Consider the following 53,689-nt stretch of genomic DNA (forward strand, 5'->3'; position numbering starts at 1 on the left):
ACCACGGGGTGGTCATTCGTCGTTGAGTCTGCCGATCTGGCCGGTGGTGTGGTGGCCGGGTTGATCTTGTTGGTGTGCACCGTCAGTGTGGCGAGGAACTGATGGGTGCGCGGCACCTCGCTGAAGTCTTGGCGGGCTCGTGACCGGTCCCCGATATTGAGTCCACCTGGTTTTGGAGCCAGGTTGTTGTGATACCGGATTCAATTGATGTTGCAGGTCACGGGGTGGTGGGTGTGCCTGCACCGGGCAGCGTACTCGGCCGGGGTCAGGTAGCCCAGCGCCGAGTGACGGTGTCGATGATTATGTTCGCGCTTGAAGTCGCCGATCACGACGCGGGCTTCGCGCAGGGTGGTCCAGTGGTTGCGGTTGAGGCACTCCTTGCGTAGCCGGTTGTTAAACGATTCGACGTAGCCGTTATTCCACGGCGTACCCGGTGGGATGTACAGCAACCCCACCTTGCCATCGCAGAACCGTTGCAGTGCTTGAGAAATCATCTCCGGGCCGTTGTCCATACGCAGCACCATCGGCGGGCCGCCGGCTTTCTGGAACACCTCCTCGAGCGCGATGACCAGTCGATGGGCGGTGATCGAACGCTCGACCAGGTGCAGCAGTGATTCGCGGGTGTGTTCGTCGATCATCGAGGCGATCTTGACGGCCTTGCCGTCGATGGTGGAGTCGAACTGGAAGTCCAGCGCCCACACCACCTTGGGCGCGTCGGCGACCATCGGTGGGACCGACGGTATCCCAGCCCGCTTACGCGGCGAGGTCACCGGCACCTGCAGGCCTTCCTCCCGCCACAGCCGGTGGACCTTCTTCTTGTTGACCCCCTGGTGCTCGTCATAGCGCAGGGCGGCCCAGGCGCGGCGAAACCCATGGCAGGGATGCTTGAGGGCATACCGGCGCAGCCAGGACCGCAGATCGGCGTCCGGGTCGGCCGGGGTCTGCGCGATCGGCAGGCGCCGGTAGGTGGAGCGGGCAAGCCCAACCGCCTTGCACGCCAACCGTTCCGACATGCCCAAGGTGGTCTTGAGCATGTCCACGGCGCGGCGTTTGGCGGCTGGGCTCAGAATTTTCCAGTGGAGAATAGAACTAGCCCGCTGACGGAAACGGCCTGACCCAGAATTTTCCTGGCCGCCGAAGTGCCTTTCGAAGGACCCGTCGACCCGGACCGTCAGCGGGCCGCCACAACACCACAGTGGAGCACGCGATGTAGTGACCTAATAGGAGCCTGCCACCGCCCCCCAATCCGGCCCATCACTGGCCTGTCCGAACTTCGCGCCACTGCCCCCGAAAGAAAGGCCCGCCACGTGACACCCACCCCAACCAGGCAACGCATCTACTGCGGTATCGATACCCACGCCGACACCCATCACGCAGCAATCATCACCGACACCGGGATACTGCTTGGTCACCGCCAATTCTGCGCCACCGCAGACGGATACGACGAACTGACAGCGTGGATACACCAACACGGTGACCCGATATCGGTCGGCATCGAAGGGACCTCCTCCTACGGTGCCGGCATCAGCCGACACCTCCGCCGTCGCCACATCGCCGTGGTGGAGGTTCCGCGTCCGAACCGCAAGCTCCGCCGAAACAACGGTAAGAGCGACCCCATCGACGCTGAAGCCGCCGCACGCGCCGTCCTGGCCCGCCACCAACTCTGCGAGCCCAAGCACGGCGACGGCCCCATCGAAGCAATCCGAGCGGTCCGAGTCGCCCGATCCAGCGCCGTCAAAGCCGCAACAGCATCAATGAACACCATTCGCTCCATGCTCGTTACCGCCCCCGACGCACTGCGTGCACAGCTGCGCGGTAAGAGCACCGCTGCCCTGCTCGATGCTTGCATTGCGCTTGACGCCGACACCACAGCACTGGCCGACCCGACGAATGCAACAATCCTGGCGCTGCGATCACTGGCACGTCGCACACGCGAATTACGAAGGGAAGCAGACGAACTCAAACACTTCCTCGCGAAACTCATCGACGAAGTGGCTCCCAAAACCTCCGGGGTATTCGGGCTCGGCCCCGACACCGCGTCCGCACTCTTGATCACCGTCGGAGACAACCCAGACCGACTGCGAACAGAGTCGTCGTTCGCGCACCTCTGCGGAGTGGCGCCGATCCCAGCATCCTCAGGAAAGACCACCCGCCATCGCCTGCACCGCGGAGGTGACCGCCGCGCCAATCAAGCACTCCATACCGCGATCATCGTGCGATTGCGATACAGCGAAAAGGCCCGCACCTACGCCGATCGCCGCACCTCAGACGGCAAAACCATGCCCGAGATCATCCGCTGCCAAAAACGCTACCTCGCCCGCGAAGTGTTCACCGCGATCAAACAGGACTACCGAGCAATGACCACTTGACATCTATAGGAGAGTCCTTCGCGACCTCCCGCAGCGCGTCCTTCTCCAACTCGGCCTCGGCCAGCAACCGCTTGAGCCGGCTGTTCTGCTCGCGCAGCTCCTTGAGTTCCTTGGCGGCGGCGGTGTCCATCCCGCCGTAGGCTCGCCGCCAGTTGTACAGGGTGGCCGGCGAGACCCCCAGCTCGGCGGCGATCTGCTCGCCCGTCTTACCCTCGGCAGCCAGCTCATCGGCCCGGCGCAGTTTGCGCACGATGTCCTCAGCGGAATGCCGCTTGCGACCAGACATGTGTTTCATCGTCCCTTCCAGCCCTTGATCGGGCCACAGGACTCTAAAACCAGGCGGACTCATTCATCGGGGACACGCCACTGGCACCCAAGGTGTATGGCCATCTGCAAGCTGGATTTGCAGCCTTACGGTCTTGACCTTGAAGTGCGCCCTTTTGGTCAGAACTTCATGCAAGTTGTTGACCACCGAGCCGTTGAACCCCGGCGTGACCTCGCCGGGGACGATGGTGTCCATGCCGTAATGCGCGGCCTTTTTCAAAGCCGCCTTGGTGAATCCCTTCGACGAGACCAACACCGTCTTATTCACCGGTAAAGCAAGGTTTTTCGCGTGCATTTCCTCGACCCATTGCACGCTCTGGCGACGCTTTGAATCGCGGCACTCGATACCGAGAGACACTTTGCGCCCTACGGTGGCGGTCTCGACAAGGATGTCGACCTCGCGGAGTTCCCCCGTGATGATGTCTTTGAGCATTGCCGACGGAGTCACCTTTATCGACTCGTCTTCACGCATCACCCGCGTGATAAGTGCAACCATTTCTTGGAACTCATTAGTTCGGGCTGGCATCAGAGAGACGCTATCGCTTCGACTGGCCCTATAGGCACTGTGCCCGTCATTCCGAGGCCCGGCAGTCAGCCGACATAGGCGCTACTGAGAACTCGGCCGGTTGGACAGTTTCGAGTCGGCGTCATAGCCCTCGGCTACGGTCTTCAGCCCGACAAGGGTGTCGAGGGGACCATCTATACGCCCAACCACGTCGAAGCCGCCCTCGGGTGTCTCTGTGTAGACCAACTGCACCTTCGCGTCGCCAAGAGCGCCTGACCCCGTGGAGAAGTATGTGCCGTCGTACTCGCCGTGGCGAAGGCTCACATCAGCGACGATTCGTTTGGCCTCGAAGGTGACGATGACATTGACCAGCTCTAAAAGAATTTCGCGGCCCGCAGGGTCAAACCCTTTGGCATAGATCTTCTGGCCGTTGAATTTCGGGTTTGGGTAATCACCCGTGGCGAGGTATTGAAACTTGCCTGTGCCGTATCGCTGCTCACCCTCGCGGTCACCCTCATCCCAAAGTTCTTGGTGAGATTGTGTGTGGTGTTTCCTGACCTGCTCTACGAGACCGTGGAACATCCCCACTTGTACGCCGTCGCCGGTGAAGATCGGAAAAGTTCCGACCATTTCTCGTCGATCCATTTGGCCATCAAGAGAAACGACTATCTCCGTCTTCTTCACGAGAGTGACCCAATGGTGGTACTCCGCTTGCGTAGCGCTGTTGACGACTTGCCCGACGAACTCCTCGGTGACTTCACCGGGTGTGATCGTCTTGATGCCGAACTTGGTGGCGCTCTCTAACGCTTCGGCTGTGAACCCCGAAGACGACACAAGAATCTTGACGTTGGCGCCAAGGCGCTCGAACTTCGTCTTCGCCTGCTCGACCCACAGAACATCCTGCTTTCGCTTCGTATCCCGAGCTTCGATGGCCACGACTGTCCGGTGACCCGCCACCGCACCGACGGCGACGACGTCAATCTCGCGCTTCTTTCCCCCGTCGAGGGTCTCGATTTCGACAGATTCGTGGACGATCGCGCCATCGCTCTTCGCCATGGTCAACAGCGCGATGAGTCTCTGAAATTCGTTAGACCGCTTCGGCATCCTGGACCCCGATTCTTCGTCGACGTTGATGCCACGCTACGTCGATGGTCCGACATCGGCGTCGACGTGGCGGCGTTTATGGCGGCTTACCAGTAAACGTCGCCGTGTTTGAACCTGTCGGTTATCGGATTCCGGCCTCGTGTGTGCAGCATTGTTCGGCACCCACCCGCGGAAGGATCTGCCCGCCTGACCCCCACCCGCGTGTTCAGTACACCTAGCCCAGGGGTCGCCGTTCTCCAGGTGGGCTCCGGCCCTCGCCGACGTCCGCCGAGTTGTCGGAACCAACGCCCAGTGAGGCCAGCCTCGGACCGCCGAGGTGGGTGGCCGGGTTGGGTGGGATCGTTGCGGTTGGTTGCTGGTTGAGGAGCGGTCCGAGCCTGCCCTCCGATGGTCGCGGTGTCACTGTCGCACGGCTGGGCGCTGGTCAGGACGGGCGTGGCCGAGCAGGCTGGGGTGATGGCTGCGGTGGTGACGGTCAACGATGTGCTCGACGGGCATGTGGACCTGGATGTGGAGTGCCTGGACCGGATCTATCTGAACGGCTATGTGCCGAACCTGCAGGTGGGTGGGCAGGTGGTGTCGTTCATGACCGCGCACCTGGGCAATCCGATCCCGTCGCCGGCGATCATGGAGAAGATCGGTACCGCGTTCCGCGCGGCGGTGGACCGCTTCGCTATCGACAACCACATCCCGGTGGTGCGGTTTTCCAAGGACGACCGCAAGATCGATCGGATGCGGCCGTATCTGGCTCGCCAAGCGCGCACCGACCGCTGCGGGGTGGCCGCGATCGGGGTCGCTCAGGAGTTCCAGAATGTGTTCGCCGCGACGAAACGCATGGGCCACAACGGGATTCCGTGGTTTTCGTTCACCAAGGCCGACCGGCGGGTCACCTGCTATTACTTTTACATCTGGGACGCCGATTTCGGGCCGGCGTTCATCAAGATCTGCGCCTACTTCCCGTATCCGATCAAGGTGTGGCTCAACGGCCACGAGTGGGCCAAACGGCAGGCCACCGCCGCCGGGATCGGGTTCACCGAGCTGTCCAACGGGTTCGCCACCTGCGCGGATGATCCCGCCGCGCTGCAGACGATCTGTGACCGGCTGGGCCCGGGGGCGATCGGCGTGTTCTTCGAACGCTGGATGAGCCGGCTGCCGGTGCCACTGACCGAGCACGACCGCGCCGCGGGCTACTGGTGGGAGCTGTCGATGCGCCAGATCGAGGTGTCGCGTACCCTGATCTTCGACGCCCCGCGCCGAGCGCGGGCGTTCTTCGAAGCCCTCGTCGCCGACAATCTCGACATCGGCCGCCCGGACAGTGTGGAATTGATCTTCCACGGGCCCCGACACTTGGGCCGGCCCCCGAAGTTGGACTGCGTGCCGAAAACGAAGATCGTCACCCGTGGCACCGACGTCACCGTCAACGCCTTCTACAAGCATTCCCGCATCAAGCAGTATTTGAAGGACGGGCGCGCTGCGCATCGAGACCGTCATCAACTCACCCGACGACCTGCGCTGTCACCGCCGCCTGGCCCATCTCGACGAGCTGCAGGTCCGCGCCCGTGCGGTCAACCGCCGCCTACTCGATACTGAACGTGTCGGTCAGGGCTGCGTCCTGGCGAGTCCAGCCTTTGAGCGGATCGCCCGGCCCACCCTCACTGAGGATGGCCGCAGGGCCCCGGCCTTACGGTTCGGCGACCCTCGGGTCCAAGCCCTGGCCGGCGCCCTAGCCACCACCGTGCTCGCAGTCACCGGCATCACCAACAAGAGCCTGCGCGCCTTGATGACCGGACTGCTCGACGGCACCGACTACACCACCAACCAGGCCAGCTACGACCTCGCCCGGCTACGCCTCAACCGGCTCATCACCCGAGTCCCCGGCAAGAACCGCTACTGGCTCACCGGCGACGGGCTACGCTTCGCGATCTTCTACACCAAACTCCACGATCGGCTACTTCGCCCGCTGCTGGCCGCCGACCAGCCTCCCGCGCCACCACCAGTACGAAAGGCATTGCACACCATCGACATTCACATCAGCGAAACCATCGACCGGGCTCGGCTCCTGCCGAACGCAGCCTAGAAACTCAAGACAACTCTCAACGATCTAGCGACCAAGGATCGCTAGCTTCGCTTGGTGAGCTTCGCTTGGTGAGGGCGGTGTTCACAATCAGATCAAGTTGAGGTTCAGGCTGCGGTGAGCGCTGCGTTGGTGAATTGATTGAGGTGTTTCTCCAGTTGGCGCCAGGCGTGCGCGAGATCGCTGCGGTTGGCGAGATCTGTTGGGAGCCTTGGGTCTAACTCGGCCAGGCCGGGTGCCAGGACGCGTCCGTAGACCTTGGTGAACAGCACCGCGACGCGGCGGCCCAATGGGGTGAGTTGGTAGCGGTGATGGCCCGGCAGCCGGACGATGAGCCCCTTGCGTTTGAGCCGGCGCAGGTCGTAGGTGGCTTGGCGGCTGGTGTAGGGGCAGCCCAGCAGGGTGGTGACGGCTCGGACCAGGGTGGGATTGTCGAACCCGGCGAGCAGGTGGGTGAAGCCGACGACGGCGGCCAGCACCGCCATCACCCGCGGGTCCCCGAACGGTAGTCCAGGGGCGTGTTGACCGTCGATCTGCGATGGTCGGGTCACCTCGGTGAAGGTGGCCACATCCGGAGCGGGCCGGGCATCGGCTGCTTGCGCGTCGCACAGACGCTGGTTGGCGTGCTCGCCAACCGCCCGTAGGGCTTTCCAGTTCTCGGCGGTGACCCGCCGGCCGATGCCAAAGTCACGGGTGTCGCAGATGACCGTCTCGGTGCGCAACGCCCGGTGCTCCTTGAAATACTGTTTGATCCGACTCGACTTGTAGTAGCAGCTGATCTGCGGGTCGACGCCCTTGGTGATCACCCGGGTGCGCCAGGTACCCGGAGTGGTCCGGATGATCCGCCGGTCGAAGATGAGCGACACCGATTCGGGTCGGCCCACATCGAGGTGATCGCGGATGAGCCCTTCGAAAAACGATCGCCCGGCGCCCGGCCGGCCGAATACCCGGGTGTCGGAGACCTCGAACTGGCGAAACGCCAGCTCGTAGACATAGCCGGCGCGCGCATCGGCGCGGGTCAGCGGCGAGGGCAGCCGCCGCTGCCAGCGCCAAAAGAAGCTTTTCACCGCACCCGAGCCCAGCCGGTCGCAGATCTTCTGCAGCATCTTCGGGTCATCACAGTCGCGGAAGCCGTTGTCCAGGGCGGTGTATCCGATGCCGAGCCGCTCACATTGGCGCTGCGCCCAGGTGTGCCCGTTGAGCCAGATCCACACCGGCCACGGCGCGTAGGCGTTGGTCTTCCAAAACGCCCCACCCCAGTCGGGATCCCACAGGTAGAAATAGAAATGGTTGACGAACGCCATCTGCCGGCCCCACTCCATGTGCGGATGCGCCAGATGCTCTTGACCCTTGGCCTTCCAGGACCGCCACACCGGGGTCTTCTCCTGCGCAATCCCGATCAACACCACCCGCCCGTCGCCACCCTCGCGTTCGGCCGCCTCAATCAGCGGGCGGGCGATCTGCTCCTTGTTCTCACCCTTGGCGAACCGGCGCACCGGGACACCGTTGGCCTTGGCCCACCGGTGCACATCGGCGACATAGGCGTCGCCGATCTTGCCGAACGCCGCCGACGACGGAATCCTGAAACCCTTCTGCCAGTACAAGAACTGGCACACTCCGCCCACGCACTGCAGTTTCGGAATGTAGGCCTGCAAAAAGATCCGGTCTACCGAACGACAGGTCAAAGTGACGTGATCCCGCAGTAAGGTTGCATAGTCGGCCACGATCGTCTCCTTGGTATCAGCAACCTTGAGGCTACGACCGACGCGAGGGATCTCCCACAGCGGAGATCCCTCGCCCTATCAGCAACTCGACCTTTCGGCCGAGTTCCAACCGAGCCAGCTTCTCGATGAGGACGCTCGCTACATTTAGATGAGACCCCTCCCAGCCGTGGGGTCGGAGCTGGAGGTTGCAGATGGATCCCGTAACCCTAATCGTCGCTGCGCTCGCCCTTGGCGCGTCCGACGGCGTCCGCGGCACCGCGAAGCAGGCGATCGGTGACGCCTACTCCGCGATCAAAAGCTTGGTCATAAGTCGCTACGCCTCGGTCAGCGCAGACGTCGAGGGTCTGGAGCAGGAGCCGGAGGAAGAGCTTCGCCGCGCACTGGTTGAGAAGAAGCTCACCCAAGCCGGGGCCGGCGACGATGTGGAGCTGTACGGCCTCGCACAGGCTCTCCTGTCGGCCGTTGAGGACCGGGCCCCGGATCTACCAGCCACCATCGGCGTGGTGATCCGCCGCGCCGCGGTTGGAGGCAACATTGAGGTCGAAGACGTGGCTGTCGACGGCGGAACCGGTGTTGCAGCGGAGGACGTTGCAGCTGGCGGCGATCTTCGGATCAGTCGAGTCGCTGCGCGTGCCCCCCAGGCGCCGCCCCACCCTCCCCAGGCGCGGGAGCAGTAGAGGATTCGTCTGCTTCCGCGCCATCTCTCAGCACCACGCAGAAGAACGTGCTCGTAGGGCGCGACAACAACACCTATTTTTCTATCGGTGCCACGGAGACTGGGAACAGTGGTGGCCGCATCCGCGCGGTGACCGCCTCCGTCAAAGCCGTGCCCATCGGTCAGGGACTGTGGACCGTGACCGTCACCAACGCCAGTTCTGGTCCGATCACCGACCTCGAAGTCGACGTGTACGGCGTTGACGGAGAAGGTAATCGGCTAGAAGACGCATGTCACCCGGCGAAGGGGAAAATCTCGGTGCAGGAACTCTTCCGTGAGATTCTGTCGGGCGGGATGAGTGGAACTCTCGATGCAATCGGCTCCCGCGCTCAGTCGATGTATCCGCCCGGGATGGTGGCCGGGATGCCAGCGAATCTTGGTGCGTACGGCGGAATGTTCACCGACCACATCTTGACTGCCCCAGGTCTTTCCTCAATTCTTCGGAACGCGCAGCAGCAGATGGTCGATAAATACCCCCAGGTCATCCCGAGGGACCAGTCTTCCGAGGTGCTGTACAGCGCACCGAGGGTAGTTGAGGTGCGCGTTGATCTCCGGTTCGCCGACGACGTCGGCAACCTTTGGCGTCGACGGCACGGTCAGCAACCCGAGCCGGTAATGGAAGGCGAGGACAGCTAGTCCGTGGTCCGTTGGCGGACCGAGCCACCGGTCAAGCGTCTTCTCAATAGCGACGCCTCGCCGCCCTTTGGCACCGGCAGGCGGGCCCTAGGCCCGCTGCACGGGAGGAATATGCAGGGATCGAATATGCAGGGTTACCAGTAAACCACGCCGTATTGCCCTGCTGCCCAACGTGTCTCGCCTATCGGGCTAGCCCGAGGAATGCCATCATCGCGCGCTCCACCTCGACGACTTGCTCGGCTGTGAGCCGGCCGACTCGGGCGTCGACGTTCGACCTTCTGACGGTCGTGAGTTTGTCGATCATCACGTCACTATCGTGGTCGAGACCAGATAGTCGACCATCTCCACCGGCTATCCGAATGCGCATCAGCGGAGCGTCCACGAGTGTGCTCGTCATCGGCGCGACTGTCACCGAGTTGGTGGCGTCAAAAAGATCATCCTGAACGATCACGGCGGGACGCGGCTTTGTCGCGTAGACACCCCCCGCTACGGTCCAGATCTCCCCTCGGTTCACTCCTCGTCCCATGGCGCCGAGACAGCCTCAACGAAGTCCTGGTCATCGCTGTTTTCGTCCGCCCGTGCGATCAGTGAGGCCTGGCGATGCGCCTCAGCGGCAAAAGCCTCGGTGCGCACGTCGGGGACCCAGACCTGTAGCGGCCGCAGGCCCCGCTCCCGCATCCGTCGTCGGTACTCGCCGACTCTTTCCCTCACTGCCATGCCCCAATGTTACATGTAACATGCGACGTTGGCGCCGGACATTCAGAATCGGCCCGACCAGCAAACAAGCGGCCCGGCTCCTACTCGTGCTCGCCCCTTCGCGTGTGCCGCCTGAAGCTGGCAACAGCACGGGCATCGCATGGTTGATCCGATGTGTTGGTACACCGCGTGCACCCAGACGGGAATACGACGAGATCGAATATGGCGGGTTACCAGTAAACGTCGCCGTATTGCACTGCGTTCCAAGCAGTTTCAGACCTCTGTCAGCGAGTGACCTCGATGAGCTCACCCTTGATGGCCCAGCATGGACCGGCCGGATCAGCGGCCAGCAATTCGCCGGCGACGCACCAGTGGTCTGCGGGGTTCCACTGCACCCCCTGGCCGAAGGGCTTCACGAGTCGATGTACCACGCCGAGTGCGGCCCGGCGTTGGTCAAGCAGGTGCTTCTCGATTTCTACAGGCTCCGCCGGAAGGACGTTCGCGAGCTGTCCAACAACGTGAGGCAGGGCCGTCGTGTCGATGTGGGCGTGGAACGCGCTAATCACCCCGTCAAAGATGCCCTTGACCAGTCCGCCCCACACCGGTTGACGCCCGTGCGCGGGCCGGACCTGGACTCGGACCGCGAATGGCGTCTCAGCGGCGCTCGCCGGCGCGGCAACGTCGACCTTGTCGCGGTCGTACGCGCGGACCAGCGCCAGCCACACCTGTGACAGCTTTTTTTCGCCTACGAACTCACCCAGGTCGGTCCAATCGAACGACGCCAGGATCCGCCCCTGCTGCCAGTGGGTGAAGGTGTCCGACCGTGGCGCGAGTGCATACCGGTAGCCGAACCGATACTCGGCACCATCGGGAGCCGGCGGCACGGCGGCGCCGTTTTCGAAGCGGATCCCGTAGCGTCCGGCGATACTAAATGAGTCGATGTTGTAGAGCGCGAGGTTCTCGACGTCGGCGTTGGGATTCTTGCGGCCAAAGAACGTGGCGTGCAGTACCTGCCCAACCGACGGCACGAGCTGGCCGCAGCGAGTCCGAATCTCCTTCCGTAGACACTCTTGCCAGGCAGGGCGGTTCTCGAAGCGGATATAGTCATCGGCCCAGACCTCGACCCCAAAACTGTCGGCCACCGGTCCATGGATCTTCGCGCGGCCCTCGAGCATCGGGGCCGCCATCACTTGCTCAGTCGGCTTCGGTGAAGGATGAAGCAACTCATGGCGCACCATTTTGCCCTCAACGACCGACAACCGACTTGTCACCGGAGAGGCACGCAACGGTCCCCTGCTGCGGAGGCCTACTACCTCGCGCCGCGCGTCGACAATCGAGTCCCAGACGCTCACCTGTCGCGGCGGCTAAGGTCCACACCATAATGGCGTCCCCAGAACCACGCTAGCAAACAAACGGCACAGCTACGCCCTTCGCTCTACGAGCGCGCCCGCCCACGGATAGACCGCTTGGCGATCCGACTTCTTCGATTATTGCCCGCCGTCGATGCACGTGTTCGGCCTCCGAGGAATACGACGGAAACGAATATGGCGGGTTACCAGTAGGTCACTCCGTACCACGGCACATCCGATGTTCGGCCCCCGCGGCGGCCAAGTTTCGCCGCATCGCTGCCCGCGCTCACTGCGGGCCAACGTCGCCGTGCAACGCGCCCTACTGGTCGCGATCTGGAACATCGACACCACGGGCTACCACGTCACCCCCGAGGAGGCGTCCTGACCACTCACCTCCGAAGGCACCTCACGTCAATCTTCTCGTCAGGCCAGATCGGCGAACACGTCCCCGGGGTGCGTACACCCACGGGCCGCGGTAGGTATCAGCCAACGCGGCGGTGACCTGCGTCGATAACCCGGTCCGATCGGCGAGTTCACGAAGCAGGCCCATCCCGGCATGCGACACGACACCATGGCCGTCCGCGGAGACTTTCACCCGTGGTGCGGTCGCGATATTCTTCACCTGCCAGGTGCCTTCCAGCTGGAACGATCTGAACCTTAGACAAGTCCGATTATTCCCTGCAGGACAGGCACTTTCGCTTATCTACACACCGCCCCAAGCGACAAACCACGAAAGATCTGGGCCAGCACGCGGCGGACCCGATGAGAAGCAGCCGGCCGACGTCGCACAATTCCACAGCCGAGATTGACACCTGGGCATCAGATGACCCGTCCGGCTCCTCCCATGGCTCGCGCTGCGCACCGCAGCGGCGCAGGGGTGCACGCCGCGAGCAATCAGAACGAGCGGACAGGCATCGTGCTCTGCGCGGTAACCCACTGCGTTTCCGTGAAGGCATCCAGGTTCGCGCCGATGCCGCCGACCCGCCCGCCGTTGCCGGAGGACCCTACACCTCCGAACGGGGCCACCGCCTCATCTCCGACGGTCTGATCGTTGACGTGCACCAGGCCGGCGGGAATGCGCTGCGCGAGTTCGAAGCCTTTCATGGCGTCGGCTGTCAGGATGCTCAAGGACAGGCCGTAATCGCAGCTGTTCGCAATCGCGATGGCTTCCTCGATCGAGCCGAATGTTGCCACCGGCGCCACAGGGCCGAAGACCTCGTCCTGAAACGCCGGGGCGGACAACGGTGTATGCGCCAAGACAGTAGGCCGGTAGAACAACCCGTCGTAGCATCCGCCGGCCGCGAGGGTGGCGCCCGCATCCACGCTCTTGGTCACCGTGGCGTGGATGTGGTCGCGCTGTCTGTCATCGATGATCGGGCCGAGCGCGACGTCACTTGTGAAGGGGTCACCGACGGTCAACCGGTCGGCATGCTCGGCTAGCAGTGCCGTGTAACTGGCGGCGACGTTCTCGTGCACGAGGTGACGGCCTGCCGCCATGCAGATCTGGCCCTGGTGCATGAACGATCCGAAAGCCCCTGCCGAAACCGCCTTTTCGAGGTCGGCGTCGTCGAGCACGATCAGCGCGTTGTTGCCACCGAGCTCGAGGTGGGCGCGTTTGAGGTGGCGTCCGGCCAGTTCACCGACAGCGCGCCCCGCGCGAGTCGATCCGGTGAACGCGATGACGCGCACTGAGGGGTGGACCACAACAGCTTCGCCCGCCTCGGCGCCACCTGGTAGCACGCTCAGCAGTCCGGCGGGCAGGCCCGCTTCTTCGAAGATGCGGGCGAGAACCACTCCCCCGCAGATGGCGGTGCGCGGATCCGGCTTGAGGAGCACGGCGTTACCGAGCGCCAACGCAGGCGCGACAGCGCGGATCGACAGGACGATCGGGAAATTGAAGGGCGCGATGACCCCGACCGTGCCCACCGGGATTCGGCGCGAGAAGCTGAGCCTGGGCTGTTCCGAGCGCAGCACCTCACCGTATGGGTGTGCGGCGAGCGCCGCGGCGTTGTGACATTCCTCTGCGGCGGTGTGTGTTTCGATGGCGGCCTTGGCGGGGACACTGCCTGCCTCCCGCACGACCCACTCGGCGATCTCGTCGGCATGCTCCTCGAACAAGATGCCGGCACGGCGGAGAACCGCAGCCCGTTCGGTGAAAGGTCGAGCGGCCCAGTCAGTTTGAGCATGCACGGCCCGGTCTGCGGCACGTGCCACGTCTTCTGCGGTCGTCATGCCGATCGTCGATAGTTGTCTGCCCGTCGCGGGCTCGATGACGGCGTGGTCCTCGGCACCGGCGCGTATCCACTCACCGCTGAAGATCCTTGATTCCCAGACCGGTTGGTCCAGCAACCGCGGTGCGGGGTGATGGTCTTGCGTGCACATTGTCATATCTCCGTTTCGTCCGTGATCGATGGTTACTGAGCGGTTATGCACGGTGCTACCCGGCGGGACGGTGGTCTTCTGGCAAGCAGGTGCGCGTCGCTCCCGCCCGCCCACGAGAATTCGATGCCGACTGGAAGGCCAGTGGTGGCACCGAGACCGACGGGGACGGAAATGCCTGGCAGTCCGAGTGTCCCGCCGAGGTCACCATGGCGGATGAACGTCGAGAACGTGGGCACCGTGCGTTCGTTCAGCTCGATCACGTCGTCCTGGCCGAGCGGCCGTGCCACGACCGGCGTAGTCGGAACATGAAAGCGTCCACGCCTGCCGACGACAACCGCTGCGCGAGTTGCCTGCGCAGATCGCCCAGGCTGGCCAGATTCCGGCGGTAGGCGCGTGCACAGACGGTGGCAAGCCCATTTGTCACCGCGCGACGCACATCGGGGGCTGCGGATCGCGGCGAACACGGTATCGACGCCCGGAAGTCCGCGGGAGCGCAAGTATGTGCCGAGCGCGTCGGGCGCCTCAGACCACACGATTGGTGCGGCGATCTCCGCGGTCCTGTCGATGATGTCGTCGATGCTGATGTCGATGAACGACACTCCGGCGGCCGCGAGGGCCCCGGTTACCCGCTCATAAGCGGCCGTGACGTCCGGATCGAGGTCCTCGCCGTGTAAGGGTGTCAAGCCGATACGCAAACCGGCCGTGGTGTCGCGAGCCCCAATCGGTGGGCGCTGCGCGAGAACCGAATCCAGCAGCAGTATGTCGTCGATGCTGCGGGCGATCAGACCCGCGGTATCCCTGGTGGGCGAAAGCGGAACGATTCCAGTACCTGGGTATCGACCCACCGACGGCCGGAATCCGATCACTCCGCACAAGGCTGCCGGTACGCGGACCGAGCCGCCGGTATCGGTGCCCACGCCCGCCGGTGCGACACCCAGTGCCACCGCGGCGGCGGTGCCGCCGCTGCTCCCCCCGGCGATTGACGAGAAGCTCCACGGGTTGTGCACCGGGCCGTGAAAAGCGTTGTTGGACGTCGTTCCGAGGGCCAGTTCGTGCATGACGTTCTTGCCGCTGATGTGGGCCCAGGCCGTGCGGTGACGTTGCACGACCGCGGCGTCGGCGAGTGCGGTGTTGGCCGCGAGTGCAGGGGTTCCGGCGGATGAGGCCGTCCCTGCGACGTCGATGCTGTCCGTGACCACCACGGGAATTCCGAACAACCTGCCGGATCGGACATGGTCGTCCACGGTGGACAGCGGGGGCCGGGTGACGGTCATCGTGTTGTACTCGGCGACCTCGGCGGCGCGGCGGTACAGGCTCGCGGCGTACCGCCCGGTGTCGAGCAGGCCCGCGGTGAGCAGGCGTCGAGCTTCGAGGAACGTGCGGTCGAACAGCGCCTCTTCGTCCAGCTGGCCCGGCGCCGACGCCGACGCGCCGTCCGTGGTCACGATGTTCGCCTGTTCATCCAGTTCTGTCTCCATGACGCACGTGGTCGAAAGTGTTGTAGGTCAATGTCAACGATGGCTATCGTCCGAACAATGTTTCCTCTCAGCATGTGGAAGTACGGTGATCCTTGATGAGTCGAAGGACCGATCGGTGAGCGAATCCAGAAGTTCATTGGCGCGGGCGCTATCTATCCTCGAGTCGTTCAGTGAGGACCGGCCCGAGCAGACCTTGGGCCAGATCGTCGATACCACGAAACTCCCGCCGGCCACCGCTCACCGGTACCTCGCCGAACTTGTCCAATGGGGCGGCCTCGACCGCACAGGCCGCGGGACGTACACCGTCGGCACCCGGCTGTGGCAGCTCGGCGCCCTCGCCCCAAAAGAGCGCCAGCTGCGCGACGTCGCCCTTCCGGTACTGGAAGACCTTTTCGAGACAACGCACGAGGTGGTGCATCTCGTCGTCCTCGACGGCACCCGCGCGCTCTACGTCGAGCGGCTCGCGCCGCAGTCGCGGAGGGGTACCACTGTCTCGTCCCAGGTGGGCTACCGACTGCCCCTGCACGCGACCGGACCCGGGAAAGTGTTGCTGGCCTTCGGTACCGCGACGCTGCGGGAATCGGTTCTGTCCGAAGAATTGCCGAAGATGGCATCCGGGACCATCACCGATCCCGATCTTCTGCGCAAGGTCCTATCCGACATTCGCACCACCGGATTCGTCATCTCGCGAAACGAGATGACCGAGGGCAACGCGTCGGCGGCCGCCCCCGTCTTCGGTAAGGACGGCACCATCGTCGCCGCGATCTCGGTCGTCGTGCCAGCCGCCCACCCGAACCTGGCCGGCCTGGCCCAAGGCGTTCGGGTCGCGGCCGCCGTCATCTCCCGCAGCCTCCGCCAGGACGGCAGACGCTGATCGGGACAGGAGCCGTCAGGGTCTGCTGAGGTCGATGCTCTCTGCAGCGGCCCGGACGCTCTCCGCGCCGGTCCGGAGCGCGTCCAGTTCGGCGGCCGACAGGTCCCACTCGACAATGTCACGCACGCCGTCCCTGCCGAGCAGCACCGGCACGGTCAAACTCGCACCTTTGGTGCCGTATTCGCCGTCGAGAACCACCGAGACCGGTACCGGCTCAGCGGACTCGGCGAGCATCGCCTCGACGAGCAGGGCCGTGCCACGGCCGGTGCTCCAGGTCGATGTCCGTCCGGAGTCCAGGGCCACGTGGGTGACATACCAGGAGTCGATGTAGTCCCTCGCGATCGCCCTCTGCTCCGCATCGAGCCGCACGGGTGATCCGTCGACTCGCAGGGCGTCGTAGAGCGGTACCTGCCCCGCTCCGTGTTCGCCGAGCACCCACGCCTCGATGCGGTGCGCCGAGACGCCCAGCGCGCGGCTCAATCCGGTACGCAGACGCAGGCTGTCGTTGAGTGTGTAGCCGAGGATTTTTCGCCGATCGAACCCGGTGCGCTGATGTAACCAGGTGGCCAGCGCGTCGGCGGGGTTGGTGAGCATGATGAGCGCACCGTCCCAGCCGGAACTGATCAGCGGTACGGCGAGCTCTTCGACGATCCGAGCGTTGTCGGTCAGGAACACCGATCGAGAGGTGTTCAGCCGCAACGGGACTGCGGCGCTGAGAATGACGATGTCGGAATCGGCCGCATCTTCGGCGGTACCGGCACGGACCGTCGAGAAGCCGTCGACGCCTGCCATGTCCTGCATGTCCATCACATGGCTGGTCACCATGTTGGGCTTGGTGTCGACGATGACGATGTCGTACGTCGCGCGCCCGCGCAGCAGGTTGAAGGCGACGGAGGATCCGATACCGCCCGCGCCTCCGAAAATCGTGACTTTCGCGGAGATGTCGTTCATGGGATTTCTTTCTGCTCGGGGGTCGTTGGATGTCAGGGCTGGAAATCTCGGTCGGTCAGGACGGCGACTTCGAGGACCAGTGGGCTCTTGCGGGTGGACAGTGTCGGGATCACCTCGTCGAGGATCTCGGTGAGTTCAGCGATCCCGGCCGCGCGGCTGACGGGACAACCCAGGCTGGTGGCAAGGCCACTGATCGAGACCTCCTCGAAGGCCGGCCAGGGCGCCGGCCCGGTGCCTTCCTTCTCCGCCAGCCGGTCCATGATCGCGTAGCGGCCGTTGGCGAGGACCACGAACAGGGCACCGATGTCGTACCGCGCGGCACTCCACAGCGATTGGATGGAGTAGAGCGACGAACCATCGCCGAGCACGGCGACCACCGGACGCTCCGGGGCGGCCATCTTCAACCCGATGGCCGCCGGCATCGCGAACCCGAGCCCGCCCATGGCGGCGCTGACGAAGCCGAGCGGTTCGCGGGCGGGAAGCAACTCGTGCAGGTCGGGTCGGCTCGAGGGGGCCTCCTCGACGACGATGGTGTTGCGTGGCAAGCGGTCGCTGAGCGCGACAAGGACATGCGCGGCACGTAGCGGCGAGCCGTCCTGGGCAGGCGCGGGCCGTTGCACCTGGCGGGCCTGAACCGCTGCTTCGGGGCCGGCAGGCACCTCGGCGGCGAGCATCGCGGCGAACTCGGCCGGATCGGCCAGGATCGCGAGATCGGCTGGGCTGCGGGCGGCTTCATCGCTGTCGTCGGTGACCACGACCACCGAGGTGCCGTCGGGGACGAGGGGACCGTCCTCGAACGGGTACTGACGAAACACCGGCGCACCGATCGTAACGACGAGGTCGTGGGGCAGGAGTACCGCCCTCAGCCGGGAACGACCTGCCGGCAGATGCCCGGCGAACTGCGGGTGATCCTGCGGGAAGCCCGCGCGGGCACCGAAGGACTCCTGATAGACCGCGCAGCCGATCCGCTCGGCCAGTGCGGTGGCCCCCCGCCAGCCGGCGGCGCTGTCCAGCCCTGCCCCGACGACGAGCGCCGGATTGCTGCTGTCGCCGATCAATCCGGCGACCTCGGTCACCGATTCTTTCCGCGGTAGCCGGTCGACGAGCATCCGGACCGGTGCCGCGACCTCGACTCCGGCTGCGGTGGCAAGCCAGTCGTCCATCGGGACGATGATCAACGCCGGGCCGCGACCTATCCTGGCCTCATGCCAGGCCCGCGCGATCGAGCCGGGCACGTCCTGGGGCCGAACCGGCTGATCCACCCACACCGGGTAGTCACCAGCCAAGCTGGGCAGGTGGCCGGCCAGAAACGGCTCAAGCGCCAGATGACGTCGATCCTGCTGGCCCACGATGACCACCAGCGGCGCCCGGTTGACCCGAGCCGTGGCCAATGCACCGACGGCATTGCCCAGGCCCGCCGTGGTGTGCAGGATGACGAGCGAGGGACGCTCGGCGGCGAGTGCGTGCCCGGTCGCGATTCCCACCACAGAAGCCTCGTGCAGACCCAGCACGAATTCGAGGTCGTCGGGGAGGTCGGTGAGCAGAGACACCTCTGTGGACCCGGGATTGGAGAAGATCGTCGTCATCCCCAGTCGCCGGAAGACGTCGAACGCCGCGTCACGAACAGTGGCCATCAGGTGTAACTCCTGTTTTCGAAGGGGATTTCGGCTATGAACTCATCGGGCATCGGAGGCCGCGACGGTGCGACGCGGCGGGAACGCATGCAGCGCGATCTCGTTGTAGGGACGGCCTTGGGCACCGGCATTTCTGCGCCCGGCCAGGCTGCCGAACCAGGCGAGTGCGAACGCGACGGGGACGGTCACGATCGCCGGAATGCTGAGCGGGAAGAGTGCGTTGTCGCCCAACACATTCGGACCGATCGCTACGAGCACGATGCTCAACAACAGCCCACCGGTGATGGCGGCCTGGGCGCCGGTCCTGTTGAATCCGCGCCAGTAGATCGTGAGTACCAGAACCGGCGTCAGGGTGGCTGCGGCGATGGAGAAGGCGACGTTCGCGAGGAATCCGACGTTGAGGTTCTGCGCCCCCAGGGCGAGCACGATCGCCAGAATCGAGATGACCACACCGGCAACCCGGCCGACGATCAGTTGCCGGCGCGGACTCACGTCACCGCGTTTGATGACGTTGGTGTACAAGTCGTGTGCCGCAGCACCCGAGGCGGCGATGGCGATCCCCGCGAGGACCGCAAGGATGGTGGCAATCACGACGCCCGCGAGTACCGAGAGCAGCACGTTGCCGCTGACGGCCTCCGCGAGGCGGGCGACCGCGAGGTTGCCACCCTTGTTGTCGGCCACGATCGTGTCGCGGCCGACCTCGTTGAGGGCGGCGTAGCCGAAGATCGGCAACAGCAGGAAGAACACGGAGAAGATCGTCATCGCGATCAGCGCCGACGACCGCGCCGCGCGGGCGTTCTTTGTCGTCAGGAAGCGCAGCATCACGTGCGGCAGCCCCATCACACCGAGGCTCAGCCCGATGATCAGCGACAGGTTGTTCCACGCCGAGGTGGAATCGAGGCGGTGCGCGCTGACCACCTCGGTACCGAACCTGGTGGACGCCTCCACGAGCGGGCCCACGGGATTCCATCCCGTCCGGGAGATCACGAACAAGAGCAGGATGAAGACGACGACGAGCAGCAGGACACTCTTGAAAATCTGAATGTAGGTCGCGGCCACCATCCCCCCGAGCAACATGTACACCGTCATCAGCACCGCTAGGACTACCACCGCGACGGAAAACGGTACGCCCAGAAGCAGTTCGGCGAGAATCCCGGCTCCCACGAACTGGATCATCATGTAGATCACGCTGATCACCAGGGTGGTGACCGCCACGGACGCACGCAGCAGTCGACCGTCGAACCGGAACGAGACGACGTCCGCGAGCGTGAATTTACCGAGGTTGCGCAACGGTTCGGCCACGATAAGCAGGACCAGGAGAAACGCCGTCGGAATGCCGATTGCCAGATAGAAGCCACTGAACCCGGTCAGAGCGACCGCTCCGGTGATGCCTAACAGCGAGGCCGCCGACAGTTGCTCACCGGCGATTGCCAGCCCATTCTGCAATCCGCTGACGCGTTGGCCGGCCACGTAGTGGTCTCCGGCGTCGGAATTACGCCGCGCGGCCAGCGCAGCCAGACCCAACGTGGCCACCACGATTGCCCCCACGATGATCATCGACAGCGCATGCATCAGGCGCCCTCGCCGTCATCGTCGAGCCGGTTGCTGCGCACGCAGTGCACCAAGGCAACCGCCAGAACCACGAGGAAGTTGAAGAACGCCGCGATATAGGCGATGCCGACACCGCCGATATGGCCGTCGAAGACCGGGGTGAACAGCATGAGCACCGTCAACGCGAGAAGCAACGCGAAGGCTCCCCCACCGCTGCACAGTTTGCGTCGAATTTGAATTCTCGTGTCGGGCGGTAGAGTTCGAGACGGCTGCACGCCCCGGTCAACGGCTGAAGGAATCATGGGCTGGCTCCGAGCGAGGGTCGAGGGTTATGTGTCGGGACACATCCGCGTACCAGGAGTACTGCGGCCCACACACGATGGCCTGTGGGGCGGACGCGCCGAAAGTGCTCATCTCGGCATGCGGAAAAGCTGAGGTCAACCGCGGTCCCCAGCGGCGACGTCCGGCCAGCCGGTGTAGCCCTCCGCGAGGTAGGTGGCACCGGCTTCGGAAGTGACCAGACTGGTGAGCTCGGCGAGCTGACGCTGCTCGTCGAAGTCCGAGGTCTGGGGCAGTCGGTGCAGCATGGTCGCGGGTCTGAGCGTGAGCGCCGTTTCGCCCCGCAGCGGCAAACCCCAATAGCGGCTACCCGTCCGTCTGTCTGGCGGGGCTCAGCGCATCGGGCGGCCTCCGTATTGGATTTGGCGGTCTACGGATTCGCGCAGGTTCTCAATCTAGCTGGCGGTTACGTCAGCGTCGGCTTGCGCCGTGTGTGTGCACGAGGACATCGAATAGTCGCGCCCGCGCATGGGAGTCAAGGCCGTTCGTTGGACGGACGAGGGCTCTGCCGACGTGCCGATCCGGAATAAACCCCGCACCCGGGTGACTTGGCTCAAGAGTCGCCCCTTCCCCCGACACCAGGAGCATTGATGACCCGCCCCATCCGCGTCGCCGTGCAGATCCAGCCCGGCGGCACGCCCGACTACGCCACGTGGCGCGACGCCGTCCTGGCTGCCGACGACCTCGGCGTCGACGTAATCTTCGGCTACGACCACTTCCACCGCCCGGCGATGGAGGCCATCGTCGACGGCAAGCCCGTCCTGAGAGACGAGCAGCCCGACGTCGCCAACTTTGAGGGTTGGACCGCGCTCGCGTCGTGGGGCGAGATCACCTCACACGCCGAGATCGGGCTCCTCGTCACCGGTGTCGGCTACCGCAACGCGGACCTGCTTGCTGACATGGCGCGCACCGTCGACCACATCAGCGGCGGTCGGCTCATCCTGGGTCTCGGCGCGGGGTGGTTCGAAAAGGACTACACCACCTACGGTTACGACTTCGGCACCTTCGGCTCCCGCTTCGACCTGTTCGATGAGAGCCTGATCCGCATCGAGAATCGGCTCGCCGCACTGATTCCGCCGCCCGTGCGCAAGCTACCGATCCTCATCGGTGGCACGGGCCCTAAGCGCTCGCTGCCAGCCGTTGCCAGGCACGCCGACATCTGGCACGCGTTCCAGGACCTTGACGCGTTCCGCAGGTCCAGCGATCGCGTCGACGAGTTGGCAGCGACGTTCGGCCGCAACGGCGCCGACATCGAACGCTCAACGCTCTGGGAGGACGCCGATAGCGCCGATGCCTTCCGCGGGATAGGCGTCACGTTATTCCAGACCGAACTCACCTCCGACGAAGGCTACGACCTTACGTCTCTCAAGCAGGTGATCGCATGGCGGGACAACGGGTGACCTTCGGCCAAAGCTGCGCCCTCCCCTAGGCGTAGTGACTGGCATGTACTGTCGCGCCAAGGCTTGGGAATATGTCGGAATCGAATATGGCGAGTTACCCGTAATCGACGCCGTTTTCATCCGATGCATCACGCGTCATCACCGATGGTTGAAGGGTGACAACAATATTGAGACTGGACGGCGGTGACGGTGTCGTTCTCAGAGATCGAGGACGATGCGCAGTGCCGCATCAACGCGGCGCATCTCCTCGAAGCTGAGGAACCCGATGCTCTTGCCGAGACGGCCCGGGTCCACCGCCGCGGCCTGCTCGGCAAGCACGCGGGTGTTCGCGCCTCCGATTTCAACCTCGGGACGAAAGCTGGCGGCACGAGCCGACGTAGACGTTGGCGCAACCAGCCAGGTCGACAGAGGCAGCTGGTCTGACTGGACGACGACGGCGTAGCGGGAACCCGACTGCTCGTGACCGCGGCTCCCCCGCTGGGTATGCAACTGAAAGACCTCACCACGCACGCAGCGTCTCCATATCGCGCAGCACCTGCATGGCCTCAGCGCGATCGGACTCGTCTTCAACAAGGCTTTCCGCCTCGGCGCGAATCGCCGCGCTGGCCTTCCGTCGTGCCGCATCGATGAGAGCAGATCGAACGGCTGCGGACACAGCCGTGCCATCTTTGGTCAAGACCTCCAGCGCCTTCGATGTGTCTTCGTCGGGCCGGAAGGTAATCGTGTCAGCCATAGCAACAGTGTACGACGTTTTGTAAGACAGTTGGCGGATCGGCAAGAGTGACATTTCGCAGAGCGGCGGCAACCTCCGGTAATCATCCTCCCTGGTTCACTATCGACAGCAGTTCGGGTCGAGCACCACGCACAGGGCTTGCAGGGCCTCGGGTTTCACCCGGTGAAAGACGTTCATGCCGCGCCGGTCGGAGATCACGAGCCCGGCCTTGCGGAGCTGGCCCAGGTGATGACTGACCGTCGACTCGGCCAGGTCCAGTACCGCGGCCAGATCCCCGCTGGTCTCCTCACCCGGGCGTGAACTGAACAGCAGCGACATGATCCTCACCCGCATGGGATCGGCCAGCGCCTTGAGCCGCATCGCGACCTCCAGGGCGTCGGCGTCGCTAAGCGGCCCGGCCGCCACCGGCGCGCAGCACACCGGGGCGGACATGTCGATCACGGGCAGCGCCTTGGGCATGACCCCATCCTGCCACAGCTCTTGACATATATCGAAAAGGTGGGCATCCTGGCCGTGACGCGTCAATTCGATATATGTCTCATCCCTAGTGGAGGTTTGATCATGTCCCGTGTTCAGTTAGCGCTCAACGTCGACGATCTCAACGAAGCGATCACGTTCTACACCAGCCTGTTTGGCGTTCTCCCGGCGAAGGTGAAGCCCGGCTACGCCAACTTCGCGGTCGCCGAACCCCCGCTGAAGCTGGTGCTGCTGGAAAACCCCGGCCAGGGCGGCACCATCAACCATCTCGGGGTGGAGGTCGAATCCAGCGACAAGGTGCACGCGGAGGTCGCCCGGCTGACCAGCGAAGGCCTGGTCACCGACGAAGAGATCGGCACCACCTGTTGCTTCGCCACCCAGGACAAGGTCTGGGTGACCGGCCCGGCCGGGGAGAAATGGGAGGTCTACACCGTGCTCGCCGACTCCGACACGTTCGGCACCAGCCCACAGCTCCTCGCCGACGGCGACGCCGGCGAGGGTGGTGTCTGCTGCGGCGGCACCGCCGCCGCAGCCGCTGCGCCCCAGGCAGCGAAGGCGACGTCCTGCTGCTGACCCGATCCCGCCGGCGACACCAGGGGTCCACCATCACGCGATGGTGGACCCTCGCCGTTGGTGGCGGCTCCGGCTTGACGACGGGTTCGATGAGCATCAATATTGATGTATGTCGAAACCATCGGATCCGGTCGACGCTGCATGTTGCCCGCCCGGGGCGCTACTGCGTGAACCGCTCTCGGTGGGCGAGGCCACCGACATGGCGGTCAAACTGAAGGCCCTGGCCGATCCGGTTCGCCTGCAGTTGTTTTCGGCGATCGCCAGCCACGCCGGCGGCGAGGCCTGTGTCTGCGACATTTCGGTCGGGGTCGAGGTCTCCCAACCCACGATCAGCCACCACCTCAAAGTGCTGCGCGACGCCGGGCTCCTCACATCCGAACGTCGGGCGTCGTGGGTGTATTACGCGGTCGTGCCCGACGCCCTGGCCAGCCTGGCCGTGCTGCTCGGCGCCGTCCCCGCCGCCACTGCTGCGGGGCTATCGGCATGACCGACGCCACGACGACCGCACCCCCGGTGGTCGGCAAGCTCTCCACCCTGGACCGGTTCCTGCCGGTCTGGATCGGCGCAGCGATGGTGGTCGGTCTACTGCTGGGCGGATGGCTACCAGGCCTGAACACCGTGCTGGAAAAGGTTCAGATCGACGGGATTTCCCTGCCCATCGCCCTCGGCTTGTTGATCATGATGTATCCGGTCCTGGCCAAAGTCCGCTACGACCGCCTCGACACCGTCACCGGCGACCGCAAGCTCATCATCGCCTCACTGCTGCTGAACTGGGTGCTCGGTCCGGCGTTGATGTTCACCCTGGCCTGGCTGCTGCTGCCGGATCTGCCCGAATACCGCACCGGTCTGATCATCGTCGGGCTGGCCCGCTGCATCGCCATGGTCATCATCTGGAACGACCTGGCCTGCGGCGACCGCGAAGCCGCTGCCGTGCTCGTCGCACTGAACTCGATGTTCCAGGTCCTCATGTTCGCCGTGTTGGGCTGGTTCTACCTCTCGATACTGCCCGGCTGGCTACACCTGCCCCAGGCCACCATCACTACCTCACCCTGGCAGATCGCCAAATCCGTACTCATCTTCCTCGGCATCCCGCTCGCCGCCGGCTATCTCTCCCGCCGCATCGGCGAGAAAACAAAGGGCCGCGACTGGTATGAAACACGATTCCTGCCCACGATCGGGCCGTGGGCACTCTACGGCCTGCTGTTGACCATCGTGATTCTCTTTGCCCTGCAAGGTGATCAGATCACCAACCGACCGTTAGACGTCGCCCAAATCGCACTACCGCTACTGGCATATTTCGCCGTCATGTGGGGCGGCGGCTACCTGCTCGGCACCGTGCTCGACCTCGGCTACGAACGCACCACCACCCTCGCGTTCACCGCCGCCGGCAACAACTTCGAACTCGCCATCGCCGTCGCGATCGCCACCTACGGCGCCACCTCCGGACAGGCACTGGCCGGGGTGGTCGGACCCCTGATCGAAGTCCCCGTGCTCGTCGCCCTGGTCTACGTATCCCTCGCCTTGCGCAAACGGTTCCGCCACCACACCTCCCAACACGTCCTCACCACCGGATCGACGACGAGAACGGACCAAGCCCATGACTGACAGCCCCGTCACCCACCAAGTCCGCAACGACCTTTCCATCGACCAGAAACTCGCCCTGCGAACCGCCGCAACCCGACTGGAAAATGAGTTCGCCGATACCTTCGGCACCGAAACCATCGAACGATTCCTGCACACGTCCTACGACCAATTCGCCGGGCGCGCCAGCATCCCCAACTTCTTGCCCCTGCTGGCCGAGCGGTTCGCCCGCCAACGGCTGCACGCCCTAGCCCGGGTCGAAGGCCACATCAGCGACGGCAAACCCACTGTGTTGTTCCTCTGCACGCACAACGCCGGCCGCTCCCAGATGGCGCTGGGCTACTTCACCCACTACGCCGGCGACAACGCCCTTGCCTGGTCGGGTGGTTCCGAGCCCGGCAACGAGGTGAACCCGGCCGCCATCGAGGCCATGGCCGAGGTCGGGATCGATATCACCGGTGAATACCCGAAACCCTGGACCGATGAAATCGTCCAGGCTGCTGACGCGGTCATCACCATGGGTTGCGGGGATGCCTGTCCGATCTTCCCCGGAAAGCGTTACGAGAACTGGGAACTGCCCGACCCGGCTGGCCAAGGCCTCGACGCAGTCCGCCCAATCCGTGATGACATCGACGAACGGGTCCGCCAACTGTTGGCCGACCTGGACGTGCCCATCACCCGATAGCCACGAAATCCCAAGGGAACACGACAATCATGGCTGACACGTCTGTGTTGTTCGTCTGCGTGAGTAATGCCGGAAAGTCGGTCATGGCCCTCACCGCCGAGCTCACCGATCAGCCGTCTCGAACGAGCAGCAGAGACTCCTCGCCTGCACCCGATTGGCAGGACTACGGCGAAGCGGAAACATCCGGTTCGCTCCTATAGCGGGGCGCCCACGCGGCGACAGTCTCCGCCAATCCCGCGAGCGTCGGGAGTTTCTCAATAGAGCTGGCGATGTCGGCCATGTCTGTGGGCGCCCTATCGGTGATCCGGGTGGGTGATCGATCGGAGTTCCAGTCGCGGGATTCCTACAAAGTCCGCTGGATTGCATGTGTATAGCGGCACGGCATGTGCAATAGCGCTGGCTGCGATGAGTGCGTCGTAGGCTCGTGCAGCCGGCTTGCGCCCGGACGTGCGCAGAGCCGCCGCGACGCTGCCAAATGCTCGTGCGCAGTCTTCATCAAACGGAAGTACGTCAAAGTCCGCCTCGGCCTGCTGGAGGTGTTGTTGACGGGCAGCGCGCTCGGCATCGTCGCGAGCGACGTGCGGACCCACGGACAGCTCGGCCAGAGTTATCGCGCTAATCACCGATTCATCGGGAAGCGCGGCCGGGTCGGATATCTGGCCGAGGAGGATCACTGTGGAGGTATCCAGCATCCCCCGGTTCTGGGCTTCCGTCACAGCGACGGGTCGATCACCTTGTCGATGTCGCGCCGGAGGGCACCAGGGTCCACCCGTGGAAGATTCTTGCGGCGACGAATCAGTTCCGCTGGGCTGGCGCTGGAACGAGGTAGGGGGCGCAGCTCTGCTACCGGCGTGCCGTCCCGGGTAATGACGATGCGCTCACCGTGCTCGACACGGCGCAGAACTTCTCCTCCGCTGTTCCGGAGTTCGCGCACCGTTACCTTTTCCACCCCCGCGAGTGTATCACCGGTGAGACGCTGACGCGAGAGGTGTCCGTGCCACCTCCCGCCGCGCTGCGGCGTCTCGGGAAGGCGCCACATCTCGACCGACTCGACAGTCCGCATCGCAGAGAACGCGTAGAAACGAATTAGGCAGCCTACCAACAAGACTAGTCAGACTAGTCAGCCAAAAAGAATCAGGGGTAACCTGCTCGTGTGGAGCAGCGAATCACCAGCACCGAAGCCAAGGCCAAGTTCAACGCCCTCCTGGCCGACCTCCCGCACACCGGCGCGGTCATCATCACCAGCCACGGCGAACCAGTCGCCGTTCTGAGTCCCTACATCGACTCGCCTCGGCGCTTCGGCCAGCTCTCCACGCTGACCGTGCCCGACGATTTCGACGCACCCCTACCCGACTCGGAACTTGCTGCCTGGGAAGACAAGTCATGACCACACCCGCTCACCCAACACCCGCCCGCGCGGTCCTACTCGACACCCACGTGCTCCTCTGGCTGGTCTCCACGCCCGACAAGGTGTCCACCGCCGCCCGCGAGCTCCTCGCACGAAAAAGCACCACACTGTGGGTGTCGGCGGCCTCGGCCTGGGAGGTCTCCATCAAGACCCGGATCGGACGGCTCGACGGCGAACCCCTGCTGTCGGCGTGGCCGGACATCATCGCCGATATGACGGCCACCGAACTCCCGATTGACTCCCCCGACGCCATCCTCGCCAGCAGACTGCCGTGGGGCCACAGCGACCCGTTCGACCGCGTCATTGTCGCCCAGGCCACTCGGCGCAACCTCACCATCGCCACCCACGACGCCAAGATCCTAACCGCCGCACTCACGCCCACCCTCGCCGTCTGACCGGGCTTCAGACGCAGACGCCAGCGGCGCCGCCAAGCAGTCCTCCTCAGTCAAGGGTGGTGACGAGAGTCCGACCGACACAGAGGAATCGGGGAGAGTCAGTGGTCGGGTCTAGAACGCCTTCTTGTTGCGGACGCGGCTGCGGCAGCGCCTGTCTTCGTCGTAGACGCGCGAACACCCCGTCGCCGACCAGCTCGCCCGATTCGCGGAAACGAATGCGATAACGCATTTTCGCGGCCTGCCACGGGTGACCCGGGACTACATGGCCACCAGCGCCATCCGAAAACGTCAATTATGCGGCGACACAACAGCGCCCGACCGCCTCAATCCAGATGGCGGGCCATTGCACGAGGCCAACAACGGCGCCGTTGTCAAGCGGGATATGTGTGCGGATAGCCGGGAACCACGGTCCGTGCCAAGGTGCTGACATGACCATATTTGTCATCGATGCACCGGTGGCCATCGATCTCGCAACGAGCGAAGTTACCATTCCACCGGAGCACAGCCTGGCGGCTCCCACGTTGCTGCGCTCGCAGACGCTGGCGCTCGTTTATGACTCGGTGCGCCGCGGCGAGATGGATGAGCGGAGCGGTCGGAAGGTTCTCGACGATATCCGCGGGCTACGGATCCGACTCCTCGGCGACCGATCATTGCAGGACCGTGCATGGCGGATAGCCGCGAAACTGAACTGGCCGGACACCTACCAGGCCGAGTACATCGCACTGACCCAGCTGCAGGCAGACGCTCTGGCCACCTCGGACGAGAAACTCTCCACTGCGGCCCGCGCATTCGTCGACACCGTGGCACCCGCCGACATCGTGCGTTCTTCGAGTTGAAGCATGCAGCCCCGTGAATGGATGCGGGGAGTGTTCAGCGGAGATCTTTGATCATCGCGAGTCCGAGCGAGCCGTTACCCTGGCCGACCACGCGAAATCCCTTGCGTTCGTAAAGCCGCTTGGCGGGATTGCGTACGTGGACGTTGGTGCACATCGTGTCGATGCCTCTTGCAAGATCGGCGAACAGAGCGTCGAGGAGTAAGCCGCCGATGCCGGTTCCACGGCGCTCAGGTGCGACACCGATGCAGAGTTCCGGCAACGGCGCGCCGGCCGCGTCAGTGCGCAGCATCTCCAGCACTTCGTCGTCGTCCGGGTCGGGAAGGAGCCGGTCTTCAATGACGCAAGCGTGGCGTGTCATCTCGACGACGAAGCCATCGTCGTCAGGGGTCGCCGCGCGTAGCCGCACGGTGGACTGAGATGCCATCTGCAGATTGTGGCAGACGCTCACTGTTGCATCCATGTCGATTTGACGGGACCACGGAGCGACCAAACTTGCGGTGCGATGATCGAGGTGACGATCCTCCGTCATCGCGTGCACCCGGCAACTGGCAGGCTCTCGGTAGCTCCTGATTGCCCATCGGGATTGGTTCGGTCACCTCGCGATTTGCCACGGGAGCCAATGGGCCTGGCCCGGTAGCGTGCAACGCATGGCCATCAAACTTGAGAACGTCGGCATCGCCGTCCGCAACCTCGAAGCAACGATCTCCTTTTTCACTGACCTCGGTCTCACGGTCGTTGGCCGTGACACGGTCAGCGGTGAGTGGACCGACACTGCCGTCGGCCTTGATGGCAACCACGCCAACATCGCGATGCTCCAGACGCCAGACGGTCACGGTCGCCTTGAGTTGTTCGAGTACATTCACCCACCGGCGATCGAGTCGAAGCCCACGCGTCCCAACGAAATTGGTATGCACCGCGTTGCCTTCTCGGTCGACGACATTGATCAAGCTCTTGAGATTGCCGCGCGGCACGGGTGCCGTCCGCTTCGCGGCGTGGCGACCTATAGGGACGTCTACAAGCTCACGTACGTCCGCGGTCCCAGTGGCATCATCGTGATGCTCGCCGAGGAGCTCATGAAGACTTGACGTCCGAATCAGCCCAATTCGATGTATTGCTAACCTCCTTGAGCCGCAGGTTCCGTCCAGGATGCGGTCGCCGCTTGGTGCTGCTGGGCGTCGATTTCGGCCTTTGTACCGCGCCACCGACCGCCCTCTCACGAGGTCTATTCTGGACACATGGCGCTGACCTTCGCGCTGCCCGGGCGTTTACGACACGCCCGTCCTGCCGCGCTGCGAGCCGCGGTCATCGCGCTCTTACTGTGCGCAGTGGCGTTGAACGTCGGGCGCGGGCTGGCCTCTGCTGCCCCTTCAGATCAGCCGCCGCCCACCATCCCGTTCCCGTCCGAATTCTCCGCGCTGCCTCTACCGACCCTGCCGATCGCCGTCGGGCTGCCGCCCTTCCCCTACCCTGCCGACGTCCCGACCGTAGAACTCCCGAGCAAAGTCCCCACCATCGAACTTCCGGCCGCGATCCCGCCCGTCCCGCTGCCCGCGAATGTCCCCGTGGCTCCGTTGCCCGCCGACATCCCACCTATCCAGCTACCAGCACAGATACCACCGGGATTGTTGTAGAGAACGGCAAACACCCCAGAGTCCCGGGGCGATCGCGATCGACCTGCTGTACCGTGACCCACGATCCCCATCAACTCGGCCTCCTCTGTGAACTCGCGGGGCCGCACCGCGTCGTCTGCGGCAGCGACTACCCCTGCGACATGGCCGAGACGGACCCGGCCCGCTTCGCCGTTCAGCACGGCCCTTCCAGGGACGCGCTCATCCGCGCCGCCCTCGACTACTTCGGAAAGCCTCGAACAGGCGTCACTCCAGCCTGATCCACAGACTTTGCCGGAACCCGTTGACGCTGGAGTCGACCGCCGCCATTGCCGCCGACGTGGCGGCGGCTGGATGGGACAGCGCAGCGGTTGGTCAGTCGCCGGGTGCGTGGTTGCGTTCTGCCCGTGACATGGTCATCGCGACACCGATGGCGCTGGCCAGCGGAAATAACGATGCGCTGATCCAGACGGTGCCAGGCTCGCCACCACGTCCCGGGTGAGCGGAACGGTGATCATCTCACCGATCGCCAGCAGCACGACAAAAGCGATTGCCGGGATCAAGGCTCGAAAACCGTTCCAGGCCAACGGTATTGCCACAGCAACACCGACGAAGGCGGATGCTATCAACAGGTATCCGGCCGGCAGGACCAGCCGGGCGGGACGGTGACCGGTAAGCCGGGTGATCGGAAGCTGCGCGATCACGATCAGCACGGACGAGCCGGCGAAGAACCAGCCTAGCGCGGCCTGCGAGCCGGTGACCCGTTGGACCTCCAGCGGGAGCAGCAGATAGAGCTGGTTGTAGGCGATGAGGTTGCCACTGGCGGCGATCGCGAACACCACGAACAATCGGTTGCCGGCCACCTCTTTCCAACCTGCGGTCCAGGGTTCCGCGTGGTGCTCGCCGGGTTCGGCGGGATACCAACGCACGTGGGCTGCGGCCACGGCCACGAAAACGACTGCGGCGACGACGCAGGCGGCCCGGAAGTCGACGAGCAGCAGCGCGGAGCCGACGAGTGGTCCGGTGAACGATCCGATCTGTCCGCACACGGAGAACAAGGCGAAGACCTCGACCCGCCGCGGGCCGCCGTCCCGTTCGAGGCGGCCGGACTGCGTGGCGAGAGCGGCCTCGACCGCCGGCGAGAACAGCGCGGCCGCGAATCCGATCAGCGTGCTGGCGATCAGCACGGCGCCGAGCGCGTCCGCCCGGGCGAGCAGCAGGAAGCCGGCGATCCTGACGGCGCAGCCGGCGATGATCACCGGCTTGGCGCCGAGTTTGTCGGTGAGGATGCCGCCGACGACGAACAGACCCTGTTGGGAGAAGGTGCGTATCCCGAGGACCAGGCCCACCATCGCGGTGCCGATGCCGAGTTCCGCGGTGAGGTACACCGAAAGGTACGGCACCACCGCGTAGAAGCCGATGTTGAACACCAACTGGGTGAGCACTAGAAGACGTACGACGGGCGGGGCGTGCCGCAGATCGGTCACCAACGTCCAGCGCCGGGCCGCGAGCCACGTACGGCTCACGCGTCAACCGTGGCCGGCGTATCCGTACGTCGTTGCGTGCGCGGTCTGGCCCGGGTGTACTCCGAGGTGGCGCTCGCTAGTCCGACCGCCAGCACAGCCAGGGCGACCAGGGACGACAGCGGGGCGAGCACCACCCACGGCGCGCGTTCCACCGATCCGATGCCGTCGGAGAGGATCAGGCCCCAGTCGGGTGCCGGCGGTTGCGGCCCGAGGCCGAGGAATCCGAGCGCGGCCAGGGCGAGCGCGACGCCGGGCAGCCGCAACATCGCATGCCGCAGCACGGCGGGGATCACCGCGGGAACGATCGCCGTGAACAGGATGCGGGCGCGTCCGGCGCCCAGTACGGGCAGGATCGCGACGTACGGCCGGGCGCGGGCCTCCTCGACGAGCGCGGCGGTGTGCGCGGCGAGCGGCGCCCAGGACACCAGCAGGACGGCCACCGCCGCGCCCGCCAGGCTCTGTCCCCAGATGGCGGCGATCAGGATGCCCGCCACCACCGGTGGGGCGGCGTTGGCGACTTCGACGAAGCCCCGGGAGAGCCGGGGGATCAGCCCCAACAGCAGCCCGACCAGGAAACAACCGGCGATGACCACGAGCGACACGCCGATCGTCTGTACGGCGCCGCTGGACACCCGCGCCAGCAGATCACGGCCGGCGCTGTCGGTGCCGAACGGAAACGCTGATGAAGGCGCGGCGAACCGGTCCCGGCTGGTGCTGAACGGGTCGCGGCCGATGCCCGCGAGGACGATGACGACCAGCACCACCCCGGCGACAGTGGGAGTGACCCACGTCCACCTGGATCGGGCGAACACCCCGGTGGGGGTGGGCATGGCCTGGCCGCGCAGGGCGGAGCCGAGCAGAACCCGACGGGCGAGTTCGGCGAGCACGCCGGCCAGCGCGCTGACCGCCAGCAGCAGCAGGATGTCGATCTGCAGCGCCGGCAGGTCTTGGGAGCGGGCGTCGCCCAGCGTGGTCCGACCGAGGCCGGGTATGGCGAACACCTGCTCCACCGCGACCGCTCCGCCGGTGATGGCCACCATGATGAGGCCGATTTGCGAGGTGAGGCCAGGCAGTACTCGGCGCAGCACGGCGCACGCGATTCGTGGCTTGCTGAAGCCGGCGACCGTCCACATCGTCACCCAGCCCTCGGTGAACGTCACCGCGACCGCGTCCGCGGCCAGCCGTCCCAGCAGTCCGCCGGCCGGGATACCGAGCGCGAGAGCCGGTAGCACGGCATGGCTGGGTCCGCTCCAGCCGTAGGACGGGAACGGCAACCACACCGAGCCGACCACCACCAGCGCCGACGCCAGCAGGAATTCGGGCAGCGAGGTCAGGGCGGCTGCGATGGCCCCGCTGGTCCGGCGCGGGGTACCCCGTAGACCCGACCGCAGTGACGCGGCCACCACGATGGCGGCGACGATCGTCGCCACCACCATGGCGCACGCCATCAGGGTCAGCGATACCCCGAGGGCGGGCAGGGCACCGCCGAGGACCGGTTTACCGGTGTTCCAGGAGGTGCCGGCGTCACCGCGCAACAGGCCAGCGAGCCAGTCGGCGAACATCCGCGCCGGCCCGGCGTCGAGGCCCAGCTCCCGGCGGATGGCGTTGAGTGCCTCGGGCGTCGCCTCCTGTTCGGCCGAACGCGCCCGCAGGATGCTGCGCGCGGGATCACGGCCCGACAACCACGGCAGCAGGCCGACGATGACGACGACACCGCAAACCGCGACGACCCGCGACGCCAGGACCAGCAGGCCGCGTGGGACGAAAATCATTCCTGCACGGTGGTGTCGGTGGCGATCAGCAATCGTTCGCGCGGATCCCGGGCGACGTGGGCGATCCGTCGGCTCTCGCCCTGGATTACCCGTTCGTGCAGCATCGGCACGGCCGCGTCTTTTTCGAGGATGAGCTTCTCCGCGTGCAGGATCGCCGCGCGACGTTCCGGTCCGGCGGCGGCCTCGGAGGCGGCCTGCAACGCCCGGTCAACCTCGGCATCGCAGAACTGCGAGATATTGAACGAGCCCTGGCAGGCGAAATCGGAGTACAGGTAGGCGACCGGATCACCCGAGTCGAGGACGGTGGCGCGGGAGAGGATGAATGCGTCGAATCGGCCCGCCAGGGCGTCGGTTTCGATGAACTGGTACTCACGCACCACCTGGTTGACGGTGAACCCCTGCGCCTCGAGTGCCTCCTGGAGGAGCACGGCGACTTCCGGGAGCTCGGCGCGGTCGGTGAAGGTGCCGAGCGTGATCGTCTGTCCGGTAGGGCGGCCGGCCGGTACGTGGTTTGGTGCCGTGCGTTCCGACGCCCAGGGGATCGCGGGTCCCAACAGTCCCGCGGCCACATCCGCGCGGCCCTCGTAGACCTGATCGACAAGGCGTTGACGGTCCACGGCCGCACGCGCCGCCGCGCGCATCGCCGGATCGGTGAACACTCCGGTCCGGTTGTTGAGGTAGAGCGTGTTGGTGCGGGGCATTGGAACCTCGTGGATCAGTTCCCCATCCACCAATCCGGCCTGCGAGACCGGAACGGCCTCAACGATATCGGCAGTGCTGTTCCGTAGTGCGGCGGCCCGGGCGGTGCCGTCCGGCACGAAGTCGACATCGACTCCCGCGAGCGCAGCCTTCTCACCCCAGTAGTCCTCGTTGCGGTCCAGGGTCGCGCCCGATGTCCCGTTCACCGCGGTGAGGATGAACGGACCGGTGCCGGCCCGGACCGGATTCACCGGACCCGCATACGCGCTACTGGCCAGGATCGCCAGCTGCGGACTCGACAACCGTTGCGGGACCAGCGGATCGACATCCCCGGTGGTTACCCGGACGGCGTTTTCGCCGTCTGCGGCGACGCTGAGCTCGACGCCGTCGAGGATGCGTGGCTTCGGGGTGGCCCGGGTCGCCGCAGTCAGCGCGGTGACCACCGCATCCGGGGTGAGTTCGGTGCCGTCGTGGAATCGGACACCGTCACGCAGGGTGAATCGCCAAGTGTGACCGTCGATCTGCGCCCATTGCGTGGCCAACCCCGGTTGGGCGTCACCGTTGTCGTCGAGAGTGATCAGGGTTTCCGCCGTGGACCATCGCGACAGTTTGAACGCGTCGTCGCTGAACGGCGACAGCGCCGACCGTGGTGGCTGCAGCATGGCGACGCGGGCGCGTTCGTCACCTCCGTTCGACGACGGTGCGAAGCAGCCCCCGACCAGCAGCGCGGCGATGACTGTCGCGCAGCAGCGCAATGGGTGGGATACGGCGGACATGGGCCTCCCGTTCGTCGGTGTGTTTAGGGTCGTCAGCTGGCCAGTGATCGATCGGTCGCGCCCGGCAGGCGGGGCAGTGATTCGAGCAGCGCCCGGGTGTGTGGATGCTCGGGCTGGGTGAGGACATCGCGCACCGGACCGCGTTCGACCAGTCGCCCCGAGTGCATCACGACGATGTTGACGCACAGCCGGGCAGCCACTGCGAGGTCGTGTGTAACCACCAGGAGCGCAGTGGATTCCGTGTCGTTGAGACTCCGCAGGATGTCGAGTATCTGGTCGCGGATCTCCAGGTCGAGGCCGCTCACCGGTTCGTCGGCCAACAGGTAGTCCGGCGAGCAGGCGACCGCGCGGGCGATGGCAACCCGCTGATTCTGCCCGCCGGAGAGCTGGGTGGGGCGACGGTCGAGGTATCTGCCGCCCAGCCCGACTGCAACGAGTGCCTGCTCGGCCAGCGCGCGGTGGTCACCGGCCACGCCGAGCAGCTTCAGCGGCTGGGCCACCAGGTCGATCGTGCGCCGGTGCGGATCCAGCGAGGTCGCGGGATCCTGCGGAATGTATTGGACGCGTTGGCGAAACCAGCGCAGCGTGCGGGCCGGTCCCGGGTGCGCCGGCACCCCGTCGAGATGGACGGTGCCCGACGTCGGACGGTCGACGGCCAGCATCATCCGCACCAGAGTGGACTTGCCGGAACCGGATTCACCGACCAGCGCGGTCCGGCTGCCCGGCGCCAACGTGAGGTCGACGCCGACCACCGCCGCATGGGCGCGTGCTCCGTGACCGAAGCGGCGGCTGACGGCGCAGGCGGCGAGTGCGGACGGGCTCACTGGCTCACCGCCGCCAATGCCTGCATCGGGTCCGCCGCGCGGGCGCGTTCGACGAGCGCACGGGTGCAGGATGCCGACGGGGATTCCAGCACCCGCGTCGTCGGACCGTCTTCGACGATAACGCCGTCGTCCACCACGATGAGCCGGTCACATCGGGATGCCGCGACGGCGACGTCGTGGGTGATCAACAGCAGCGCCCGGTCCTTCATGCGATCGAGCGCGGTGAGCACCGTTGCCGCACTGACCACGTCGAGCGCCGACGTCGGCTCGTCGGCGATCAGCACCGGGCCGCCGCACGCCAGCGCCAGGGCGATACACACCCGCTGACGCTGACCGCCGGACAACTCCATCGGAAACGACGCCAGGATTCGGTCGGGTTCGGCGAACCCGACGTCGCGCAACGCGTCCTCGGCGGGCACGGTTCCGGCCCGTCGCAATTGCGCGCGTACCCTCACCAACGGGTTCAGCGCCGTCGCCGAGTACTGGAACACCATCGCCGGCCGCGCCACCGCGGGCCGTTGGGGCGGCGGCAGGTGCGTCACCTCGTGACCGGCGACCTTCACCGTGCCGGTCACCGTCAGAGCCGGCGCGGTCCGGCCGACGATCGCCGCGGCGATGGTCGACTTTCCCGAGCCGGACCGCCCCAGCAGGCCCACGCGCTGACCCGCGCCGATCTCGAAGGAAACCGAATCAACCAGTGGATTTCGACCGGCGGTCACCCGCAGGTCGTCGACGGCGACGACGCTGTCGCCGCCGCCGAATTGCCGCTCATCCGTCGCCCTAGGCCCCACAAGAAGATAATGATAATCATTTTTATCTTGGGTTTGGCCAGCGGCCGGAGAGCGATGTCGCGACGCCACAGGGAAGCAGTGGTGGGACGGCCTTCAGTTGCGGGTCGACGCTGCTGCCAAGCGGCGATTGGAGGAGGCGGCGGGCGAGGCGCACCTCAGTGTGACTGCATTGGTGCTGCAGGGCGCCGACCGTGCCGCCGATGACGTGCTGGCCGAAAGGCAAGCCATCCGCCTTTCCCTCGACGCCGCGTCCGCCTTTACCGAAGCTCTCAACCGCACCGCGCGGGTGAGTGAACGGCTAGCGAAGGCGCTGCAACGGCCGGCGAAGTTCAGCTGGCTCGACTGAGGTGCTTTTCCGACTAGCCAAAGAGGCCCACCTGGCCCCTTTCGCGACCGCGGCGGCGCGCCTGGATGACATCCCCGGCATCGGGCCGGTCGCCGCCGCGGTGATCATCGCCGAGATCGGCACCGACATGTCCCAGTTCCCCACCGCGGGACGTCTGTGTTCGTGGGCGAAGTTCACCCCCGCCACCAAATCCTCGGCCGGCAAGACCAAGGGCAACGGCTCCACCGGACACGGCAACCGCTACCTGGCCCGGGTCCTGGGCGAGGCGGCCGCCGGCGCCGCCAGAACCCACACCTTCCTCGGCGAACGGTACCGGCGCATTGCCAAACGTCGCGGCACCAAACGCGCGATCGTCGCCGTCGCACGCTCCATCCTGGTCACCATCTGGCATCGACTCGCCGACGAGGACATCCGTTTCACCGACCTCGGTACCGATCACTTCACCAAACACACCAACCCAGAGGCCACCAAACGCAACCACATCCGCCAGCTCGAGGCCCTCGGCTACACCGTCACCCTCACCCCAGCAGCCTGACTGTCAACACCCAATCAACCCGCCCTCACCACACGGCCATATCGACGTGCCCACTCCCAAGCCTCCTCACCATCAATTTCGGATTAGTCCAACATCGTTGGGAAAGAGCGCGCCGCAGCAGATTCCAGCGCTATTGGTTGGCCGACTGGCGACCGACACGCGTGTGGCTGGACTTGGCCTGGCGACTGAGATGGTCAAACACGTCCTGGCCACCGCGGTCGAGCTGAACATCAAGGCCGTCTGCCGAGCAGGTCGGCGGCGAAACTATCGCGGTCTACCCGATCACCTACGCGGCCAGCAGCGACATCAGCGACCCCGTAGGGTTCGCCCTGGACAGTGGTCGACAGCATCAGGGACGCGGGCTCTCGTGTGCGGACACCGCGGCCAACTGTCCGCGCACCGGTATCGTGCTCGGCGGGTTCTCGTAGGGCGCTGCGGTTGCCGGTTACGTGACTGCGGCCGTCGTGGCAGCGGATATACCGGCCGAATACACAGCGTTGATCCCCAACCCGCCCGACACGGGGCGGCGCGGACGCCGGCCGGTGAGAACCAACCCGGAGGCGACGGCTGGGCTGGCGAGCCGAAGGCCTGCGGTGGTGGCTGTGGTGCCGATGGATTCGTTGGTGCGCCAGACGACCATGAATCCGCGGGATTCCGTCTGGCATCGACTCCCATCCGGTGTAGGTCGTCAAGCGCGGCGCGCAGTGCGGCGGGATCACCGGCGCGGACGGCTGCGTCGACGCCGACCAGTCGTTGCCAGACGGGCGACCACGCGTACGGAGGCAGCTTGATGCGACCGACGTTGTCGAGTGTCGACTTGGCCTCGGTCACCAAGTCGTCGGGCAAGCGACCTGCCATGGCGGCATGCTACGTGCCACCGGAGGCCTGTTACCTGGGAATTCGTAGACTGTGAGGCACGAGCCCGGGGCCGCTACACCCTCGCCGCGGGCGTCCTTTCACATCACCTCCTCACGCGCGGGAGACGGTCTCGACGGCGAGACACGCGTTTCGTCGATGCGATGGTGCCGCGCGGTGCACGTATCCTCGGTGCCGGTCGGGGGCAGGTCACCGTGGTCGGTGACCGGCGACGCGGCGAAACCGGCTCACCCGCGCGACAGCCGCCTGGCGTTGCCGCGGACCCGACGGCGCACCGGGTTCAGGGCCCGCCCGACTGCGACCGGTCCTGGCGTTGCGGTCGCGGCGGCTATCGCCGCCTGCGTGAAGGCTTCGACCTTCTCCTGCCACATGAGTGTGTACTCCCGACGGTCCCTCGCGCTGGGCGGCCATCCGCCGGTGAGCATGCGCGTGGTCCGATAGCCGATCACCAGCGGCGCCGTGCAGGCGATTTCGCACGCCTGCAGCCACGGGGCGATCCAGTCGGTTGTCGACGCACGCCGGCTGATCTTGCGCGACTGGGCCATTCCCAGAGCCTACAGATTGGCGCCGTGCTCGGCATATCATCGCCCCACGGGTTCGGCGAATTCGGCCAGCATAGCTCTGGGTTCGGGGCGGTGGCGATGCGGTGCGAGCCAGCAGGGTAGCCGGCGCTCCCGGCTCGTACGGTGACCACCACTGCTTTGAGCGGATGTGGTTTGAGGCCGTGCCGGAGGTGAACGTGAACAACGGCGGGATGCTCGATGTGGGCGATGGCAACCAGGTGTACTGGGAGACCACGGGTAACCCCGCGGGCCGACCCGTTCTGATCGTGCACGGCGGACCCGGCAGCGGCAGATCCCGCAACGCCCACACATCGTTCGACCCGGACCTGTTCCACGTCGTCCTGTTCGATCAGCGCGGGTGCGGCAACAGCGTGCCCAGCGCAGCCGATCCGACGACCAGCATGGCCTACAACACCACGGAATATCTCCTGACCGACATGGAGGCGCTGCGCCGCCACCTCGGCGTCGACCGGTGGCTACTGTACGGCGGCTCGTGGGCGTCCACCCTGATCCTGGCCTATGCTCAACGGCATCCGGAGCGGGTATCCGGCATCGTGCTGGTCGGCGTCACGATGACGCGGCCACACGAAATCGACTGGCTCTACCGCGGTCTCCGTCTGTTCCTGCCGGTGGAGTGGCAGCGTTTCCGTGCGGGGGCGCCGGCGGACAGTCGAGACGGCAACCTCGTGGAGGCCTATCGGCGGCTGATGGAGAATCCCGACTCGGCGGTGCGGGAACGGGCCGCCAACGACTGGTGTGCATGGGAAGACGCCGCAATCGCACACGAATCTCTAGGCAGCCCCGGTCAGTACAGCGCGAAACCTCATGCGGCCAAGCTGGCCTTCGTGCGGATATGCACGCACTATTTCGCGCACGCCGGATGGCTCGAGGACGGCCAACTTCTACGAAATGCGCACCAGCTCAAAGGTATTCCCGGTGTGCTCATCCACGGTCGACTCGATCTCTCCGCACCGCTGCATACCGCGTGGGAACTGGCGCAAGCATGGCCCGATGCCGAGCTCAAGGTCATCGAGGACTCCGGCCACACCGGCAGTCCCGCGATGGGAGAAGCCATCGCGGACGCGATCGCGCGGTTGAGCCCAGCCACGTCGTAGGGGCCAGGAAGCGACGTGGGCTGATGCCTGGGCCGGCCATTCGGCGTCGAACGCAGGTTCGCGGTACAAAGCCGGCAAACAGAAGCTAGGGTGCCTGATGGGGACGCGACTGCTGTCAGTGGCGGTGATTGCGGGATTGGCCTGCGCGCTGATTGCGATCGGGTCCGATACGCTTCCGTCCGCGCAGGCCCAGATGCGGATCACGGTCGGGGGCGGAGGGCCGCTGTACTACCCGAACATCGTCGCCGAGCTGCCCGTCGGTCGGCTCTACCTTGTCGGCACCCCCGAAGAAACCGGGCAGCCGCTCTCCATTCTCGAGGGGTACGACCTGCTCAACCACATGATCGGAGAAAACTGGTTTCCGGGCAGTGCCGCTCAGGTGGTGAAGTACCCCGCCAGTATGGGTCTGGTGAGCGGGAGCCTGGCCGCGCCGGGAGTCGATGATGCGGTCGCCATGGGCCGCGCTTCGCTCGATGATCAGATCAAGAACGCGGCCTCCGATGGTGAACCGGTGGTGATCGCCGGCCTGTCTGAGGGAGCCCTGGTCATCAACCGCGAGTTGGCTCATCTGGCGACCGACCGCGACGCTCCCCCACCCGAGCTGCTGTCATTCGTCCTGTTCTCGAATCCCGAACTCGGCCTGCTCGACATCTACCTACCTGCGGGCGCCACAGTGCCGTTGGTCGATTACACGAGGCAGGACCTCGCTGACAGCCAATACGACGTCAGCGTCGTCTTCCACCAGTACGACGCCTGGGCTGATCCACCTGACCGGCCATGGAACCTGCTCGCCCTCGTAAACTCGCTATTCGGCACGATCTACTTCCACGACGGCGCTGCGCTGGCCGTGCCGGCTGACACGGTTGTGCTCTCGAGTGTGACCAGCACCTCGGGTGGGACGACCACCACCTACATGATCCCGTCAACGACGGTGCCGCTAGTCAAGCCGCTCGAACAGCTCGGTGTCCCAACACAAATCGTCGACACGCTGAACTCGTCCGTCAAACCGATCGTTGACGCCGGCTACTCGAGGCTGACCCCGGACGCCGGACCGTACTTCTCACACGGACGCATTGACGGCCTGACAGCACCATCTGGGTCACACGTGCCGGCACGCGTCGAACCCACCCCGTCGGCCGCGGTCACCAGTGCCGAAGGCAGCGCCAGCGCCCACGCCACACTTGTCCGTGACGTGAATAGTGCACGTGGCGTGGCTGACTCGATCACTGCGCCAGGCACCGACACGGCCAAGCACGTGGCGAGGACGCCGACCAGAATTACTTCGAATCGCAAAGTCCGCGGCGATGGGCCCGGCGCGCCGTCATCGGCCGACAGGAGTCCGTCGTCGCGGACCCCGGGCGGCGATCCCGGCACCCGCGGCACACCCAGGCGGAATACCACAACGAAGGGGCTCACGCCGCGCCACGGCCGATGAGTTCTCCGGTCCGCCCCAGTCCACCTGTGGTGGCAGCTAATCAGGAGGTAGCGGTGCCAAGAACAAACCTGTCCATGTCGATCTCGGCCGACGGCTTCGTGGCCGGCCCGCACCAAAGCGAGGAGCACCCGCTCGGCGTCGGCGGTCTCCTGCTTCACGGATGGCATATCGGATCCGACAAGGACCACCCGGTCAACCGGCGGGTGGTCTCGGACATGATGGATGGGATGGGCGCAACCATCATGGGCCGCAACATGTTCGGACCCATCCGTGGAGACTGGGGGGACGGCGACTGGCGCGGGTGGTGGGGTGACGAGCCGCCCTACCACTGCCCCGTGTTCGTGCTGACCCACTACCCGCACGAGCCGATCGAGATGCAGGGCGGCACCACCTTCCACTTCGTCACCGACGGCATCGAGTCGGCCTACCAGCAGGCACGCGCCGCCGCGGGCGAGCTGGACATCTCCATCGCCGGCGGCGCCTCGTGCGCCCGTCAGGCGATCAAGGCGGGCGTCGTCGACGAGATCGACCTGCAGGTCAACCCGGTGCTCCTCGGCTCCGGTGAGCGGCTGTTCGACGATTTCGAATCCGGGCAACCACAACTCGAACTGGTCCGGGTGCTCGAGGCACCGGGCGTCGCTCACCTGCGCTACCGCGTCGTGACCTGAGGGGCCCGGTCGGTCCGGGCGCCGGTGTCCTCGTCGTGCGGCTGTAGCGTGACCACGTGCACTCTTCTCGTGTTTCAGCTTCGGCCGCCCTCGCGGCGTGCGTCGGATCGCTCGTCCTGACTCTCGGCGCGTGCGGCTCCAATACGGGATCGTCATCGGCAAGCCCACCTTCGCCCACCGAAACCGCAACGGCGACCAGCGGGTGCCCAACGGCAGCTCCGAGCGACGATGCTGCGCCCGAGTGGACGCTGGCCGGGACCACCGGCAGCGTCGCGGTAACCGGGTCCACGGATACGGCGGCGCCGCTGGTCGAAGTGGACGGCCCGTTCAGCGTGCCCGAGACCCAGGTACACACGCTGCAGCCCGGTGACGGACCGGTCGTCGCCGAAACCGCCACGGTTTCGGTCTGCTACATGGGTGTCAACGGGCGTGACGGCACGGTATTCGACAACAGCTACGAGCGGGGCGCCCCCGTCGAGTTCCCGCTCGACGGAGTCGTACCTGGCTTCCAGAAGGCCATCGCAGGGCAGACGGTCGGATCGACGGTTGCTGTGGCGATGACCTCTGCCGATGGCTACCCCGACGGTCAGCCCGCCGCCGGTATCCAGAAGGGCGACACGCTGATCTTCGCGATCAAGATCCTCGGCGCCTCGAGCTGAGCCGCCGTCCGAAGTAACGTGGGGGCGCCAGATCGGCCGGATGCGCGCCCTGGCGTTACGCCGGGCGAGGTCGGGCGGCTGCGATGGATGAACCGTCGTGGCAGTGCGACGATGTTGCCCGTGCGTCAACCCCCCGCGGGCTCAACCGCCGTTACCCGGGTGGTTCATGTCCTTTCGCTGTTGGGCGTGATAGCGGTGCCTGCGGCGGGATGGTTCTTCGCGGACTGGTCGGGGCCCACGACGTTGGCGGTGTACTGGTTCGAGACGTTGGCTGCGTGCCTGTTCATCATCGCGCGCATAGCCATCCATCAGCGCTGGTCGCCGCGGCGCGGGCACTTCAGGTACAACGCGCCGAGCGCCGGTGGCCGCGGCGTGCAGACCTCCAGGTTCATCACCGGGTTCGCCGTGACGAGCCTGGTGTTCTGTGCCGCGCACGGCCTGTTTCTCGGCGCCATCGTGTTCGTGCTGCATCACAACGGCGAGAGCGGCGTCATCGACGTCAATTGGCGCAGTGTCGGATTCAGCTGGCGCAGTGTCGGATTCGGCTGCCTGAGCGTTCTGTTGTTTCTGGCGCTCGACTTCGTCACGGACCTGCTCACTCTGCGCCGGTGGTCATTTCTGGACATCGAGCAGACCACTCAGCGTGCACTCAGTCGCGTCGTCGTCATACATCTCACGCTGATATTCGGGTTCTTCGGGCTGGCGCTCACCGACGCACCCGGCGCCCTGTTCGGGGTCTTCGTCGTCCTCAAGAGCATGTCGGCACTGAGCGTCGCGCTGCCGCAGTGGGAGCCGGCCGAACCGCCGAAGTGGCTCAGCCGCATCATGAATCGCGTCCCCAACGTGCACCCTGGCAAGCGATTCGAAGAGTTCTAGCCACTGACAAGCCACTGACAAGCCACTGACAAGCCACTGGACGGGCCGGCGCGACGTGCGCTACGGCGTCGGTGCGGGCGGCAGCGTCGGCGGAACCGGACCCGGGGGCACTGCAAGCGGAGCCGGCCCCTCGGGCGTCGTGAACTCATACCCGGGCGGCGGGGGCCCGTCCAACGAGTGGTAACCCTCCGGCAGCGGTGGCCCCAGTGCGGGATCCTGCGGCGCCGCGGCCGTCTCCGAGCCCGGAGCGTTCACCGACACGTATCCGGGCGGAAGGGGTGGCGGAGGGCCTGCGCCGGGCGGCGGCGCGGAGGCAGGACCGGGTTGCCCGACGGCGCCTGCGAACCCGTACGGGTCCCGGGCCTGATGCCACAGATCGCGGAGCGAGCCGAGTGCACCAGAGCCGTACTGGCCGGACCCGTAGACCGGATTCGCGACCCCGGGCACCTGCGGCGGCCCTACCGGTGGTGGCGCGGGCGGCGCAGGCGGTGCCTCGGGCGGCAGGAGCACCACGGATCCGGGAGCGGCGAGCGCGGGATCCGGCGGCAGCGGCGGGGGGCCGGGCGGGGCGGGCTGCGCGGCGGCGTGCCCGGCCGCAGCCAGCGTCCCGAGCGCGACGGCCAGCCCTGCGATCGTGCACTTCGCTGCGCGGTGCCCTTCGGCCATAAGTCCGCTGGTCCTCTCTGTCCGCCCGCATGAGCCCCCGATGGGGAGCCGAGCGTAGTGGCATCGTCGCACAGACGGCCGTCGTTTGACGAGTTACCGGAAGCTGGCTGCACAGCCAGGCAACGACCCCCCCACTACCGCGGCGTGCGGCGCTGAGCAGGCCGCGTGCTATCACTGAGAAGTCAGGGGCAATGCTCAGGTCATGCGGACGGCACTGCAGCGACTCCGCCGGCTCTGGCCCGCCACAACCCCCAGGAGCCCGAGATGGCCGCGACACTACCGGCGAATCCCGAAGCGATCTTCACCTACGCGGCACCGCAGATGAAGTTCGGTCCGGGCGCCGCCGCCGAGATCGGCTTCGATCTGAGTCAGTTCGGCGCGCGCCGTGTGCTGCTGGTGACCGATGAGGGCGTCGCTGCAACCGGGGCCCCACAGCGCATCGCCGACCAGCTGGGCCAGTTCGGCGTGGAAGCGCACGTATTCGCCGGGGTTCACATCGAGCCCACCGACGCCAGCATGGAGTCGGCCATCGCCTACGCCCGTGACGGCGGACCGTGGGATGCGTTGATCGCCGTCGGCGGCGGGTCGAGCATCGACACCAGCAAGGCGATCAACCTGATGCTGACCAATCCGGGCGAACTGATGGATTACATCAATGTGCCGGTCGGGAAAGGGGCGACACCGGTCAATCGGCTTCTGCCGCTCGTCGCGGTACCCACCACCACCGGAACGGGTGCGGAAAGCACCACCGTGTGTGTCCTCGACGTGTTGTCTCTACAGGTGAAGACCGGAATCAGTCATCCGCGGCTTCGGCCCACGCTGGCCGTCATCGATCCCACCCTGACGCTGTCGCAGCCGGCAGGGGTGACCGCCTCGTCGGGCATGGACATCCTGTGCCACGCCCTGGAGAGCTATACCGCGCGCTGGTACACGTCTTACGAGCGCAAACGCCCGGAGCAGCGGGTGCCCTACTGCGGATCCAACCCGATCGCCGACATGTGGTCGGAGAAGGCCCTGGCGTTGTTGGCGACGTCGTTTCGGGCCGCCGTGCGCGACGGTGATGACATGGCGGCACGTACCGATATGGCACTGGCCGCCACCTTCGCCGGTCTCGGATTCGGCAATGCGGGTGTGCACATCCCGCACGCCAACGGCTATCCGATCGCCGGCCGGGTCAAGACTTATCACCCGAAGGACTACCGGTCCGATGAACCGATGGTGCCGCACGGCATGTCGGTGGCATTGACGGCTCCGGAGGCATTCCGCTTCACGTTCGACGCGGCGCCCGAGCGGCACCTGCGCGCGGCGCAGTTGCTGGCACCCGACGCCGAAACCTCCGCGGACCCCGCCGAACAGCTTCCCGCGGCGCTCATCGACCTGATGCGCGATATCGACATGCCCAACGGTGTGGGCGCCGTCGGCTACGGCGACGGCGACGTTCCGGATCTCGTCGGCGGCGCGATGAAACAGCAGCGGCTCCTCGCCACCTGTCCCAAACCGGTGACCGAGGATGACCTCGCCGAGGTGTTCACCCGCTCGATGGAGTTGTGGTAGCGCAGTCAGTGCCCGGAACGGCAGCTTCCTTAAGTATTCATTGAGGCTTCGGTGAAAGCATTCTGGCTGCACGGCTCTTCCGGCACGGCGATGTGCCAGCATGACGTCGTGAGTTCCTGGCGAGTTGTTGCCGCGATCGGCACAGCGGCCGCGGCAACCGCGGTCCTGCCTACCGTGGCAGCCTCCACGGCGCAGGCCGTCGGCTGCCCTGACGCGGAGGTGATCTTCGCCCGCGGGACCACTGAGCAGCCCGGGCCTGGCCCCACCGGCACCGCGTTCATCGATGCACTGCGCACAAAGGTCGACGCGAAGTCGGTCGGGGTATACGCCGTCGATTACCCTGCGACCCTCGATTTTGCTACCGCGGTGGACGGGATCGCTGACGCGCGGGCACACATTCTGGCCACCGCGGCGACCTGCCCCGACACGAAGATGGTCCTCGGGGGATTCTCGCAGGGCGCGGCGGTGATGGGATTCGTCACCACCAACGCGGTTCCCGACGGACTGGACCCTGCCACCGTCCCGACGCCGCTCCCCCCGGATATCGCCGACCATGTCGCCGCCGTCGCCCTCTTCGGTAAGCCGTCGGCACGGTTCATGCGCGCCATCAACGACCCCACCGTCACCATCGGGCCGCAGTACGTCGCGAAAACCGTGGATCTGTGCATCACCGACGACCTCGTGTGCGACCCGAAAGGCCGGAGTTTCGGGGCGCACAACCAGTACTTCGACGCCGGCCTGGTCGACGAGGGAGCGACGTTCGCGGCAGTCGCGCTCGAGACGAGCTGGGCCGCGGATGGCCCGACGCCGCCGCCCACCGCGGTTCACCTGCCCGCGCCCCCGCCGCCGACCGCCGTACATCTGACCGAGTGGCCGAATCCCGGAGCGCAGCTGGGACCACCGCCGGGTCCTGTGATTGCGGCGCCCGGCCCCGCCAGTGCCCCCCCGGCGCCCGCCGCCCCTGTCGTCTGAGCTCCGGTCAGCGGGAGCGTGCCGGCGAACGGTATAGCTCGGCGAGCAGGCCGATCACGTGCGATGCCGCCGGGTGAATGTCGTCGCGCCACCAGAACAAGTGGACCGGCACCGGCGGCGCGTCACGCAGGGGACGGAAGATGACACCCTGTCTGCGGTATTGCGTCGTAGTGCTCTCGGCCGTCACGCCGACGCACCGGCCGGCGGCAATCAGGTCGAGCCAGTCGTCGAGTTCGTGGATCTCCTCGAAGTCGGGCCGGTTGCCTGGCGGCCACAGATCCGGTGTGGTGGTACCGGTGCGCGGATCCACCGCCAGCACACGGTCGGCGAGGTCGGCCAGACGCAGCTGACGGCGCCTCGCCAACGGATCATCGATGGCGACCGCGCAGTAGCGGGATTCCAGTCCGACGACCACGCTCTCGAACCGTCGGTCGAGCAACGTCGGGCTGTCACCGGAGGTGCGGACGACGGCGACGTCGCAGGCCCGTTCGGCCAGTCCCCCGGTGGGTGAGTTCGTCCGCACCAGGTGCAGCTCGATATCGGGATGCCGCGTCGCCCACTCGCGCTGAAACTCCACCGTGTAGGCGCCGATGGCGCCCCAGGCGTGACCGACTCGCAGCGTCGCTGATCCCACCCGCGCGTCACGGACCAGATCGTCTACGTCGGTGATCACGCGGCGCGCCCGCGCCAGCACCCGCTCCCCTGCTGCTGTGAGCCCGACCTCCCGGCTGGTCCGCCGCAGCAGGCGCACCCCGAGCGCCCGTTCGAGCGCCGCGATTCCGCGAGACACGGCCGGCTGGGACACCCCCAGTTCGGCCGCCGCCCCGGTGAACCCGCCGTGGTCGACCACGGCGGCCAGACAGCGTAGATGCCGCAGCTCCACGTCCATGCGCTGATCGTATCAATGGTCTCTAATATGCATTTTACGAATTGGTGAGCGACTGTCATTCTGGCCGCATGAACACACACCGTGGCCGCGTTGCAGGCGTCGCGCTCATGCTGGGCAGCGCCCTGTCGAGCCAGACGGGTGCCGCCGTCGGCACGATGGCCTTCCCCGTCCTCGGACCGGTCGGCGTGGTGGCTATCCGGCAGTGGGTGGCGGGGATCATCCTGCTGGTGGTCGGCCGTCCCCGGCTGTGGGCATTCAGTCGAGCGCAGTGGACGCCGGTGATCGCGCTCGCCGCGGTGTTCGGCGCCATGAATCTCGCGGTCTACGTGGCGATCGATCGAATCGGACTTGGCCTTGCGATCACACTGGAATTCCTGGGACCGCTGACCGTCGCGCTTGCGGGCGCCATGGCGGCCACGCCGGCCGGTGCGCAGCGCCGCGCCACCATCGCCTGCATGGTCTTCGCCGCCGCGGGCGTACTGATCCTCACCCGCCCGCAGCCCACTTCGGATTACGTCGGCATCGGCATCGCGTTGGTGGCCGCCACGTGCTGGGCGGGCTACATCCTGCTCAACCGGATTGTCGGGGAACGTTTCACCGGTGTCGAGGGCTCGGCGGCGGCCGGATTGCTGTCGGCGCTGGTATACGTCCCGATTGGGATCGTCACCCTGATCGCACACCCGGTGACGCCCGCCGCCCTGGCGCTGGGAGCCGTCGCGGGTGTGCTCGCCTCGGTCGTGCCGTTCATCGCCGATCTCGGTGCGCTACGCCGGGTGCCCACCTACTTCTTCGGGATTGTCATGAGCCTCAACCCGGTGTTCGCCGCGGCCATCGGCGCCGCGGTGCTTTCGGAAGTGCTCGGGCTGGCCGATTGGATCGCGATCGGCGTGATCGTGATGGCCAATGTCGGTGCGGTGCTGACTACCCGGCCGCGTGCAACCCGATCACCGCTGGCCCAGAACACGGGGTCGCGGGTGATCCCTGCGCGTCGCGGTCAGCGGGTGCCGCGCCGCACGACGCCAGACAACGTCGACCGCCCGGCGGCGTGAAGGCCTGGAGCGACTGGACCCGAAGGTGCCGTCGTAGCCGAAATGAGCAGGGTCGTCGCCCGTCGCCGTCCGAGGGGCCTTGGCCAACCGCATCTCGTTGCCTACGAGCAACTTTCGTCGACTCAGTCGGATTGGTGTCGCGGGTCGATGAGGTTGCGGAAGGTCGTAGCGGGATAAGCGTCGGCCCCCGCAGTTCGGGTGCGATCGGCCAATGCGGTGTCCGATGTCACGACGATGATGTCCTGGGGTCGATCGGCGGCACGGACCAGCCGGACGATCTCATCGTCGGCGGAGTTGGCCGCCGCCCTGGGCGCATATCCGATCTCGACCACGGTCGAGCGAATCGGCGGCGATGGCGGCTGCTCGAACACCACTGCCACATCCTGGTCCTCTGCCGACGCCCAGCGCTCAAGCTGGTCCACCAGCCTGGCCATCGCCCGGCGGCGGTCCTTCCACCAGCCATCGGGGCGCGTACCGATCACGTTCATGCCGTCGACGATCCAGCGCATCGGCCAACGCTACGTGCTCGCGGTCGCTATTCGGTGCCGCCGTGGGCGGCCGTTGCCAGGTCGGCGTCGATGTAGCGCTGAATGGTCGGGCCGATCGCCGACACCGCCTCGTCCTCGGTCATGGATGCGACGGGTTCGATCCTCCAGACGTACCTAAGCATGGCGAAGCCGATCAGTTGGCTGGCGATCAAGCCGCTGCGCCGTAGCCTGTCGGTTTCGTCGGTGCCCAGCGTGGATTCCCCGATGAGGCTGCGCTCGACGACCAGCCGCACTTTCTCCCGCACTCGCTCGTCGTGCGCCGCGGTCAGCAAGGTGGCCCGCAGGACCGGTCCGATCTCGTCATCGGTCCACGCGGCGAGCACGTTTCGCACCAGCTGCTCGCCCAGTTCGGGGCGTGGGGTCGCCCAGGCCGCGACCACGGAATCCAGCCATTTCTGTGGTGGATTGGTTGCCGCGTCCAGCAATGCGTCCTTGGAGCCGAAGTAGTGATACACCAGCGCGGGGTCGACGTCGGCGGCGCGGGCGATGGCGCGGATCGTGGTGCCGGCCCACCCGTTGGCTGCGAACTGTTGCCGTGCCTGCTGCAGTATCTGGGCCTGCAGCACGCCTCGTTCATCGCGCGGCCCCGGCGTCAGGGGCTTCCTTGCCATGTGTTTCATCATAGCGTGAATTTCTCTGGTCAAGGTCACGTAACAGGTCCTTACCCGACGGATAGGAAACCCTTCCGGTTCCGGCGTGAAACCTGGCCTCGGCGACGATTACCGAAGCGCTTGTAGCGCACCACAATTCTTCTTCAGCGACTCCACCCCAACCACGACAGGACATGACATGACACGTAACACCACCCCCGCGATTCGCTGGCACCGGCTGCTGCCCGCCACCGTCATCTCGGCGACCGCCCTCATCGGCGTGAGCGTCTTCGGCAGCATCGCCGTCGCGAGCGCCGACTACAAGGACAGCGACTTCGAATCGTGCATGAACCGCAACATGCCGACCGACTACTGCTGCGAACACGCCGGAGGCGTCATCCGAAACGGCGCGTGCATCGACCCGGAGACCCTCAAGGTCCCGTCGTCGGGTGTGCTGCAGCAGGTCCCCGACACACCGCCGACGAACGTCGGGCCGCGCGGGGTGTTCCAACTGCCGACGTTCAAGCTCGCCTCCTGAGCGGCGGGCCGGTGCCTTCTACCCGGTCAGTGGCCGTAGTTGCGCGACGTCGTACTCGGCGACCGATGCCGAGAGGATCGCGGAGCTCTGGTCGTCCGGGCCGCTGCCGCGGAAGGCGTCAACGGCTGCCTGTGATTCCCACCGTTCGAAGATATTGATGCGGCCTGGATCGAGTAGATCGGCCGCGACGGAGAAGTCGAGACAGCCCGCCGCGCGGCGGGCCTGAGCGACCGGGCTTATGCAGCCCGCGAGGTAGGAATCGCGCTGCTGGGGATCGACGGTGATGTGTCCGGCGACGATGACCATGGGCATTCTCCTTTCGGGGGCGCCCCCTTCCGGGGAGGGCTCGCTGCAACGGTGCAGACCCGGTCAGCGCGCACGACTCATCGGGTTCCCGAACCAGGTGGCGAGGGCGTCGGTCAGCCCGGCGTCGCGCATATCTCCCACCCAGGCGACATACCCGTCGGGCCGAACCAACACCGCCCGCGGGGCGGAAACCGCTCCGATTGCAGGAAGTTCCCATGCGCCAACATATTCGGCATCCACCACATGAATGCGATCGCTCCAGGGCGCGATGTCGATTCGGCCCGGCTCGCCGAAGTTGAGCAGTAGTGGCCGGGCAGCGTGTAGCAGCATGAACAGCCGCAGCGGCCCGTTGACGGTGAGCAGGTCGAGGTCGGGTATGCGGCGGCCGAGCAACGGGTGCCCCTGCCCGAGGTCGTAGTGGATGCCGAGGCCGGACATCATCGCGGCAAACCGCTCACGCGGTTCGTCCATGCACAGCAGTTCGGAGACCGTGTCGAGCGCCGCCCTGGAGCGGGCATCCGGGCGCAGGAGCGCCATCTGTGCCATGGCATTGCGCAGCACGCGCGCACCGACCGGATGCCGCTCGGCGTGGTAGGTGTCCAGGAGATCGGCCGATGAGGTCTGCTTGACCACCTGAGCCAGCTTCCATCCCAGGTTCACCGCATCCTGCACTCCGGTGTTGAGGCCCTGCCCGCCCACCGGGTGGTGCACATGCGCGGCGTCGCCGGCCAGCAGAATCCGTCCGTCGCGGTAGGCGACGGCCTGCCGTGCCGCGTCGGTGAACCTGGAAATCCAAGTGGGACTGTGGATTCCGTAGTCCGTGCCGTACACGGCGACGAGGCCCTCGGCCAGGTCGCGCAGGGTGGGTTGGGTCGCCGGACCGATGTGCCGTTCGGTGACCATGATGCGGACCGCTCCCCCGGTCTCCGTTGGACTCAGCGCGTGGACGCCGAGCGCGTCGTGGCGGATGCCGTACTCCGGTGCCCGGCCGGTACCCGAACCATCGTCGGTTGACCGGGGGTCCAGTCGGGCTTCGGCGAGCAGGTAGCTTGTCGTCGGATCCCAACCCGCGAACTCGATACCGGCCGCCTTGCGGATCACGCTGCGTCCACCGTCGCACCCGACGAGATACTCGGCCCGCAGGACGTGCCCGTCGGAGACCTCGACGTCGACGCCGGTGTCGTCTTGGGCGGTACTTATCACCTCATGCCCGCGATAGATCGGGACTCCCAACTCCTCGACCCAGTCGGCGAGGATGCGTTCGATCCCTTCCTGCCACAGCGCCAGCCCGTACGGGTGCCTGGTGGGAAAACCACTGATGTCCAGCCGGATCTGGGCGAATCCGGTTACCTGGGCGACCTGTCCTCGCGACAGGAATCGATCGGCGATTCCGCGCTGATCGAACACTTCGATCGTGCGGGAGTGCAGACCGCCCGCACGTGCACCGATCAAGGCTCGGTCCGCGCGTCGCTCGAGGACGGCGACGTCGACCCCCGCCAGCGCCAGTTCGCCCGCCAACATCAGCCCGGTAGGGCCTCCGCCGGCCACCGCCACCGCGTGGCGGGATCGCGGGCCCACTCCTCGACTCGTCCTGTCCGCCGCCGACGACAACTGCACTTCACACCCCCGGGTCTCGTGAGTCATGGCTTCGGCCAGCGATTTTGCGGCATGGCCCGGGTCTTGCCGCAAGCCCCCCGGTGCGCTATATGTTGAAAGTGAGGAGCCGCATCAGCGGACCGGCATCGAATCGTCGCGCCGCAGGACGAAGAAATATGGGCGAATCCATCCCCGCATGTCCATCGCCCCGATGACCGCGTCGTCGGAGAGCCGCCGGAACACGTCGTTGATGGGCAACTGGTCGTAGATCATTGTCGCGGAATCGATTCCGCGATAGCGCATGGTGCGCAGCCGGGCCTTCGGCGCCTTCGTCCGCAGCACCGGCTGCAGAGCGGCGATCGGGCGCCGGTATGAGCTCGTGCGCCCGAGTATCGGCAGCCCCGTCACCGCTTTCAGGCCGCCGAACGCGAGCGCAGGATTCATCGCCCACAGTGCGGCGCCGTCCCCGGCGGGGAACAGCAGCGGGTGTACGTTCTCGGCATCGATGAACTGTTTGCCCCACCAACCTGAGGCCGCGAGCATTCCGTCCAATGGATGCGAGGTGGGCAATTCGGCGCCGTTCCAAGTTCCCATCATGAAGTCCGGATCGACCTGGGGAGCGTCGTCGAAGGCGGCCAGGGCCTCGGCGGTTGTCGTCGGCACCGGATCCAGCACGTCGTGCACACGCATGACCCCGATGTTACTTGACAGGTGTCAACCCGTAGCCGTCCGCCGATTTCTGCGATGTGGTCGGTGGACCGCGATGGGCACACCCGCCACGCAGATTTCGGCGTGGGAAGGGGTGGGGTCGCGCGGGCGGCGTGGGTGATGTGGTGGGTGGGTGGCGCGGGCGTGGGTGGGTCATGATGGGTGGCGTGGACTCGACCCGGGTGGATCAGTGGCTGTGGGCCGTCCGGCTGACGAAGACCCGGCCGGACGCTGCGGCGGCGTGTAGGGGCGGGCATGTGCGGGTCAACGACCGGCCCGCGAAGCCGGCGACCATGGTCTCCCCCGGCGATGAGGTGCGCGCCCGCGTCGGTGAGCGGGATCGGATCGTCGAGGTGGTGCGCGTGATCCAGAAGCGCGTCGGGGCGGCCGATGCCGTGACCTGCTATCTCGA

At 66.0% G+C, this 53,689-nt stretch carries 62 protein-coding genes and 2 pseudogenes (1 of these 64 cut by a window edge); 29 read left to right on the forward strand and 35 right to left on the reverse strand.

Features of this window, described 5'->3' with window-relative positions; genetic code table 11:
• Positions 1–200: 200 nt before the first annotated feature.
• Complete coding sequence (locus ADBZ6K_RS05710) at positions 201–1,196, reverse strand: IS3 family transposase (protein ID WP_526345266.1); 996 nt, start codon at positions 1,194–1,196, stop codon at positions 201–203.
• Positions 1,197–1,307: 111 nt separating this feature from the next.
• On the opposite strand from ADBZ6K_RS05710, the gene ADBZ6K_RS05715 reads away from it, so the two are divergent.
• A complete protein-coding gene (locus tag ADBZ6K_RS05715) occupies positions 1,308–2,369 on the forward strand; it encodes an IS110 family RNA-guided transposase (RefSeq protein WP_526344912.1) in 1,062 nt (353 codons plus the stop codon).
• On the opposite strand, the gene ADBZ6K_RS05720 is transcribed toward ADBZ6K_RS05715, so the two are convergent.
• From ADBZ6K_RS05720 to ADBZ6K_RS05730, 3 genes are all read right to left on the reverse strand, one after another.
• Entirely contained in the window at positions 2,338–2,655 is a 318-nt protein-coding gene (locus ADBZ6K_RS05720; RefSeq protein WP_526344913.1) for a transposase, read from the reverse strand. The two genes, ADBZ6K_RS05715 and ADBZ6K_RS05720, sit on opposite strands and share 32 nt — an antisense overlap.
• A gap of 63 nt (positions 2,656–2,718) precedes the next feature.
• Entirely contained in the window at positions 2,719–3,219 is a 501-nt protein-coding gene (locus tag ADBZ6K_RS05725) for a hypothetical protein (protein ID WP_526344914.1), read from the reverse strand.
• An 81-nt stretch (positions 3,220–3,300) separates the two neighbouring features.
• Positions 3,301–4,254, reverse strand: a complete 954-nt coding sequence (locus ADBZ6K_RS05730) for a restriction endonuclease (RefSeq protein ID WP_526344915.1) — start codon at positions 4,252–4,254, stop codon at positions 3,301–3,303.
• A 444-nt stretch (positions 4,255–4,698) separates the two neighbouring features.
• Between ADBZ6K_RS05730 and ADBZ6K_RS05735 the strand changes: the two genes are divergently transcribed.
• Together ADBZ6K_RS05735 and ADBZ6K_RS05740 are read left to right on the forward strand one after the other, a co-directional pair.
• The gene (locus ADBZ6K_RS05735) at positions 4,699–5,892 is read left to right on the forward strand and encodes a hypothetical protein (protein WP_526344916.1); all 1,194 of its coding nucleotides are present in this window, start codon (positions 4,699–4,701) and stop codon (positions 5,890–5,892) included.
• A gap of 145 nt (positions 5,893–6,037) precedes the next feature.
• Positions 6,038–6,379, forward strand: coding sequence for a hypothetical protein (locus tag ADBZ6K_RS05740; RefSeq protein WP_526344917.1), 342 nt, complete (start codon positions 6,038–6,040; stop codon positions 6,377–6,379).
• Positions 6,380–6,483: 104 nt separating this feature from the next.
• Here the strand turns inward: ADBZ6K_RS05740 and ADBZ6K_RS05745 are convergent, their stop codons facing one another.
• Positions 6,484–8,100, reverse strand: a complete 1,617-nt coding sequence (locus tag ADBZ6K_RS05745; protein ID WP_526344918.1) for a hypothetical protein — start codon at positions 8,098–8,100, stop codon at positions 6,484–6,486.
• A 191-nt stretch (positions 8,101–8,291) separates the two neighbouring features.
• Between ADBZ6K_RS05745 and ADBZ6K_RS05750 the strand changes: the two genes are divergently transcribed.
• Both ADBZ6K_RS05750 and ADBZ6K_RS05755 read left to right on the forward strand, forming a co-directional pair.
• Positions 8,292–8,777 carry a Het-E N-terminal domain-containing protein gene (locus ADBZ6K_RS05750; RefSeq protein WP_526344919.1) on the forward strand — a complete coding sequence of 162 codons (486 nt, stop codon included), beginning with the start codon at positions 8,292–8,294 and terminating at the stop codon, positions 8,775–8,777.
• A gap of 47 nt (positions 8,778–8,824) precedes the next feature.
• Positions 8,825–9,451, forward strand: a complete 627-nt coding sequence (locus ADBZ6K_RS05755) for a hypothetical protein (RefSeq protein ID WP_526344920.1) — start codon at positions 8,825–8,827, stop codon at positions 9,449–9,451.
• A gap of 181 nt (positions 9,452–9,632) precedes the next feature.
• Here ADBZ6K_RS05755 and ADBZ6K_RS05760 read toward each other — a convergent pair whose 3' ends face one another.
• From ADBZ6K_RS05760 to ADBZ6K_RS05770, 3 genes are all read right to left on the reverse strand, one after another.
• The gene (locus ADBZ6K_RS05760) at positions 9,633–9,965 is read right to left on the reverse strand and encodes a type II toxin-antitoxin system PemK/MazF family toxin (RefSeq protein ID WP_526344921.1); all 333 of its coding nucleotides are present in this window, start codon (positions 9,963–9,965) and stop codon (positions 9,633–9,635) included.
• Positions 9,962–10,168 (reverse strand): antitoxin MazE-like protein, encoded by a 207-nt coding sequence (locus ADBZ6K_RS05765; RefSeq protein WP_526344922.1) that lies wholly within the window; start codon positions 10,166–10,168, stop codon positions 9,962–9,964. Before ADBZ6K_RS05765 ends, ADBZ6K_RS05760 begins: the two co-directional genes overlap by 4 nt.
• Before the next feature lie 263 nt (positions 10,169–10,431).
• Positions 10,432–11,385, reverse strand: coding sequence for a hypothetical protein (locus tag ADBZ6K_RS05770; protein ID WP_526344923.1), 954 nt, complete (start codon positions 11,383–11,385; stop codon positions 10,432–10,434).
• A gap of 349 nt (positions 11,386–11,734) precedes the next feature.
• Between ADBZ6K_RS05770 and ADBZ6K_RS05775 the strand changes: the two genes are divergently transcribed.
• Positions 11,735–11,881 carry a hypothetical protein gene (locus tag ADBZ6K_RS05775; protein WP_526344924.1) on the forward strand — a complete coding sequence of 49 codons (147 nt, stop codon included), beginning with the start codon at positions 11,735–11,737 and terminating at the stop codon, positions 11,879–11,881.
• Positions 11,882–11,922: 41 nt separating this feature from the next.
• Here the strand turns inward: ADBZ6K_RS05775 and ADBZ6K_RS05780 are convergent.
• From ADBZ6K_RS05780 to ADBZ6K_RS05790, 3 genes and pseudogenes are all read right to left on the reverse strand, one after another.
• Positions 11,923–12,118 (reverse strand): annotated as a pseudogene (locus tag ADBZ6K_RS05780) (IS1380 family transposase); the annotation flags it as partial.
• Positions 12,119–12,390: 272 nt separating this feature from the next.
• Positions 12,391–13,878, reverse strand: coding sequence for a benzaldehyde dehydrogenase (locus tag ADBZ6K_RS05785; protein ID WP_526344925.1), 1,488 nt, complete (start codon positions 13,876–13,878; stop codon positions 12,391–12,393).
• Positions 13,879–13,910: 32 nt separating this feature from the next.
• On the reverse strand, positions 13,911–15,356 hold the full coding sequence (locus ADBZ6K_RS05790; RefSeq protein ID WP_526344926.1) for an amidase family protein: 1,446 nt from the start codon (positions 15,354–15,356) through the stop codon (positions 13,911–13,913).
• Between the two features lie 115 nt (positions 15,357–15,471).
• On the opposite strand from ADBZ6K_RS05790, the gene ADBZ6K_RS05795 reads away from it, so the two are divergent.
• Complete coding sequence (locus ADBZ6K_RS05795; protein WP_526344927.1) at positions 15,472–16,230, forward strand: IclR family transcriptional regulator; 759 nt, start codon at positions 15,472–15,474, stop codon at positions 16,228–16,230.
• A gap of 15 nt (positions 16,231–16,245) precedes the next feature.
• On the opposite strand, the gene ADBZ6K_RS05800 is transcribed toward ADBZ6K_RS05795, so the two are convergent.
• The 5 genes from ADBZ6K_RS05800 to ADBZ6K_RS05820 all read right to left on the reverse strand — a co-directional run bounded on the left by ADBZ6K_RS05800 (position 16,246) and on the right by ADBZ6K_RS05820 (position 20,953).
• Positions 16,246–17,181 carry a malate dehydrogenase gene (locus ADBZ6K_RS05800; RefSeq protein ID WP_526344928.1) on the reverse strand — a complete coding sequence of 312 codons (936 nt, stop codon included), beginning with the start codon at positions 17,179–17,181 and terminating at the stop codon, positions 16,246–16,248.
• 32 nt (positions 17,182–17,213) lie between these two features.
• Positions 17,214–18,815 (reverse strand): thiamine pyrophosphate-binding protein, encoded by a 1,602-nt coding sequence (locus tag ADBZ6K_RS05805; RefSeq protein WP_526344929.1) that lies wholly within the window; start codon positions 18,813–18,815, stop codon positions 17,214–17,216.
• Between the two features lie 42 nt (positions 18,816–18,857).
• Positions 18,858–20,387, reverse strand: coding sequence for a solute symporter family protein (locus ADBZ6K_RS05810; RefSeq protein WP_526344930.1), 1,530 nt, complete (start codon positions 20,385–20,387; stop codon positions 18,858–18,860).
• A complete protein-coding gene (locus ADBZ6K_RS05815) occupies positions 20,387–20,560 on the reverse strand; it encodes a hypothetical protein (RefSeq protein WP_526344931.1) in 174 nt (57 codons plus the stop codon). The genes ADBZ6K_RS05810 and ADBZ6K_RS05815 overlap by 1 nt, the downstream gene beginning before the upstream one ends.
• Positions 20,561–20,803: 243 nt before the next feature.
• Positions 20,804–20,953 carry a hypothetical protein gene (locus ADBZ6K_RS05820; protein ID WP_526344932.1) on the reverse strand — a complete coding sequence of 50 codons (150 nt, stop codon included), beginning with the start codon at positions 20,951–20,953 and terminating at the stop codon, positions 20,804–20,806.
• Positions 20,954–21,295: 342 nt separating this feature from the next.
• On the opposite strand from ADBZ6K_RS05820, the gene ADBZ6K_RS05825 reads away from it, so the two are divergent.
• Entirely contained in the window at positions 21,296–22,105 is an 810-nt protein-coding gene (locus tag ADBZ6K_RS05825) for an LLM class F420-dependent oxidoreductase (protein WP_526344933.1), read from the forward strand.
• 198 nt (positions 22,106–22,303) lie between these two features.
• Here ADBZ6K_RS05825 and ADBZ6K_RS05830 read toward each other — a convergent pair whose 3' ends face one another.
• The 3 genes from ADBZ6K_RS05830 to ADBZ6K_RS05840 form a co-directional block, all read right to left on the reverse strand.
• On the reverse strand, positions 22,304–22,615 hold the full coding sequence (locus ADBZ6K_RS05830) for a type II toxin-antitoxin system PemK/MazF family toxin (RefSeq protein ID WP_526344934.1): 312 nt from the start codon (positions 22,613–22,615) through the stop codon (positions 22,304–22,306).
• Entirely contained in the window at positions 22,605–22,838 is a 234-nt protein-coding gene (locus ADBZ6K_RS05835) for a hypothetical protein (protein WP_526344935.1), read from the reverse strand. Before ADBZ6K_RS05835 ends, ADBZ6K_RS05830 begins: the two co-directional genes overlap by 11 nt.
• Positions 22,839–22,937: 99 nt before the next feature.
• Positions 22,938–23,297 (reverse strand): Rv2640c family ArsR-like transcriptional regulator, encoded by a 360-nt coding sequence (locus ADBZ6K_RS05840; RefSeq protein WP_526344936.1) that lies wholly within the window; start codon positions 23,295–23,297, stop codon positions 22,938–22,940.
• 102 nt (positions 23,298–23,399) lie between these two features.
• On the opposite strand from ADBZ6K_RS05840, the gene ADBZ6K_RS05845 reads away from it, so the two are divergent.
• From ADBZ6K_RS05845 to ADBZ6K_RS05860, 4 genes and pseudogenes are all read left to right on the forward strand, one after another.
• Positions 23,400–23,888 carry an ArsI/CadI family heavy metal resistance metalloenzyme gene (locus tag ADBZ6K_RS05845; protein WP_526344937.1) on the forward strand — a complete coding sequence of 163 codons (489 nt, stop codon included), beginning with the start codon at positions 23,400–23,402 and terminating at the stop codon, positions 23,886–23,888.
• Positions 23,889–23,997: 109 nt separating this feature from the next.
• Positions 23,998–24,375, forward strand: a complete 378-nt coding sequence (locus tag ADBZ6K_RS05850) for an ArsR/SmtB family transcription factor (RefSeq protein ID WP_526344938.1) — start codon at positions 23,998–24,000, stop codon at positions 24,373–24,375.
• A pseudogene (arsB, locus tag ADBZ6K_RS05855) lies at positions 24,372–25,445 on the forward strand (ACR3 family arsenite efflux transporter); the annotation flags it as partial. The gene ADBZ6K_RS05850 and the pseudogene arsB, both read left to right, overlap by 4 nt.
• Positions 25,446–25,485: 40 nt before the next feature.
• Complete coding sequence (locus tag ADBZ6K_RS05860) at positions 25,486–26,154, forward strand: arsenate reductase ArsC (protein ID WP_526344939.1); 669 nt, start codon at positions 25,486–25,488, stop codon at positions 26,152–26,154.
• 293 nt (positions 26,155–26,447) lie between these two features.
• Here ADBZ6K_RS05860 and ADBZ6K_RS05865 read toward each other — a convergent pair whose 3' ends face one another.
• Complete coding sequence (locus ADBZ6K_RS05865) at positions 26,448–26,846, reverse strand: type II toxin-antitoxin system VapC family toxin (protein ID WP_526344940.1); 399 nt, start codon at positions 26,844–26,846, stop codon at positions 26,448–26,450.
• Between the two features lie 20 nt (positions 26,847–26,866).
• Positions 26,867–27,103 (reverse strand): type II toxin-antitoxin system Phd/YefM family antitoxin, encoded by a 237-nt coding sequence (locus tag ADBZ6K_RS05870; protein WP_526344941.1) that lies wholly within the window; start codon positions 27,101–27,103, stop codon positions 26,867–26,869.
• Positions 27,104–27,307: 204 nt separating this feature from the next.
• Here ADBZ6K_RS05870 and ADBZ6K_RS05875 point away from each other — a divergent pair, with 204 nt between their 5' ends.
• The 3 genes from ADBZ6K_RS05875 (at position 27,308) to ADBZ6K_RS05885 (ending at position 28,793) form a co-directional block, all read left to right on the forward strand.
• Complete coding sequence (locus ADBZ6K_RS05875; RefSeq protein ID WP_526344942.1) at positions 27,308–27,541, forward strand: type II toxin-antitoxin system Phd/YefM family antitoxin; 234 nt, start codon at positions 27,308–27,310, stop codon at positions 27,539–27,541.
• Positions 27,538–27,957, forward strand: coding sequence for a type II toxin-antitoxin system VapC family toxin (locus ADBZ6K_RS05880; RefSeq protein WP_526344943.1), 420 nt, complete (start codon positions 27,538–27,540; stop codon positions 27,955–27,957). The genes ADBZ6K_RS05875 and ADBZ6K_RS05880 overlap by 4 nt, the downstream gene beginning before the upstream one ends.
• A 455-nt stretch (positions 27,958–28,412) precedes the next feature.
• Positions 28,413–28,793: a type II toxin-antitoxin system VapC family toxin gene (locus ADBZ6K_RS05885; RefSeq protein ID WP_526344944.1), complete on the forward strand. Its 381-nt coding sequence runs from the start codon at positions 28,413–28,415 to the stop codon at positions 28,791–28,793.
• Between the two features lie 34 nt (positions 28,794–28,827).
• On the opposite strand, the gene ADBZ6K_RS05890 is transcribed toward ADBZ6K_RS05885, so the two are convergent.
• Positions 28,828–29,322 carry a GNAT family N-acetyltransferase gene (locus tag ADBZ6K_RS05890; RefSeq protein WP_526344945.1) on the reverse strand — a complete coding sequence of 165 codons (495 nt, stop codon included), beginning with the start codon at positions 29,320–29,322 and terminating at the stop codon, positions 28,828–28,830.
• 118 nt (positions 29,323–29,440) lie between these two features.
• Between ADBZ6K_RS05890 and ADBZ6K_RS05895 the strand changes: the two genes are divergently transcribed.
• Both ADBZ6K_RS05895 and ADBZ6K_RS05900 read left to right on the forward strand, forming a co-directional pair.
• On the forward strand, positions 29,441–29,878 hold the full coding sequence (locus ADBZ6K_RS05895; protein WP_526344946.1) for a VOC family protein: 438 nt from the start codon (positions 29,441–29,443) through the stop codon (positions 29,876–29,878).
• Positions 29,879–30,028: 150 nt separating this feature from the next.
• Positions 30,029–30,424: a hypothetical protein gene (locus tag ADBZ6K_RS05900; protein ID WP_526344947.1), complete on the forward strand. Its 396-nt coding sequence runs from the start codon at positions 30,029–30,031 to the stop codon at positions 30,422–30,424.
• Positions 30,425–30,816: 392 nt separating this feature from the next.
• On the opposite strand, the gene ADBZ6K_RS05905 is transcribed toward ADBZ6K_RS05900, so the two are convergent.
• The 5 genes from ADBZ6K_RS05905 to ADBZ6K_RS05925 are packed head-to-tail and all read right to left on the reverse strand — an operon-like array spanning position 30,817 to position 36,788.
• Positions 30,817–31,926: an MFS transporter gene (locus ADBZ6K_RS05905; protein ID WP_526344948.1), complete on the reverse strand. Its 1,110-nt coding sequence runs from the start codon at positions 31,924–31,926 to the stop codon at positions 30,817–30,819.
• Positions 31,923–33,698 carry an ABC transporter permease subunit gene (locus ADBZ6K_RS05910; protein WP_526344949.1) on the reverse strand — a complete coding sequence of 592 codons (1,776 nt, stop codon included), beginning with the start codon at positions 33,696–33,698 and terminating at the stop codon, positions 31,923–31,925. Before ADBZ6K_RS05910 ends, ADBZ6K_RS05905 begins: the two co-directional genes overlap by 4 nt.
• A complete protein-coding gene (locus tag ADBZ6K_RS05915) occupies positions 33,695–35,173 on the reverse strand; it encodes an ABC transporter substrate-binding protein (RefSeq protein ID WP_526344950.1) in 1,479 nt (492 codons plus the stop codon). The genes ADBZ6K_RS05910 and ADBZ6K_RS05915 overlap by 4 nt, the downstream gene beginning before the upstream one ends.
• Before the next feature lie 32 nt (positions 35,174–35,205).
• Positions 35,206–35,997, reverse strand: coding sequence for an ABC transporter ATP-binding protein (locus ADBZ6K_RS05920; RefSeq protein ID WP_526344951.1), 792 nt, complete (start codon positions 35,995–35,997; stop codon positions 35,206–35,208).
• The gene (locus ADBZ6K_RS05925; RefSeq protein ID WP_526344952.1) at positions 35,994–36,788 is read right to left on the reverse strand and encodes an ABC transporter ATP-binding protein; all 795 of its coding nucleotides are present in this window, start codon (positions 36,786–36,788) and stop codon (positions 35,994–35,996) included. Before ADBZ6K_RS05925 ends, ADBZ6K_RS05920 begins: the two co-directional genes overlap by 4 nt.
• A 97-nt stretch (positions 36,789–36,885) precedes the next feature.
• On the opposite strand from ADBZ6K_RS05925, the gene ADBZ6K_RS05930 reads away from it, so the two are divergent.
• A complete protein-coding gene (locus tag ADBZ6K_RS05930) occupies positions 36,886–37,134 on the forward strand; it encodes a type II toxin-antitoxin system TacA family antitoxin (protein ID WP_526344953.1) in 249 nt (82 codons plus the stop codon).
• Between the two features lies 1 nt (position 37,135).
• On the forward strand, positions 37,136–37,669 hold the full coding sequence (locus ADBZ6K_RS05935; protein ID WP_526344954.1) for a transposase: 534 nt from the start codon (positions 37,136–37,138) through the stop codon (positions 37,667–37,669).
• Positions 37,670–38,772: 1,103 nt separating this feature from the next.
• On the opposite strand, the gene ADBZ6K_RS05940 is transcribed toward ADBZ6K_RS05935, so the two are convergent.
• Positions 38,773–39,090: a hypothetical protein gene (locus ADBZ6K_RS05940; protein ID WP_526344955.1), complete on the reverse strand. Its 318-nt coding sequence runs from the start codon at positions 39,088–39,090 to the stop codon at positions 38,773–38,775.
• 179 nt (positions 39,091–39,269) lie between these two features.
• Between ADBZ6K_RS05940 and pip the strand changes: the two genes are divergently transcribed.
• The 5 genes from pip to ADBZ6K_RS05965 all read left to right on the forward strand — a co-directional run bounded on the left by pip (position 39,270) and on the right by ADBZ6K_RS05965 (position 43,861).
• Complete coding sequence (pip, locus tag ADBZ6K_RS05945) at positions 39,270–40,223, forward strand: prolyl aminopeptidase (protein WP_526344956.1); 954 nt, start codon at positions 39,270–39,272, stop codon at positions 40,221–40,223.
• Between the two features lie 97 nt (positions 40,224–40,320).
• Entirely contained in the window at positions 40,321–41,658 is a 1,338-nt protein-coding gene (locus ADBZ6K_RS05950) for a PE-PPE domain-containing protein (RefSeq protein ID WP_526344957.1), read from the forward strand.
• Positions 41,659–41,711: 53 nt separating this feature from the next.
• Positions 41,712–42,326, forward strand: coding sequence for a dihydrofolate reductase family protein (locus ADBZ6K_RS05955; RefSeq protein ID WP_526344958.1), 615 nt, complete (start codon positions 41,712–41,714; stop codon positions 42,324–42,326).
• A gap of 56 nt (positions 42,327–42,382) precedes the next feature.
• A complete protein-coding gene (locus ADBZ6K_RS05960) occupies positions 42,383–42,985 on the forward strand; it encodes an FKBP-type peptidyl-prolyl cis-trans isomerase (protein ID WP_526344959.1) in 603 nt (200 codons plus the stop codon).
• Positions 42,986–43,105: 120 nt separating this feature from the next.
• Positions 43,106–43,861 (forward strand): DUF6498-containing protein, encoded by a 756-nt coding sequence (locus ADBZ6K_RS05965; protein WP_526344960.1) that lies wholly within the window; start codon positions 43,106–43,108, stop codon positions 43,859–43,861.
• Between the two features lie 60 nt (positions 43,862–43,921).
• Here the strand turns inward: ADBZ6K_RS05965 and ADBZ6K_RS05970 are convergent, their stop codons facing one another.
• The gene (locus ADBZ6K_RS05970; RefSeq protein WP_526344961.1) at positions 43,922–44,527 is read right to left on the reverse strand and encodes a hypothetical protein; all 606 of its coding nucleotides are present in this window, start codon (positions 44,525–44,527) and stop codon (positions 43,922–43,924) included.
• A gap of 264 nt (positions 44,528–44,791) precedes the next feature.
• Here ADBZ6K_RS05970 and ADBZ6K_RS05975 point away from each other — a divergent pair, with 264 nt between their 5' ends.
• Together ADBZ6K_RS05975 and ADBZ6K_RS05980 are read left to right on the forward strand one after the other, a co-directional pair.
• Entirely contained in the window at positions 44,792–46,081 is a 1,290-nt protein-coding gene (locus ADBZ6K_RS05975; protein WP_526344962.1) for a hydroxyacid-oxoacid transhydrogenase, read from the forward strand.
• Between the two features lie 108 nt (positions 46,082–46,189).
• Complete coding sequence (locus tag ADBZ6K_RS05980) at positions 46,190–47,053, forward strand: cutinase family protein (protein ID WP_526344963.1); 864 nt, start codon at positions 46,190–46,192, stop codon at positions 47,051–47,053.
• A 7-nt stretch (positions 47,054–47,060) separates the two neighbouring features.
• Here ADBZ6K_RS05980 and ADBZ6K_RS05985 read toward each other — a convergent pair whose 3' ends face one another.
• Positions 47,061–47,942, reverse strand: a complete 882-nt coding sequence (locus tag ADBZ6K_RS05985) for a LysR family transcriptional regulator (protein ID WP_526344964.1) — start codon at positions 47,940–47,942, stop codon at positions 47,061–47,063.
• A 68-nt stretch (positions 47,943–48,010) separates the two neighbouring features.
• On the opposite strand from ADBZ6K_RS05985, the gene ADBZ6K_RS05990 reads away from it, so the two are divergent.
• Positions 48,011–48,991 carry an EamA family transporter gene (locus ADBZ6K_RS05990; protein ID WP_526344965.1) on the forward strand — a complete coding sequence of 327 codons (981 nt, stop codon included), beginning with the start codon at positions 48,011–48,013 and terminating at the stop codon, positions 48,989–48,991.
• A 122-nt stretch (positions 48,992–49,113) separates the two neighbouring features.
• Here ADBZ6K_RS05990 and ADBZ6K_RS05995 read toward each other — a convergent pair whose 3' ends face one another.
• The gene (locus tag ADBZ6K_RS05995) at positions 49,114–49,500 is read right to left on the reverse strand and encodes an NYN domain-containing protein (protein ID WP_526344966.1); all 387 of its coding nucleotides are present in this window, start codon (positions 49,498–49,500) and stop codon (positions 49,114–49,116) included.
• A 26-nt stretch (positions 49,501–49,526) separates the two neighbouring features.
• Positions 49,527–50,150 (reverse strand): TetR/AcrR family transcriptional regulator, encoded by a 624-nt coding sequence (locus tag ADBZ6K_RS06000; protein WP_526344967.1) that lies wholly within the window; start codon positions 50,148–50,150, stop codon positions 49,527–49,529.
• A gap of 178 nt (positions 50,151–50,328) precedes the next feature.
• On the opposite strand from ADBZ6K_RS06000, the gene ADBZ6K_RS06005 reads away from it, so the two are divergent.
• Positions 50,329–50,667 carry a hypothetical protein gene (locus tag ADBZ6K_RS06005; RefSeq protein ID WP_526344968.1) on the forward strand — a complete coding sequence of 113 codons (339 nt, stop codon included), beginning with the start codon at positions 50,329–50,331 and terminating at the stop codon, positions 50,665–50,667.
• Between the two features lie 18 nt (positions 50,668–50,685).
• On the opposite strand, the gene ADBZ6K_RS06010 is transcribed toward ADBZ6K_RS06005, so the two are convergent.
• The 3 genes from ADBZ6K_RS06010 to ADBZ6K_RS06020 all read right to left on the reverse strand — a co-directional run bounded on the left by ADBZ6K_RS06010 (position 50,686) and on the right by ADBZ6K_RS06020 (position 53,259).
• Entirely contained in the window at positions 50,686–50,973 is a 288-nt protein-coding gene (locus ADBZ6K_RS06010; protein WP_526344969.1) for a putative quinol monooxygenase, read from the reverse strand.
• 63 nt (positions 50,974–51,036) lie between these two features.
• Positions 51,037–52,617 carry an FAD-dependent monooxygenase gene (locus ADBZ6K_RS06015; protein ID WP_526344970.1) on the reverse strand — a complete coding sequence of 527 codons (1,581 nt, stop codon included), beginning with the start codon at positions 52,615–52,617 and terminating at the stop codon, positions 51,037–51,039.
• An 84-nt stretch (positions 52,618–52,701) separates the two neighbouring features.
• Positions 52,702–53,259 (reverse strand): DUF4334 domain-containing protein, encoded by a 558-nt coding sequence (locus ADBZ6K_RS06020; protein ID WP_526344971.1) that lies wholly within the window; start codon positions 53,257–53,259, stop codon positions 52,702–52,704.
• Positions 53,260–53,432: 173 nt separating this feature from the next.
• Between ADBZ6K_RS06020 and hslR the strand changes: the two genes are divergently transcribed.
• A protein-coding gene (hslR, locus tag ADBZ6K_RS06025) for an Hsp15 family ribosome-associated heat shock protein (protein ID WP_526344972.1) crosses the window boundary here: on the forward strand, positions 53,433–53,689 show its 5' portion. It continues 121 nt past the right edge of the window; the window shows 257 of its 378 coding nt (coding positions 1–257); it begins with the start codon at positions 53,433–53,435; its stop codon lies off the right edge, out of view.

Source organism: Mycobacterium sp., assembly GCF_044223235.1.
Classification (GTDB): domain Bacteria; phylum Actinomycetota; class Actinomycetes; order Mycobacteriales; family Mycobacteriaceae; genus Mycobacterium.

Excerpts from the sequence above, each read along its gene's own strand:
- ADBZ6K_RS05720 (WP_526344913.1), bottom strand. The coding sequence starts at position 2,655 with ATGTCTGGTCGCAAGCGGCATTCCGCTGAGGACATCGTGCGCAAACTG.
- ADBZ6K_RS05725 (WP_526344914.1), bottom strand. The coding sequence starts at position 3,219 with ATGCCAGCCCGAACTAATGAGTTCCAAGAAATGGTTGCACTTATCACG.
- ADBZ6K_RS05730 (WP_526344915.1), bottom strand. The coding sequence starts at position 4,254 with ATGGCGAAGAGCGATGGCGCGATCGTCCACGAATCTGTCGAAATCGAG.
- ADBZ6K_RS05750 (WP_526344919.1), top strand. The coding sequence starts at position 8,292 with ATGGATCCCGTAACCCTAATCGTCGCTGCGCTCGCCCTTGGCGCGTCC.
- ADBZ6K_RS05765 (WP_526344922.1), bottom strand. The coding sequence starts at position 10,168 with ATGGCAGTGAGGGAAAGAGTCGGCGAGTACCGACGACGGATGCGGGAG.
- ADBZ6K_RS05770 (WP_526344923.1), bottom strand. The coding sequence starts at position 11,385 with ATGGTGCGCCATGAGTTGCTTCATCCTTCACCGAAGCCGACTGAGCAA.
- ADBZ6K_RS05775 (WP_526344924.1), top strand. The coding sequence starts at position 11,735 with ATGTTCGGCCCCCGCGGCGGCCAAGTTTCGCCGCATCGCTGCCCGCGC.
- ADBZ6K_RS05785 (WP_526344925.1), bottom strand. The coding sequence starts at position 13,878 with ATGTGCACGCAAGACCATCACCCCGCACCGCGGTTGCTGGACCAACCG.
- ADBZ6K_RS05790 (WP_526344926.1), bottom strand. The coding sequence starts at position 15,356 with ATGGAGACAGAACTGGATGAACAGGCGAACATCGTGACCACGGACGGC.
- ADBZ6K_RS05800 (WP_526344928.1), bottom strand. The coding sequence starts at position 17,181 with ATGAACGACATCTCCGCGAAAGTCACGATTTTCGGAGGCGCGGGCGGT.
- ADBZ6K_RS05805 (WP_526344929.1), bottom strand. The coding sequence starts at position 18,815 with ATGGCCACTGTTCGTGACGCGGCGTTCGACGTCTTCCGGCGACTGGGG.
- ADBZ6K_RS05810 (WP_526344930.1), bottom strand. The coding sequence starts at position 20,387 with ATGCATGCGCTGTCGATGATCATCGTGGGGGCAATCGTGGTGGCCACG.
- ADBZ6K_RS05820 (WP_526344932.1), bottom strand. The coding sequence starts at position 20,953 with ATGCTGCACCGACTGCCCCAGACCTCGGACTTCGACGAGCAGCGTCAG.
- ADBZ6K_RS05825 (WP_526344933.1), top strand. The coding sequence starts at position 21,296 with ATGACCCGCCCCATCCGCGTCGCCGTGCAGATCCAGCCCGGCGGCACG.
- ADBZ6K_RS05835 (WP_526344935.1), bottom strand. The coding sequence starts at position 22,838 with ATGGCTGACACGATTACCTTCCGGCCCGACGAAGACACATCGAAGGCG.
- ADBZ6K_RS05840 (WP_526344936.1), bottom strand. The coding sequence starts at position 23,297 with ATGCCCAAGGCGCTGCCCGTGATCGACATGTCCGCCCCGGTGTGCTGC.
- ADBZ6K_RS05845 (WP_526344937.1), top strand. The coding sequence starts at position 23,400 with ATGTCCCGTGTTCAGTTAGCGCTCAACGTCGACGATCTCAACGAAGCG.
- ADBZ6K_RS05850 (WP_526344938.1), top strand. The coding sequence starts at position 23,998 with ATGTCGAAACCATCGGATCCGGTCGACGCTGCATGTTGCCCGCCCGGG.
- ADBZ6K_RS05860 (WP_526344939.1), top strand. The coding sequence starts at position 25,486 with ATGACTGACAGCCCCGTCACCCACCAAGTCCGCAACGACCTTTCCATC.
- ADBZ6K_RS05865 (WP_526344940.1), bottom strand. The coding sequence starts at position 26,846 with ATGCTGGATACCTCCACAGTGATCCTCCTCGGCCAGATATCCGACCCG.
- ADBZ6K_RS05880 (WP_526344943.1), top strand. The coding sequence starts at position 27,538 with ATGACCACACCCGCTCACCCAACACCCGCCCGCGCGGTCCTACTCGAC.
- ADBZ6K_RS05890 (WP_526344945.1), bottom strand. The coding sequence starts at position 29,322 with ATGACGGAGGATCGTCACCTCGATCATCGCACCGCAAGTTTGGTCGCT.
- ADBZ6K_RS05895 (WP_526344946.1), top strand. The coding sequence starts at position 29,441 with ATGGCCATCAAACTTGAGAACGTCGGCATCGCCGTCCGCAACCTCGAA.
- ADBZ6K_RS05900 (WP_526344947.1), top strand. The coding sequence starts at position 30,029 with ATGGCGCTGACCTTCGCGCTGCCCGGGCGTTTACGACACGCCCGTCCT.
- ADBZ6K_RS05910 (WP_526344949.1), bottom strand. The coding sequence starts at position 33,698 with ATGATTTTCGTCCCACGCGGCCTGCTGGTCCTGGCGTCGCGGGTCGTC.
- ADBZ6K_RS05915 (WP_526344950.1), bottom strand. The coding sequence starts at position 35,173 with ATGTCCGCCGTATCCCACCCATTGCGCTGCTGCGCGACAGTCATCGCC.
- ADBZ6K_RS05940 (WP_526344955.1), bottom strand. The coding sequence starts at position 39,090 with ATGGCCCAGTCGCGCAAGATCAGCCGGCGTGCGTCGACAACCGACTGG.
- ADBZ6K_RS05950 (WP_526344957.1), top strand. The coding sequence starts at position 40,321 with ATGGGGACGCGACTGCTGTCAGTGGCGGTGATTGCGGGATTGGCCTGC.
- ADBZ6K_RS05970 (WP_526344961.1), bottom strand. The coding sequence starts at position 44,527 with ATGGCCGAAGGGCACCGCGCAGCGAAGTGCACGATCGCAGGGCTGGCC.
- ADBZ6K_RS05975 (WP_526344962.1), top strand. The coding sequence starts at position 44,792 with ATGGCCGCGACACTACCGGCGAATCCCGAAGCGATCTTCACCTACGCG.
- ADBZ6K_RS05985 (WP_526344964.1), bottom strand. The coding sequence starts at position 47,942 with ATGGACGTGGAGCTGCGGCATCTACGCTGTCTGGCCGCCGTGGTCGAC.
- ADBZ6K_RS05990 (WP_526344965.1), top strand. The coding sequence starts at position 48,011 with ATGAACACACACCGTGGCCGCGTTGCAGGCGTCGCGCTCATGCTGGGC.
- ADBZ6K_RS05995 (WP_526344966.1), bottom strand. The coding sequence starts at position 49,500 with ATGCGCTGGATCGTCGACGGCATGAACGTGATCGGTACGCGCCCCGAT.
- ADBZ6K_RS06000 (WP_526344967.1), bottom strand. The coding sequence starts at position 50,150 with ATGGCAAGGAAGCCCCTGACGCCGGGGCCGCGCGATGAACGAGGCGTG.
- ADBZ6K_RS06005 (WP_526344968.1), top strand. The coding sequence starts at position 50,329 with ATGACACGTAACACCACCCCCGCGATTCGCTGGCACCGGCTGCTGCCC.
- ADBZ6K_RS06010 (WP_526344969.1), bottom strand. The coding sequence starts at position 50,973 with ATGGTCATCGTCGCCGGACACATCACCGTCGATCCCCAGCAGCGCGAT.
- ADBZ6K_RS06015 (WP_526344970.1), bottom strand. The coding sequence starts at position 52,617 with ATGACTCACGAGACCCGGGGGTGTGAAGTGCAGTTGTCGTCGGCGGCG.
- ADBZ6K_RS06020 (WP_526344971.1), bottom strand. The coding sequence starts at position 53,259 with ATGCGTGTGCACGACGTGCTGGATCCGGTGCCGACGACAACCGCCGAG.